Raw genomic sequence first — 55,953 nt, forward strand, 5'->3', positions numbered from 1 at the left:
GCGGCCCTGACCAGGCCACGCCCCGGAGCCGCCCAAAAATGGGCGGCTATGCCCCATATGATCGGTTTTTATGGGAGAGGTCCGTTTGACCAGCGCAGAGACCGACCGTGGCGCCGCACCGGCGAACGTTCCGTCATCCAGCAGGAAAGAGACCGGCGGCGGGCCCGCCGGAAAGTCGGCGGGGGCCGTCCGGGACACCGGCCGGGAGTCCGACAAGGGGAGCAAGGGGGACAACGAGAGGGGGGACACCCGCTCACGGCGCGGCGCGGCCTTCGCGATCTGGTACCTGCGCACGGTCGCCTTCGTCAACTTCCTGAGCGCGGTGTGGGTTTCGCTCGGCCAGGACCTGCGCAACCACAACGCCGAGGACTTCTTCACCCCGTACATGCTCACCGCGGGCTTCGCCTCCGGGCTCTTCACCCTGATGCTCGCCGTCACCCTCGGCCGCCGCAAGCGCGCCTCCTGGATCCTCAACCTCGCCCTCAGCGGCCTCCTGGCCCTGCTCCTCGCACACGCGCTGTACCGGTACGAGGAGATCCGCGAGCACACCCAGAACTGGATCTCGCTCGGCGTGACGGCGCTCTTCGTCGGCGCCCTGCTGCTGGGCCGGCGGGAGTTCTACGCCCGCGGCGACCGCTCCAACCCCGCGCTCGCCACCGCCGTCGCCGCTGTCGGCCTGCTCGCCACCTCGCTGGTCGCGGCCCTGCTCGTCGGCGCGACCAACACCGCCGGGCACAGCGCCGACGCCACCTTCCGGGACCGCTGGCAGTACGGCGTGATGCGGCTGATCACCCTGGAGCCGCAGGCCAAGATCGCCCACGAGATCAGCACGCCCGCCTGGGTCAACGTCACCATCAACGTGATGTCGATGCTGCTGCTGGTCGCCGTGCTGTTCGCCGCCTTCCGCTCGCGCCGCGCCGTCGACCCGATCACCGAGGAGGACGAGGAGCGGCTGCGGGCCCTGCTCGCCCGGCAGGGTGACCGGGACTCCCTCGGCTACTTCGCGCTGCGCCGCGAGAAGTCCGTCATCTGGTCCCCCACCGGCAAGGCCGCCGTCACCTACCGCGTCGTCGGCGGGGTCTCGCTGGCCTCCGGCGACCCCATCGGCGACCCCGAGGCCTGGCCCGGTGCCATCGAGCCGTGGCTGGCCGAGGCCCGTGAACACGGCTGGGTTCCGGCCGTGATGGGCGCGAGCGAGGAGGCCGGGCAGATCTACGCCCGCCACGGCCTCGACGCCCTGGAACTCGGCGACGAGGCCATCGTCGAAACCGGCGAGTTCACCCTGGAGGGCCGCGCCATGCGCACCGTCCGCCAGGCCTACAACCGCGTCAAGCGGGCCGGGTACACCGTCCGCATCCGCCGCCACGCCGACATCCCCGCCGAGGAGATGGACGAACTGCTGCGCCGCGCCGACGACTGGCGCGACGGCGCGACCGAGCGCGGCTTCTCCATGGCGCTGGGCCGGCTGGGCGACCCCGGCGACGGCCAGTGCGTGATGCTGGAGTGCACCGACGGCGACGGCGATCTGCGCGCGCTGCTGTCCTTCGTGCCATGGGGGCCCAAGGGCCTGTCGCTGGACCTGATGCGCCGCGACCGGGACTCCGAGAACGGGCTGATGGAGTTCATGGTCATCGAACTCCTCGAACGCTCCAAGGAGATCGGGGTCAGCCAGGTCTCGCTGAACTTCGCGATGTTCCGGTCCGTCTTCGAGCGCGGCTCCAAGCTCGGCGCCGGTCCGGTGCTGCGGATGTGGCGCTCGCTGCTCAGCTTCTTCTCACGCTGGTGGCAGATCGAGTCCCTCTACCGGGCCAACGCCAAATACCGGCCGATCTGGGAACCGCGGTTCATGCTCTTCGAGAAGAGTTCGGACCTGCTGCGGATCGGCATCGCCGCGGGCCGGGCCGAGGGCTTCCTGGAGGCCCCCGGCCTTCCGAAGTGGCTGCACCGCAGACACCTGGAGACCCGCCGTTGACAGCGCGGACCACATCCCCACTCCGGCAGTTCGCGAGCCGTGAGTGGGGGCCCCTGCTCGGGACCGTCCGGGACGCGCTCGTCCGCGACAAGTGGCGGGCGATCCCGATGACGATCGGAGCGGTCTGCCTGACCTCCGCCTTCCAGATCGTGCAGAACACCCCCTGGGGCTTCCAGCCCGTCCAGAACCTCGGCTCGGTCAAGGCCGCCGACCCGCTGTGGCTCGCGCTGCTGCGGACCCCGCTCTCGCTGTTCGTCCCCGCGCTGGACCTGCCGGTGTGGGGGGCGCTCGCGCAGATCCTGATCGTCTTCGGGATCTCGGAGATCTGCATCGGCTGGTGGCGCACCCTGCTGATCGGTTACGTGGCCACGCTCGCCGGCACCACGTACGCGCGGATCGGGCTCTCGCTCGGGCCCGACCACCCCTTCGGACTGCCCGTGTCCGACCGGATCGTCAACGACACCGGGCCCTCGGCGGCGGTGGTGGGGCTCGCCATCTACGTCTGCTGGCGCTACCGGGCGTACCTGACCGGGGCCCTGGTGATCCTCGTGATGACCGGCGAGATCCTGATCAAGGACAACCTGGCGGGCAAGGAGCACCTGGCGGCCATCGCCGCGGTCATGGCCGTGTGCGTGGTCCGCGCGAAATGGGGTCCGGCCCGCTCCCGCATGCCGCTGGGCGTGCGCCCGCCTCCCTGAGGCCGCGACCGCCTCCACGGGGCCGGCCCCGCCGGACGCGGGACGACGTACCGTGTCTTCCCGTGACGACAGACCTCGGGCCCTTCGCGTCCTCCCGGAAGTGGATGCGGGCCCATCCGCTCGCCACCGATGCCGTGCTGGCCTCCGGGGCGCTCGTCGCCATGGTCGTCGGGTCCTTCGCCGATCCGCACGGCCCGCACGGCCAGCCCACCTTCGGGACGCGCACCCCCGAGCCGTTCTCGCTGCTGCTGATGCTGCTCGGGGCGGTCGCCCTGGTGTTCCGGCGGCGCCATCCGCGCGAGGTGCTCGCCGTCACCTGCGGGCTCTCGCTGCTGGAACTGACCACCGGGGAGCCGCGGGCGCCCGTCGCGATGTCCGCGGTGATCGCCCTGTACACGGTGGCCGCGCTCACCGACCGGCCGACGACCTGGAGGGTCGGACTGATCACCATGGCGGGGCTGACGGGCGTGGCCATGCTCGCCGGGCCGCTGCCGTGGTACGCGCAGGAGAACATCGGCATCTTCGCCTGGACCGGGATGGCCGCGGCCGCGGGTGACGCGGTGCGCAGCCGGCGGGCCTTCGTCGACGCCATACGGGAACGGGCCGAGCGGGCCGAGCGGACCCGCGAGGAGGAGGCCCGGCGGCGGGTCGCGGAGGAGCGGCTGCGGATCGCGCGCGACCTGCACGACGTGGTGGCGCACCACATCGCGCTGGTCAACGTGCAGGCGGGGGTGGCCGCGCACGTCATGGACAAGCGGCCGGACCAGGCGAAGGAGGCCCTCGCGCACGTACGGGACGCCAGCCGCTCCGCGCTGAACGAGCTGCGGGCCACGGTGGGGCTGCTGCGGCAGTCCGGCGACCCGGAGGCGCCGACGGAACCGGCGCCGGGGCTGGCCGTCCTCGACGAACTCGCGGACACCTTCCGGCACGCGGGGCTCCCGGTACGGGTGATGGTCGATGCGGGCGCGGAGCCGCTCCCCGCGGCGGTGGACCTGGCGGCGTACCGGGTCATCCAGGAGGCCCTGACGAACGTCCGCAAGCACGCGGGGACGGGGGCGAAAGCGGAGGTCAGCGTGGTGCGGGTGGGGCCGTCGGTGGAGGTGACCGTCCTGGACGACGGCGGCGCCGCCTCCGTGCGGCCGGCCGCGCCCGGCGGCGGCCATGGTCTGCTCGGCATGCGGGAGCGCGCCACCGCCCTGGGCGGGTCCTGCTTCGCGGGACCGCGCTTCGGGGGCGGCTACCGCGTCCACGCGATCCTCCCGGCCTGACCCGGCCGCCGGGCCCGCCGGGGCCGGGCCGGTCGTCGGGGCGCCGCCGGGGCCGCGTGCGCGGCGGGGCGCCCCCGCCGAGCCCCGAACGCGGGTGCCCAGAGGGCCGATCCCCCCTTCCACCCCCGCGCCGCCGGGGCCGGGTGTGCCGTGGGGTGCCCCGCCGAGCCCCGAACGCGGGTGCCCAGAGGGCCGATCCCCCCTGCCACCCCCGCGCCACCGGTGCCGGGTGTGCGGCGGGGTGCCCCCGCAGGGCGTCGAACGCAACGACGCTTGCTTGCCGGTGCCTCTGCAGGTTCGACGCCCGAGGAGGTGCCCCGGCGCGCGGCCGGGCCCGGCGGCCGTTAGGCGCGGCCCGGACCGGGGTGCCGCTGCGCGGAGCCGTCCCCTACCCGCCCTTCCGCCGTTCCCTGGGGCTCCGCCCCAGACCCCGCGCCTCAAACGCCGGCGAGGCTGGATCAGGCCCCGCCCGGACCCGCGCCTCAAACGCCGGCGAGGCTGGATCGGCGCCGCCGGAGGCGAACCAGCCGGTCCCGTTCGAGCCCGGGGGCCGGGCGGCGGCAGGTGTCGTTGGGGGCGGGCGCCGCAGGCTACGGGCAGGGGCGGCGCCACGCGTCCAGGTCCAGATGTTTCTGCATGGAGCTCAGCCTCAGTTCACGCGACCGCTCGCAGAAGCGCGCCGGCGGGAGTTCGTACTCCGCGTGGAACACCGCCTTCCCCGCCTCCACGAAGGGCGTCAGCCGCTCGCACTCCGAGTACTCCGCGCACTGCTCGTTCACCGCGAAGTCGAACTCCCCCACCAGCTGCGGGATCTGGTCGAGGTCGTTCTTCAGGCCCACCGCCATCCCCCGGTCGTGCGCCAGCTTCGCGATCAGCCGGTTGTACCGGAGCTGGTCGTCCGCGGTGAGGGGGAAGCCCGTCGTGTTGCGGTAGCCGTCCATGTTGTCCGGCTCCACCGCGTCGAAGCCCTTCTCCCGGCACATGTCGAACCGCTTCGCGATCAGCGGTTCCAGCTCCGCCACCCGGCGGATGTCCAGCCAGCGTTCGCCCTCCCAGCCGTTCCCCCGGCCCAGTGCCGGCTTCGGGAACGCCTCCGCGTCCGGGCGGAAGTCCTCCCACGCCCCGGTGGAGATGTAGCAGATCGTCCTGCGGCCGGCCGCCTTCAGCGTGGCGACCTGCTCCTTCGTCGTGTCGAAGCCGTCCACGTCGTACACCGGCGCCTTCACCGAGGTGTCGAGCTTCCCCGAGAGCTGCCACTGCCAGGCGGTCCCCGGACGGGGCTGCCACCGCTCCCCCGGCGCCTGGTCGGGGGCCGGCTCCTCGTCCTCGGGGGGCGAGGTGCAGGCCGCTGCCAGCAGGAGCAGGGTGGCCGCCAGGACAGTGCGGAGGGTTCTCATGCGGTCGTCTCCAGGGCGTACGGGAGGGTCCCCCACGGGTGCGGCCCCGAGCCCGGGACCGCACAGTGCACCCCGGCCCGGCGCCGCGCCGCGAGTTCGGCGGCGGGCGCCCCGGGCGGGACGGCGTAGACGAGGTGGCAGAACCGTCCCGCCGGGTGGTCCGCGGTCCAGGCCGGGACGTCGGCGGAGTCCCGGTAGGCGTCCCAGGGGCCCTCGAAGGTGACGAGCAGGTCGGCGAGTTCGGCGTAGCCGGGGTGCGGGTGGACCCCGTGGTTCAGGACGAGCGTACGCGCCCCCGCCGCGCGGGCCGCGACGGCGAGCCGGCCGTAGTGGGCCAGCCGTTCCGGGCCGGCGCAGACCTGGTCGAGGAAGGCGCCGTCGGTGGCGTACCAGTCGCGGTGGCGCAGCAGGTCCCGCACCACGGCCGCGTGCGGGCGCCGCCCGTAGTCGGTGTCGGCGTACCCGAGCACGGGCACGCCGGCCTCGCGCAGCCGCCCGGCGACGAGCGCGAACCGCTCGTCGGGGGCGTCGCCCGGCCCGCTGTCGGGGTTGAGCACCACCGAGTGCAGCCGGCCCGCGCAGCGGATGAGCCGCTCCCAGTCCTCGGGCCGGTCGGCGGGGTGCTCGTAGAGCGGCACCAGCAGCATGGGGTCCTTCTCCTCCTCGGTCATCTCCTTCTCGGTCATCTCCTTCTCCCCGTCATCGGTGGGCCGTGGCACGGCCCAGCAGCAGGCAGACCAGGGCCGCGAGCACGCTCGCCGCCGCGCCCGCCACCACCAGCTGTACGAGCCGCGGCTGGCCCACCCCGGCCAGCAGGGCCAGACTCTGCGCGACGGCGGCCGAGGCGCAGACCACGGCGGCGGGCCGGACCGCCCCGAAGGACTGCAGCAGCAGCCCCGTCCACATCACGGCGCCGAGCAGCAGCAGAGTGGCCGCGCGGAGCCCGGTGAGCGCGGGCGCGCCGGGCCAGAGCAGGGTTCCGGCGAGCCCGAGGGCGAGCAGCACCGTCAGGTAGGCGGTGAGGCAGCCGGTCAGGGTGGTCAGCATCCGCCGCCGGAACGCGTCGGCCGAGCGCGCGGCCCGGAGCCCGGCGAGGCTGCCGCTGCGGAATCGGTACAGCAGCCATTCGGCGGGGCCCATGCTGAGGGTGAGGGCCACCGCGGAGGGCGCGGCCACCGCTTCGGCGGGCCCGCCGGCGAGGACCTCGCCGAGGGCGGCGTACAGCACGAGCAGTCCGGTGCCGAGGCCGAAGACCCCGTACGGAACGGAGTCGCCGAGCCGGGGTCCGCGGGGCCCGTACTCCTCCTCGGCACCCCGCAGCATCTGCCAGCGCACCGGTCCCCCGCCGGGCCGGCGCCGCGCCCGGTCCCGGACCCGGCGGGCGCCGGCCCGTACGCCGTCCGCGAGCGGCAGTTCCCGTACGGCCAGGGTGCAGGCGGCCAGCAGGGACACCGCGAGCAGCGCCACGCGGACCGGGACGGGCAGGTCGACGAAGAGGGCGAGGGCCGCCCCCGCGGCCATCGGGCCGAGCGCGGCGAGCAGCACCCGCTCCCGGCCGAGGACGAGCAGGACGGTGGCGGCGCCGACGTACAGGGCCTGTCCGGCGGCGAAGGCGTACGAGAACGGCGGCCCGCCGGGCACGGCGAGTGCGGCGGCGGTGCCGAGGAGGGAGCCGGCGGGGGCGCCGACGAGCAGGGTCCGCCCGGCCGCGGCCCGGTCGCCGAGTCCGAGCCAGGAGTAGGCGCGGTGGGAGAGGGTCTGGTCCCAGACCCAGCCGATGAGCGCCCCGGCGAGCAGGGTCAGGGTCCCCGCGGGCAGGCCGAGACGGTCCTGGGGGCCTTCGAGGAGGGGCGCGCCGACGACGTAGGCGAGTCCGGGCAGGGCGAAGATCACCCCGCGGAGCAGGCAGGCGGTGAGGGAGGCCTTCCAGGGGTCGGGGGTGCTCTCGGGCTCCGGGAAGGAGCGGGGCACCCGGGCGTAGAGCTCCTCGGCGAGGGCGAAGGAGTCGTGGCGGCCGTAGGTGAGCCGGATGTGCTCGTCGGTCATGCCGTCGGATTCGAGGACGGCGGCGATCTCGTCGGGGTGCACGGCGGCAGCGACGAGCCCGTCGAGGCGGGCGGCGAGTTCGTCCATCGGGTCGGCGGCCGCGGGGGCTTCGGCGCGCGGTCGCGGGATCGCGGGCAGGGTGTCCGCGGCGGCCGCGCCGGAGACGACCAGGCGGCGGCCGGAGGGCCCGGCGGGGCGGGCGGCCCCGCCGGGGCCGGGCGGCTTCAGCCAGAGGGATCCGCTCACCATGTGCTCCCGTCGGCGGCGAGTTCGCGGTACCAGGGGTCCGCGAGGCGCTGGGTCCAGGTGTCGCCCGGTTCGACGGGGAGGACGGGCTGGCCGGCGAGTTCGCGGTAGATGTGCCGGAAGCCGTCCACGGACTGGTGGAGGGTGAACTTGTCCACGACCCGTTTGCGGGACATCCGGCCCAGTTCCGCGCGGCGTTCGTCGTCGCGGAGCAGGGCGAGGGTGGCGCGGGCCATGGTCTCGGGCTCGCGGGGCGGGACGACGAGGCCGGTGTCCCCGACGGCCTCGCGGACTCCGCCGACGTCGGTGGAGACGGTGGTGCGTCCGCAGGACATGGCCTCGATGATGCTGAAGGGGAAGCCCTCGCTGATGGAGGAGAGCATGACGACGGATCCGGCGGCGTAGGCCTCGGCGACCTTGTCGATGCGGCCCTCGAAGGTGATCCCGTCGCCGACGCCCAGTTCGGCGGCGAGTTTCTCCAGGCGGAGCCGGTACTCCTCGCAGCCGGCCGGTACGGGCCCGAAGAGGCGCAGGCGCAGGGCGGGGAGTTCCCCGCGCATGAAGGCGTAGGCCCGGATGAGGGTTTCGAGGTCCTTGATGGGGTCGATGCGGCCGCACCAGCTGAGGGTGGGCACCTCGGGTTCGGGGCCGGCCTCGGGGAAGAGGTGCGGGTCGACGCCGTTGTAGACGGTGCGGATGCGGTCCGCGTCGGCGCCTCCGCGCTCCTCCCAGCGGCGGTTGTACTGGTTGCAGGGGGTGATCAGGTCGGCCTGCCGGTAGCCCTCGGTGTTGAGCTCGCGGTAGAAGCCGAGCATGAGGGACTTCACGGGCCAGCGCTGCTCGGCGCTGCGGTAGCCGAGGTAGCGCTCGCGCAGGTAGATGCCGTGCTCGGTGAGGAGGAAGGGCACCTTGTCGAGGTGTTTGGCGGCGAGGGCGGGGAGGGTGGCGAGGCCGCTGCTGACGGCGTGGGCGACGCTGTCGGGCGGGATCCGCACGGCGAGCGGGCGCAGTGCGTGCTCCAGCAGGTCGGTGGCGGTGAGCGCGTCGTGGAGGGTGGGCCGGGCGTCGGCGGTGGTCAGGGCCGGGCGGGTCCACACGTCGGTCAGGAGGCGCAGGACGGATTCGGAGCGCAGGGCGGGGGCGAGTCCGCCGGCCCGGGCGAGGACGGCCAGTTCGCGCAGTGCCTCGGAGAATCCGCCGCGGGAAGGGTCGAGCAGGGACAGCAGGAAGGTTTCGTAGACCTCGGTGAAGCGGCGGTGGGCCTTGCCCCGCAGGGCCGTACGGCGGCCGCGCCCGGGTGGGGGGCCCCAGAGCGGGACGGCGGTGTGCCGGTAGACGTTGCGCGGGAGTTCCCAGGTGACCGGCTCCCGTCCGGAGCCGGTGAGGGCTATGACGTTGAAGTCGACCTCGGGCATTCCTCGGACCAGCTGGTCGCACCAGGTGCTGACGCCCCCGTGGACGTGCGGGTAGGTGCCTTCGGTGAGCATGGTGACGTGACGCCCATGGCTCATGCGGTGTGTCCCCCCAGGACGGAAAGGGGCCGGCGCCCGTGGGTTCGCGGAGCGCCGGCGCTCTTGGTACTCGTTACGGCTCGCGGTCGTACGGGACGGCGGTCAGCTGGGCAGTCGGAGGGTGACGCTGCTCTGGAGCAGCTCCGGTCCGGTCCAGGTGGAGCGGCTGCCCGCGTAGGCGGTGCCGAAGTCGGCGGTGCCGAGCAGCAGTTGCTTCTTGGTGCCGTTGGGGGCGGTGACCGGGGCGAGGACCCCGGAGGGCGCCTTGACGGTGACGGTGGTGCCGATGCGGTAGGCCGTGACCTTGCCCCCGGCGAGCGCGGCGTCCCAGGCGGCGCGGCGGCTGAGCTCGACGCCGGTGTCCTTCATGCTCTGGTTGACGATCGGCGCACTGGGCGCGTAGAGCGCCCGGTAGGTGTCGAGGACCTGGTTGAGCACGGGGTAGAGGGTGCGGTCCTCGGCCAGGTTGGACTGGTGGACGTAGTGCGGGCGCGGGTCGTTGGCCAGGACGTGGCGCAGGGCGGTGCGGGCCTCCTGCGGGACGATGTGGTCCAGGTAGCCGGTGTTGACGTCGAGGGGTGCGGGCAGGCAGGTGGAGGTCGCCGGGTTGTCCTCGCAGATGCCGCTGCCGCCGGCGGCGCGGCTGCCGTAGATCCAGTTGTACTCGTCGGCCATCTCCGCGTTGGTGCCCGTGTTGTAGTACACGTTCATCGGGTGGCGGGGCACGGTCAGGGCCGCGCCGACCGCCCGCTGCACGGGTTCGCGGGAGTTGTCGCTGCCCGCCCACTTGATGCCGTTGTCGGCGAAGGCGCCCGCCAGGTTGGGGTTGTCCTGGGGCTGCTGCGGGGCGGTCTTCAGGCCCGAGTGCTCGCCGGTGACGATCTCGGTCCGGTCGGTGGCGATGCCCTTGGCGGCGGCCCAGTTGTTGTTGTCGCGGATCTGGGCGGAGATGTCGGCGCGGCTCATGTACTTGATCGCGCCGGTGGCGTCCTTGACGCAGGACCAGGGCACGGTGGTGGTGTCCTGGACGCAGCCGAGGAAGGGGTGCGTGTAGGTGTGGTTCATCCAGCGGTACTTGGCCCGGTCGGCGACGAGCTGGGCGGTGAGGGCGTCGGTGCCGCCGTTCTCCGCCTTCCACTCCTCGCCGGCGCCGGCGTTGAAGAGCATGTCGAGTTTGAAGTTCTTGGACGTCTGCCACTGCGCCGCGTAGACGGCGTCCGCGGCGGTCATCCGGATGGTGCTCTCCTTGCCCTCGCCGCCCGCGCAGGCGTAGTCGCCGGGCGTGCAGTTCAGGTCCTTGTTCCAGCGGGCGTCGGGGGCGAAGACGTCGTCGACGTGGACCGCGAAGTAGCTGCGGCTCTGGCCGAGGTGGACACCCTGGGTGAGCCAGTCGACGATGCCGCGGGCCAGCAGCCGGAACTGCTGCTGGTACTGGTTGTAGCCGAAGGTGACGACCAGTTCGCTGCGGCCGTCGTGGACGTACTCGCCGACGAGCGAGGCCCGGCCGGAGCCGACCGGGGCGTCGAGGAAGCTGGTGTACCCGGCGCGCGGCCGGCCCATGAAGCCGTAGCTCTCGGGGACGAGCGCCGAGTTGTCCTCGAAGGTGACCTGGCCGCCGAGGTAGCCGAACGGCCCCGCCTTGCCGGCGGCGGTGACCGCCGCGTCCGTGCCGTCGAGCTGGCCGCTGTAGCCGCCGTTGTCGGTGTACTCCAGGCCGACGCCGGGGTGGGCCCAGGTGTAGGCGTCGACCTGGCGGATCCCGTACGCCGTCTCGTAGGCGCCGAGCGCGGCCATCTCGGCCGAGCCCTCGCCGAAGGGGTTCTCGTTCGGCAGGACCACGCCCTGGTACTTCGCGCGCGGCCGGCCGTCGACGGTGTCGCTGAGGAACGCGGCGTCGATGACCGGGCGGCCGGGGGCGCCGAGCTGGACGCGGGTGTACGGGACTCCGGTGTCGCGGAGCTCCGCGGTGATGGCCTCGACCGAGCTGCCGCCGTCGTCGACGACGAGCACCTTCAGGTCGATGCGCGGGGCCGTGACCGCCTGGGCGGACGCGGCGGGCACTGCCACGGACACCAGCGCCGCGGCGGCCATGACGGCGGCGGCCCTGTTCATCCGGTTCTTGTTGACCATTTCGGCCTTTCCCCCCGCAGGCATCCCTCGACAGCGGCCCGAGGCGGAAGGCCGGGCCGGGGAGCACTGTGGAAATCATGCAAAGGGACCCCACGTCCCCTTGCGAGAGTGGACCGAGTCTTTCGGACCTCGTCAGGTCCACGGGGCAAACCTGGGCCAGAGTCCACAGATGGGTGAACCTCGCGGCCCGATGATCGAACAACTTGCCAAACCTTCGAAGGGCGTACGGATCAGTCACTGCGCGTAGGCTCATTTCTGGCGGCCGTCGGGCCGGAATACGATCGCTACGGATGGCCGTCCACCCCTTCGGCCCACACATACAAACGGAAGCGAGACTTCACCACCGTGACTGCTCTGACTCTCAGCACTGCCGGCGCTGCGACGCTGCGCGCCGACGCCCTTGTGGTCGGCGTGGCGAAGGGCCCGAAGGGCCCGGTCGTGGCCTCCGGAGCCGAGGCCGTGGACAAGGCGTACGACGGAAAGCTCTCCGACGTGCTCGACGCGCTCGGCGCCACCGGTGCCGAAGGCGAGACCACCAAGCTGCCGGCGCCTTCGGGCGTCAAGGCCCCGGTCGTGCTGGCGGTCGGGCTCGGCTCCGTCCCCGACAAGGACGAGTCGTTCGACGAGGAGGTGCTGCGCCGCGCCGCCGGCGCCGCCGCCCGCGCGCTGCACGGCAGCAAGAAGGCCGGCTTCGCCCTCCCCCTCGACGACGCCTCCGCCGTCACCGCGGTGGCCGAGGGCGCGCTGCTGGGCTCGTACGCCTTCACCGCCTACCGGGGTGGCGAGAAGAAGGCCGTGAAGGGCGACGGCCCGAAGCTGCCGCTGGCCGAGGTCGCCCTGCTGGGCGCCAAGCCGCGCGACAAGGAGCACAAGGCCGCCGTCGAGCGGGCCACGGTCGTCGCGACCGAGGTCAACATCGCCCGCGACCTGGTCAACACCCCGCCGAACGACCTGACCCCGGAGGCCTTCGCCGCCGTCGCGACCGCGACCGCGAAGGAGAACGGCATCAAGGTCCAGGTCCTCGACGAGAAGGCGCTGACCAAGGGCGGCTTCGGCGGCATCATGGGCGTCGGCAAGGGCTCCGAGAACCCGCCGCGCCTGGTGAGGCTCTCCTACACGCACCCCAAGGCGGAGAAGACCCTGGCCTTCGTCGGCAAGGGCATCACCTACGACTCGGGCGGCATCTCCCTGAAGCCGGCCGGCCACAACGAGACGATGAAGTGCGACATGGCCGGCGCCGCCGCCGTCTTCGCCTCCGTCGTCGCGGCCTCGAAGCTGGGCCTGCGGGTCAACGTCACCGGCTGGCTCGCGCTCGCCGAGAACATGCCGTCGGGCTCGGCCACCAAGCCCGGCGACGTGCTGCGCATGTACAGCGGCAAGACCGTCGAGGTCCTCAACACGGACGCGGAGGGCCGTCTGGTCCTGGGCGACGCGCTGACCAGGGCCTCCGAGGAGAACCCGGACGCGATCGTCGACGTCGCCACCCTGACCGGCGCCATGGTGCTGGCCCTCGGCGACCGCACCTTCGGGATCATGGCGAACGACGACGCCTTCCGCACCTCGATCCACGAGATCGCGGAGGAGGTCGGCGAGTCCTCGTGGCCGATGCCGCTCCCCGCCGAGCTGCGCAAGACCATGGACTCCCCCACCGCCGACATGGCCAACATGGGCGTCCGCATGGGCGGCGGCCTGATCGCCGGCCTGTTCCTGCAGGAGTTCGTCGGCGAGGGCATCACCTGGGCCCACCTGGACATCGCCGGTCCCGCCTTCCACGAGGGCGCGCCCCACGGCTACACCCCCAAGGGCGGCACCGGCTCGGCCGTGCGCACCCTGGTGCGGCTGGCGGAGCGCACCGCCACGGGCGACCTCGGCTGAGGCTCCCCGGCGCACCTGAAGTGACGGCGTCCGTGTGACGCACCCCACCCCGGGCCTTGATCGAACACCGGTCAGGGCCCGGGTGTGTTCTGCTCACAACGAAATCCGTAGGTTTCTACGCAGCGGTAACCCTCACTTCGGACGGAACGACCTGCCACATGCCGGGCCCGGCGTCCCGCGTTCCCCCGACAAATGCGAAGATGGGTTCTCGGCAGGACAGGGCCCCCACCACAGGGCCGAAGAAACAAGCGGCCGTATACCAGCCGCCGCCCGGTCACAGAGGACCGGTGCCCGGCGCACATGCATGGAGGACGTGACGTGGCGAACGACGCCAGCACCGTTTTCGACCTAGTGATCCTCGGCGGTGGCAGTGGCGGTTACGCCGCGGCGCTGCGCGCTTCCCAGCTGGGTCTGGACGTTGCCCTGATCGAGAAGAACAAGCTCGGCGGCACCTGCCTGCACAACGGCTGCATCCCCACGAAGGCTCTGCTGCACGCGGGCGAGATCGCGGACCAGGCCCGCGAAGGCGCCCAGTTCGGCGTGAAGACCACCTTCGAGGGCATCGACATCGCGGGTGTCCACAAGTACAAGGACGAGATCATCGCGGGCCTGTACAAGGGTCTGCAGGGTCTTGTGGCCTCCCGCAAGGTCACCTACATCGAGGGTGAGGGCCGCCTCTCCTCCCCGACTTCCGTCGACGTCAACGGCCAGCGCATCCAGGGCCGCCACGTCCTGCTGGCGACCGGCTCCGTGCCGAAGTCGCTGCCGGGCCTGGAGATCGACGGCAACCGCATCATCTCCTCCGACCACGCGCTGGTCCTGGACCGCGTCCCCGAGTCGGCGATCGTGCTGGGCGGCGGCGTCATCGGCGTCGAGTTCGCCTCCGCGTGGAAGTCCTTCGGTTCCGACGTCACCGTCATCGAGGGCCTCAAGCACCTCGTGCCGGTCGAGGACGAGAACAGCTCGAAGCTGCTGGAGCGCGCGTTCCGCAAGCGCGGCATCAAGTTCAACCTCGGCACCTTCTTCGACAAGGCCGAGTACACCGAGAACGGCGTGCGCGTCACGCTGGCCGACGGCAAGACCTTCGAGGCCGAGGTGCTGCTGGTCGCCGTCGGCCGCGGTCCGGTCTCCCAGGGCCTGGGCTACGAGGAGCAGGGCGTCGCGATGGACCGCGGCTACGTCCTGGTCGACGAGTACATGCAGACCAACGTGCCGACCATCTCGGCCGTCGGTGACCTCGTCCCGACCCTCCAGCTCGCGCACGTCGGCTTCGCCGAGGGCATCCTGGTCGCGGAGCGTCTGGCCGGCCTGAAGGCCGTCCCGATCGACTACGACGGTGTCCCGCGCGTCACCTACTGCCACCCCGAGGTCGCTTCCGTCGGCATCACCGAGGCCAAGGCCAAGGAGATCTACGGCGCGGACAAGGTCGTGGCGCTGAAGTACAACCTTGCGGGCAACGGCAAGAGCAAGATCCTCAAGACCTCGGGCGAGATCAAGCTGGTCCAGGTCAAGGACGGTGCCGTGGTCGGCGTCCACATGGTCGGTGACCGGATGGGCGAGCAGGTCGGCGAGGCCCAGCTGATCTACAACTGGGAAGCCCTGCCGGCCGAGGTCGCGCAGCTCATCCACGCGCACCCGACCCAGAACGAGGCCATGGGCGAGGCCCACCTCGCCCTGGCCGGCAAGCCGCTGCACGCACACGACTGATCGTCACGGGCGCGACGACCACTTCCGCACTTTCGTAAGGAGCAACAGAAACCATGTCGGTTTCCGTAACCCTTCCGGCGCTCGGCGAGAGCGTCACTGAGGGCACTGTCACCCGCTGGCTGAAGGCCGAGGGCGAGCGCGTCGAGGCCGACGAGCCGCTGCTCGAGGTCTCGACCGACAAGGTCGACACCGAGATCCCGTCCCCCGTGTCCGGCATCCTGGCGTCCATCAAGGTCGCCGAGGACGAGACCGTCGAGGTCGGCGCCGAGCTGGCCGTCATCGACGACGGCTCCGGCGCCCCGGCGGCCGCGGCGGCTCCGGCCGCCGAGCCGGCCGCCGCCGAGCCGGCCGCCGCTGCCCCGGCCCCGGTCGCGGAGGCCCCCGCGGCCCCCGCCCCGGTCGCGGAGGCCGCCCCGGCCGCCGCCCCGGCGGCGTCGGGCACCGATGTCGTGCTGCCCGCGCTGGGCGAGTCCGTCACCGAGGGCACCGTCACCCGCTGGCTGAAGCAGGTCGGCGAGTCCGTCGAGGCCGACGAGCCGCTGCTCGAGGTCTCCACGGACAAGGTCGACACCGAGATCCCCGCGCCGGTCGCCGGCACCCTGCTGGAGATCCTGGTCGGCGAGGACGAGACCGCCGAGGTCGGCGCCCGTCTGGCCGTCATCGGTGTCGCGGGCGCCGCTCCGGCCGCCGCCCCGGCTCCGGCCGCTGCCGCCCCGGCTCCGGCTGCTCCGGCCGCCCCGGCCCCCGTCGCCGCCCCGGCCCCGGTCGCCGCCCCGGCCCCGGTCGCCGCCCCGGCCCCGGTCGCCGCCCCGGCCCCGGTCGCCGCTCCGGCTCCGGTCGCCCCGGCCGCTCCCGCCGCCCCGGTCTCCGCCGGTGACGAGGGCGCGTACGTGACCCCGCTGGTGCGCAAGCTCGCCTCGGAGTCCGGCGTCAACCTGAACACGGTCACGGGCACCGGCGTCGGTGGCCGTATCCGCAAGCAGGACGTCCTGGCCGCCGCCGAGGCCGCCAAGGCCGCCGCAGCCCCGGCTCCGGCCGCCGCCCCGGCCGCGGCGAAGGCCCCGGCCGCCGCCGCGGTCTCCGAGCTGCGCGGTCAGACGGTCAAGATGACCCGCATGCGCAAGGTCATCGGCGACAACATGATGAAGGCCCTGCACTCGCAGGCGCAGCTCAGCTCCGTGGTCGAGGTGGACATCACCAAGATCATGAAGCTGCGCGAGCAGGCCAAGGCCGGCTTCCTCGCCCGCGAGGGCGTCAAGCTGTCCCCGATGCCGTTCTTCGTCAAGGCCGCCGCCCAGGCGCTGAAGGCCCACGCGGTCGTCAACGCCCGGATCAACGACGACGAGGGCACCATCACCTACTTCGACTCGGAGAACATCGGCATCGCCGTGGACTCCGAGAAGGGCCTGATGACCCCGGTCATCAAGGGTGCCGGTGACCTCAACCTGGCGGGTATCTCCAAGGCGACCGCCGACCTGGCCGCCAAGGTCCGCGGCAACAAGATCACGCCGGACGAGCTGTCGGGCGCGACCTTCACCATCAGCAACACCGGTTCGCGCGGTGCCCTGTTCGACACGGTCATCGTGCCGCCGAACCAGGTCGCCATCCTGGGCATCGGTGCCACGGTCAAGCGTCCGATGGTCATCGAGACCCCCGAGGGCACCGTCATCGGCGTCCGCGACATGACGTACCTGACCCTGTCCTACGACCACCGTCTGGTGGACGGCGCGGACGCGGCCCGGTACCTCTCGGCCGTCAAGGCCATCCTGGAGGCCGGCGAGTTCGAGGTCGAGCTCGGCCTGTAAGGCCCTGCGCGACGCAGGCTGTCGCATACGGCGCCCCCGCCCGGGCAACTCCCGGGCGGGGGCGCCGTCGTCTTGGCCGGGCGCTCCGGCGGGCCGCCTGTAACCAGCCTCACCCGCAGCCTGCCACCTGGAACGCTTCGTGTTCGCGCGCGCCGCCGTATTGTCTACGCATCAGGCCCCGCACGTTCCTGCACACCCCTCAGGAGTTGAAGCCCAGATGATCACCCCACCCGTCGTGCACTCGCTGCGCGAGCAGATCCGCGAGCACATCGTGGAGGGGATCGTCAGCGGGCGCTGGAAGCCCGGCGAGCGGATCGTCGAGCGCCGCATCGCCGTGGAGCTGGAGGTCAGTCAGACCCCCGTGCGCGAGGCGCTGCGCGAGCTGGAGACGCTGCGGCTGATCGAGTCGGCGCCGAACAAGGGCGTGCGCGTGAGGAACCTGTCGGCCGCGGACCTGGAGGAGATCTACCCGGTCCGGGCGGGCCTGGAGCAGATCGCCGCCGAGCTGGCGGCGCCCCGGCTGGCGGCCGACTGCTCGGCCCTGGAGCCGCACGTGGCGGCCCTGTGGGAGGCCGACCGTACCGAGGACGGCACGGCGCAGGTGCGGCACACGGTGGGCTTCCACCGGGAGCTGGTGCGGGCGGCCGGGAACAGCGTCCTGCTGCACACCTGGGAGAGCCTGGGCATCGAGGTGTTCACGGCCCTGTCCATCCGCTGGCTGGGAACCGTACAGAAGTCCTACGCGGAGGAGCACGAAGCGCTCGTGGAGGCGTTCCGCAATCAGGATCCGGACATCGGCCTGCTCGTGAAGCGGCATGTCCTGGGGTGCGCGCCGCGCGCCTGACGGGCCTTTTTGCCCCGCTTTACCCGGCACCGGGTGCCCGATTTTCTGGCACCGGGTGCCGACTTTTGCCCCACGGACGTTTCTTCGTCACATTTATTTGATCGATCATCGATCAGGGATTTACAGTCGTCGCGGACCTCAACCAGGTCCGACGACCCTGTCCTGCCCGTCAGGGATTTTTTCACCACCTCTCCATTACCCGGAAGGCGGCGCACAGCGATGTCCGACCCCGTAGGAAAGCTTCCGAGCGAGCTCGACCAGCTCCCGGACCGCGACACCGAAGAGACCGCCGAATGGGCGGCCTCTCTCGACGCCGTCGCCAAGGCCGCCGGTACGCGCCGGGCCGAATACCTGCTGCGTCGCACCCTCCAGCACGCCGAGGCCGCCGGCCTCGCGCTCCCCAAGCTGCTGGAGACGGACTACGTCAACACCATCCCCACCTCCGCCGAGCCCGAGTTCCCGGGCGACGAGGAGATGGAAGCCAGGATCACCGCCTGGAACCGCTGGAACGCGGCCGCCATGGTGACCCGCGGCTCCAAGTACGGCGTCGGCGGCCACATCGCCACCTTCGCCTCGGCGGCCTGGCTCTACGAGACCGGCTTCCAGCACTTCTTCCGCGGGAAGGAGGCCGACGGATCGGGCGACCAGCTCTACATCCAGGGCCACGCCTCCCCCGGCATCTACGCCCGCGCCTTCCTCGACGGGCGCGTCTCCGAGCAGCAGCTCGACAACTTCCGCCAGGAGTCCGGCGGCAACGGCCTGCCGTCCTACCCGCACCCGCGGCGCCTGCCGTGGCTGTGGGAGTTCCCCACGGTCTCCATGGGCCTCGGCCCGCTCTCCGCGATCTACCAGGCGCGCTTCAACCGCTACCTGCAGAACCGGAACATCAAGGACACCGCCAACTCGCACGTCTGGGCCTTCCTCGGCGACGGCGAGATGGACGAGCCCGAGTCGACCGCCGCCCTGGCCCTGGCCTCCCGCGAGCAGCTCGACAACCTGACCTTCGTCATCAACTGCAACCTGCAGCGCCTTGACGGTCCGGTCCGCGCCAACTTCCGCGTGGTGCAGGAGCTGGAGGCCCAGTTCCGCGGCGCCGGCTGGAACGTCATCAAGACCCTGTGGGGCTCCGCCTGGGACGAGCTGTTCCAGCTCGACACCACGGGCGCCCTGGTACGCCGCCTGCGCGAGGTACCGGACGCGCAGTTCCAGACGTACGCGACCCGCGACGTGGCCTACATCCGCCAGCACTTCTTCGGCGCGAACGCCGAGCTCACCGCCCTCGGCGGCCTGCTCTCCGACGCGAAGATCGCCGAGTGCTTCCACACCTCCCGCGGCGGCCACGAGCCCCGCAAGGTGTACGCCGCGTACAAGGCCGCCCTGGAGCACAAGGGCGCGCCGACGGTCATCCTCGCGCAGACCGTCAAGGGCTACACGCTGGGTGCCGGGTTCGAGTCGAAGAACGCGAACCACCAGATGAAGAAGCTGACGACCGACGAGTTCAAGGACATGCGTGACCTCCTTGGCCTCCCGATCCCGGACAGCGCCTTCGTCGACGGCAAGGTCCCCTACGGCCACCCGGGCGCGGACAGCCCCGAGGTGCGGTACCTGAACGAGCGCCGCGCGGCCCTCGGCGGCCCCGCCCCGGCCCGCAAGGTCCACCACGTGGCCCTGCCCGCCCCGGCCGACCGCTCCTTCGCCCCGCTCATCAAGGGCTCCGGCAAGCAGGAGATGGCCACCACCATGGCCTTCGTCCGCCTCGTCAAGGACCTGATGCGCGACAAGGAGACCGGCAAGCGCTGGGTCCCGATCGTCCCGGACGAGGCCCGTACCTTCGGCATGGAGTCCCTCTTCCCGTCGGCCGGCATCTACTCGCCGCTGGGCCAGACGTACGAGCCGGTCGACCGCGACCAGCTGATGTACTACAAGGAGGCCAAGGACGGCCAGATCCTCAACGAGGGGATCACCGAGGCCGGCGCCATGGCCGACTTCATCGCCGCCTGCACGTCGTACGCGACGCACGGCGAGCCGATGATCCCGTTCTACATCTTCTACTCGATGTTCGGCTGGCAGCGCACCGCCGACCAGATGTGGCAGCTCGCCGACCAGCTCGGCAAGGGCTTCATCGTCGGCGCCACCGCCGGCCGCACCACGCTGACCGGTGAGGGCCTGCAGCACGCCGACGGCCACTCGCACCTGATCGCGTCCACGAACCCGGCGTCGCTGAACTACGACCCGGCCTTCGCGTACGAGATCGCGGTGATCGTCAAGGACGGTCTGCGCCGGATGTACGGCGAGCAGCCGGAAGACGTCTTCTACTACCTGACGGTCTACAACGAGCCGAAGGTGCAGCCCGCGATGCCCGAGGGCGTCGAGGAGGGCATCGTCAAGGGTCTCTACCGCTTCAACACGGCGGCGGACCTCGCGGAGGCCGCGCCGGCCGCCGACGCCCCGAAGATCCAGCTGATGGCCTCGGGTACGGCGATCCACTGGGTGCTGGAGGCACAGCGTCTGCTCGCCGCCGAGTGGAACGTCTCCGCCGACGTCTGGTCCGCGACCTCGTGGGGCGAGCTGCGCCGCGACGCGCTGGAGTGCGACGAGGCGCTGCTGCGCGGCGAGGTGCGCACCCCGTACGTCACCCGCGCGCTGGAAGGCGCCCAGGGCCCGGTCCTCGCGGTGTCCGACTGGATGCGTCAGGTCCCGGACCAGATCAGCCAGTGGGTCGAGCAGGACTACACCTCGCTGGGCACGGACGGCTTCGGCCTCTCCGACACCCGTGAGGGCGCCCGCCGCCACTTCGGTGTCGACGCCCAGTCGATCGTCGTGGCCGCGCTGGCCCAGCTCGCCCGCCGCGGCGAGGTCCCCGCGTCCTCCGTCAAGGAGGCCCGGGAGCGCTACGGCCTCTGAGTCGTACGGATCCGACCGCGAGGCGGCCCACCCCTTTCCGGGGCGGGCCGCCTCGCGGCGTTCGCGGGCCCCGGGCCCGGGGGTTCGGCCGAGAAGGTGGGACAACCGGCCTTTGGCCGTTCGAGCGGTGGCGGCGCGGGGGCCGACCCGTGATGCTGGACCCGTGATGGACGAGACGGAGTTCTGGGAGATCGTCGACCGTACCCGCGAGGCCGCCGAGGGCGACCCGGAGGAACACGCGGAGCTGCTCGTGGAGCGGCTCGCGCAGCTCGATCCGGACTCCGTCCTGGATTTCGCCCGGCACTTCGAGGCCCGGTACAACCGGGCCTACACCTGGGACCTGTGGGGTGCGGCCTGGGTGCTGCTCGACGGGGCGAGCGACGACGCCTTCGACTACTTCCGCTGCTGGCTGATCGGCCAGGGACGGGAGGTCTTCGAGGGCGCCGTGCACGATCCGGACCAGCTGGCGGAGCTCCTGGGCGACTTCGACGAGGAGATCGACGGGGACGGCGAGGAGCTCGGGTACGCGGCCGACGAGGCGTACGAGCAGCTGACCGGGGCGGTCGCGCCGGACCTCGGCATCCCGGTGCAGCCGGCGGAGCCGGGGGGCGCCCCGCTGGACTTCGAGAACGAAGCCGTGCTCGCGGAGCGCTTCCCCCGGCTCTGGGACCGGTTCAGGCAGTAGCGGCCACCGTGGCCGGGGCGGCCCGGGCGAAGGTCAGTAGTGCGTGCCGCCGTCGATGCGGATCTCCGTGCCGGTGATGAAGGCACCGTCCTCCGAGCCCAGCATGGCGACGACGCCGGCCACGGTCTGCGGGCCGGCGAAGCCCTGTCCGAGGGCCGGGGCGAGCTTGGCGAACAGCGACCAGTCGGTGTCCTCGGGCAGGCCGGGGCCGGTGCCGGTGGTCATGCCGCTCTCGATGGAGCCCGGCGCGACGGACACGAAGCGCAGGCCCTGCTTGCTGTACTCGGCGGCCAGCGCGTGGGTCATGGACTGGATGCCGCCCTTGCTGGCCGCGTAGGCGGACATGTAGGGGTGCGCGAAAGACGCCGAGGTGGAGCTGAAGTTCACCACGACCGGCTGCTCGCCCGCGAGGAGCGCCGGGAGCGACTCGCGGATCATCAGGAAGGTGCCGGTCAGGTTGACCGCGATGACCTTGTTCCAGAAGTCGAGCGAGGTCTGGTGGGTGTGCGAGGAGCGCAGGATGCCCGCCGCGTTGACCAGTACGTCGATGCCGCCGAGCGCGTCGACCGCGGCGGCGACGCCCGCCCTGACCGAGCTTTCGTCGGATATGTCGAGGACGGCGGTGGTCAGCCGGTCGGCGTGACCTCCCCCAGCTACCGCTGGGAGGTGCCCCGCTGCGGCCGCCTGCTCGGCGGTGGTCTTGAGGCCGGCCTCGTTGACGTCCACGGCGTGGACACGTCCGCCCTCCGAGAGGATGCGGTGCACGGTGGCCCGGCCGATGCCGGAGCCACCGCCGGTGATGAGGACGCGACGTCCTTCGTAACGGTTCATCCGGCGAGCGTACCGAATGAATGACACGTTTTGCCAGGATGTCAAAGCATGCAATCGCCGGGACGCGCGAGAGGTAGTCTTCACCCGTGAGATCCCCACGCCCGTACTCCCCCCAGGCCGGTCCCGGAGCCCAGTCGCTGACGGAGCGCCGCAAGGCCGCCACCCAGCTGGACATCGCCCGCGCGGCCTGCGAACTCTTCGCCGAGCGCGGCCCCGACGCCACCACCGCGGAGGACATCGCCCATCACGCGGGTGTGGCGCTGCGCACCTTCTACCGCTACTTCCGCAACAAGCAGGAGGCCGTGGCCCCACTGCTCGCGGGCGGCGGCGACGCGTGGCGCGCACTGCTCGCGGAGGAGGACCCGGGCACCCCCCTCGCGGAGGCCCTGGAGCGGGCGGTCACCCGGGCACTGAGCGACCTGCAGGCCATAGAGGAGGGGCTGGAGGTGACGCGCGGCCTGCTGCGCGCGGCCGCCGGCGACCCGGCCCTGCGGGCGGTCTGGTACCGCGTGAACCAGGAGTCCGAGGAACGCCTGGCCCCGGTGATCGCCCGGCTGGCCGGCGACGGGGCCGACGAGATGGCCGTACGCCTGCTCGCCGCGGCGTCGACGGACGCGATCCGCATCGCCCTGGAACTGTGGTCGGCCACCGACGCCCCGGTCTCGGGGCCCGGCTCCCCCGCCGAACTCGCCGTCCGCTGCCTGCACGAACTGACGGGCGCGATGCCCCTGCTCCACGGAGGCTGAGCAGGGGCATCGCGCCCGTTCGTACGCGGGTCGGGGTCAGGGCCGCTCAGCGGCCACCGCCACCCCAGCCGCCGCCCCCGCCGCCGTCGCCGCCCCCGCCGCCGTTCCAGTTGCCGCCGCCGCCCCCGCCGCCGCCGTTCCAGTTGCCGCCGTCGCCGCCCCCGCCGCCGTTCCAGTTGCCGCCGTCGTTCCAGTGGCCCCCGTCACCGCCGCGGTTCCAGTTGCCGCCGTCGTTCCAGTTGCCGCCGTCGCCACCACGGTTCCAGTTGCCGCCGCTGTTCCAGTTCGCGTCGTACCAGTTGTTGTCGCGCCATCCGGAGTCGTAGTACCAGGTGTTGTCACGCCAGTAGCCGCGGTCGCCGCCGACTCCGGCGGTGTCCCAGCACCAGCTCGGCCGGTCACGCCAGTCGCGGTTGCAGCACCAGTCCCACCTGGCGTCCGAACGGTTGGAGGGGTAGCGCCAGCAGTCGTAACCCCCGTCGCCCCCGCCGCCGCCCGTGAGGGCCGACGCCGAGGCGCTGGCCATCGGAAGCACCCCTATGACGATTCCCGCAGCCCCCGCCATGGCTGCCGCAACGATCCTACGGCGCATTTCCATGCACCTCCGAACATGTCGCTTATCGGGCCTTTAAGGTCATTTCCACCCTCGCCCTGCCCGGCCGGGCTGTCAAAGCGGAAAGGCCCCCCGCCACTCTCCGAACAGAGCGGCGGGGGGCCTTTCACCAGGCACTTTAGATGTCGAAGTACAGCTCGAACTCGTGCGGGTGCGGACGCTGCGCGATCGGGGCGATCTCGTGCGTGCGCTTGTAGTCGATCCAGGTCTCGATCAGGTCCGGGGTGAAGACACCGCCGGCGAGGAGGTACTCGTGGTCCTCCTCCAGCGCCTTGAGGACGTCCTCCAGGCTGGTCGGGACCTGCGGGACGCTCGCGTGCTCGTCGGGCGAGAGCTCGTAGAGGTCCTTGTCGATCGGCTCCATCGGCTCGATCTTGTTCTTGACACCGTCGAGGCCCGCGAGCAGCAGCGCCGAGAAGGCGAGGTACGGGTTGGACGACGGGTCCGGGGCGCGGAACTCGACGCGCTTGGCCTTCGGGTTCGAGCCCGTGATCGGGATGCGCATGGCGGCGGAGCGGTTGCGCTGCGAGTACACCATGTTGACCGGGGCCTCGAAGCCCGGCACCAGGCGGTGGTACGAGTTCACCGTCGGGTTGGTGAAGGCCAGCAGCGACGGGGCGTGCTTCAGGATGCCGCCGATGTAGTAGCGCGCGGTGTCCGACAGGCCCGCGTAACCGGCCTCGTCGTAGAACAGCGGCTCGCCGTTCGCCCACAGCGACTGGTGCACGTGCATGCCCGAGCCGTTGTCACCGAAGATCGGCTTCGGCATGAAGGTCGCGGTCTTGCCGTTGCGCCAGGCGACGTTCTTCACGATGTACTTGAAGAGCATCAGGTCGTCGGCCGCGGCGAGCAGCGTGTTGAACTTGTAGTTGATCTCGGCCTGGCCACCGGTGCCGACCTCGTGGTGCTGACGCTCGACCTGGAGGCCCTGGGCGTCCAGCTCGAGGGAGATCTCGGCGCGCAGGTCGGCGAAGTGGTCGACCGGGGCTACGGGGAAGTAACCACCCTTGTAGCGGACCTTGTAACCACGGTTGTTCTCCTCGGCGCCCGTGTTCCAGGCACCCGCCTCGGAGTCGATGTGGTAGAAGCCCTCGTTCGCGGAGGTCGCGAAGCGCACGCTGTCGAACACGTAGAACTCGGCCTCGGGGCCGAAGAACGCGGTGTCGGCGATACCGGTGGAGGCGAGGTACGCCTCGGCCTTCTTCGCGATGTTGCGCGGGTCGCGGCTGTAGGCCTCACCCGTGATCGGGTCGTGGATGAAGAAGTTGATGTTGAGCGTCTTGTCCTTGCGGAACGGGTCGAGACGCGCGGTGGTGATGTCGGCACGCAGAGCCATGTCGGACTCGTGGATGGCCTGGAAGCCGCGGATCGACGAACCGTCGAAGGCGAGCTCCTCCGCCGGGTCGAATGCCCGAGCCGGGATGGTGAAGTGCTGCATCACACCAGGCAGGTCGCAGAAGCGGACGTCGACGAACTTGACGTCGTTCTCCTCGATGTACTGCTTCACTTCGTCGGCGTTCTGGAACATCCAACTCCTCCTACTCCCACCCCGGGGCAGGGACGGGTTTATAGCTCGTGGTGCGTCAGTGCGGTGCCGCACGCTGACCCGACCATAAGCAGACGGGATTTCTCAAGCATGACCCATTTGTTTCGCTCAAGTTAACCAGGGTCCGCTCGGAGTCCCGTGGAGCACCACCGGTACCGTGGTCGGGTGGACAACAGGCAAGCAATCGGATCCTGGCTCTCCGGCCCCCGCGCGGCCGCCGAGGAGATGGGCGTCGACTTCGGCCATCCGGGCCAGCGGCTCGGACTGCCGCAGGACGGCCCCGGCTCGGCGGCGCGGTTCGGGCGCAGGCTGGGCGCCGTGGCCATCGACTGGGCCGGCTGCCAGCTCATCGCATACGGGCTCATCACGGGCGGCGACCTGACGGCGGCGGGCAACTGGACCCTGGCCCTGTTCGTCGCCCTGAGCATCCTGACGATCGGCAGCGTGGGCTTCACCCCCGGCAAGCGCCTCCTGGGCCTGCGGGTCGTCTCGGAGAGCGGCGGCCGCCTCGGCCTCGGCCGGGTGGTCCTGCGCACGCTGCTGCTGGCCGTGGTCATCCCCGCGCTGATCTGGGACCGCGACGGCCGCGGCCTCCACGACCGCCTGGCCCGCGCGGTCCAGGTACGGATCTGACGTTCGGAGTACGGGACAGGGGCGCCCCCCGGACCTCGCGGTTCGGGGGGCGCCCCTGTCTCGTATACGAAAATCAGGTCAGCGGGTCAGCGGGCTCAGCGCGGTCGCTGGCCCTTCATGCCGCGCCCGGGGATCGGACCCTTCGGGAGGGGCATGTTCGACATGAGGTCGCCCATCGCCCGCAGCTTGTCGTTGACCTCGGTGATCTGGGGGCCGGACAGGACGCGCGGGAGCTTGAGCAGGGTGGTACGCACCTTCTTCAGGGGCACCTCGTTCTCGCCCGTGCCCACGATGAAGTCGTGCACCGGCACGTCGGGCATGATGCGGGCCATCTTCTTCTTCTCGTTCGCGAGAAGGAGCTTCACCCGGTTCGGGTTGCCCTCGCCGATCAGCACGACGCCGGCCTTGCCGACGGCCCGGTGGACGATGTCCTGGTTCTTGTTCATCGCGATGGCGGGGGTGGTCGTCCAGCCCCGGCCCACGTTGTCCAGCACGGCCGCGGCCGCTCCCGGCTGGCCTTCCATCTGCCCGAAGGCAGCCGCCTCGGCCCGTCGTCCGAAGACGATCGCCATCGCGAGGAACGCCACCAGGAAGCCCAGGATGCCCAGGTAGACCGGAGCGTCGATCAGGAAGCCGATCGCGAGAAAGACACCGAAGGTGACGATTCCCACGCCCGCGACAATGAGACCGACCTTCGGGTCGGCCTTGCGCGTCATCTTGTACGTCAGGGCGATCTGCTTCAGTCGCCCGGGGTTCGCAGCAGTCTCTGCGTTTGACTTCCTCGCCATACAGCGAAGTTTACGTGGCCTGCGGAGTCCGGGTCGCCGCGGCCTCAAGTACGTGTTCGGTTTCGACGCGGTCCTTGGCCCGGCGCCGGTCCTCCAGGACCGCCGTCCAGGCGTTGCGGCGGGCGCCGCTCATCAGCAGCGATTCGAGGCCCCGGAAGGCGTCGGACAGGGTCGGGATGGCGATGGCGCGTACGGGCGCGGCCTGCATGATGTCGATCCCTTTCACGGTGCCGGTGTGTGCGGTGCGTGGATCCAGCGTCACTGACTGGTGTTACCAGCGCATGACCGGCGGGTCAATCGTGACGAAAGATTGACGCGGCCCGCCGGGCTCTCCCTCGAGAAAGAGCCTAGGGGCCGCGTCGACGCGGTGTTACCCGTTAGTAGTTCTTTGTGCGCGAGTTCACACGCTCGCTGCGCGCTTCTCCATCGCCTGGGTGTAGAGGCGGCCGGCGCGGTACGAGGACCGGACCAGCGGACCCGACATCACACCGGAGAAGCCGATCTCCTCGGCCTCCTTCGCCAGCTCGACGAACTCCTCCGGCTTCACCCAGCGCTCGACGGGGTGGTGCCGCGGCGAGGGGCGCAGGTACTGCGTGATGGTGATGAGCTCACAGCCGGCCTCGTGCAGGTCCTTCAGGGCCTGCGAGACCTCTTCGCGCTCCTCGCCCATGCCGAGGATCAGGTTCGACTTGGTGACCAGGCCGTAGGCGCGCGCCTGGGTGATCACGTCGAGGGAGCGCTCGTAGCGGAAGGCCGGGCGGATCCGCTTGAAGATCCGGGGCACCGTCTCGACGTTGTGCGCGAAGACCTCGGGGCGGGAGGCGAAGACCTCCTCCAGCAGCTCCGGGACCGCGTTGAAGTCGGGGGCCAGCAGCTCGACCTTGGTGTGGCCGGCCGCGCGGTCCGCCGTCTGCTCGTGGATCTGGCGCACGGTCTCCGCGTACAGCCAGGCGCCGCCGTCGGCCAGGTCGTCGCGCGCGACGCCCGTGATGGTGGCGTAGTTCAGGTCCATCGTGACGACCGACTCGCCGACGCGGCGGGGCTCGTCACGGTCCAGGGCCTCGGGCTTGCCCGTGTCGATCTGGCAGAAGTCGCAGCGCCGGGTGCACTGGTCGCCGCCGATGAGGAAGGTGGCCTCGCGGTCCTCCCAGCATTCGTAGATGTTCGGACAGCCGGCCTCCTGGCACACCGTGTGCAGTCCTTCGCCCTTCACCAGGGCCTGCATCTTGGTGTACTCGGGACCCATCTTCGCCCGGGTCTTGATCCACTCGGGCTTGCGCTCGATGGGGGTCTGGCTGTTACGGACCTCCAGGCGCAGCATCTTGCGTCCGTCGGGTGCGACTGCGGACACGACCGGCTCCCTGTGACTTCGATTCTTCGGCGTCCACCAGGGTACGCCCGTAATTCGTACGCTCTTACGTCCGGCCAACCTGCGCGGGACCGGTCGCATTCCCCCGGCTAGCCGGCGGCGGCCGGCTCTGTCTCGCGGGGCTTCAGTTCCGCGTGCTCCAGTACGTCCTTCAGGTGACGCTCGACGACCGGCAGCACCTCGGCGATGGTGACCTCCCGGCCCAGTTCGTACGAGAGCGAGGTCACACCGGCGTCGCGGATCCCGCAGGGGATGATCCGGTCGAACCAGGTGGCGTCCGGGTTCACGTTGAACGAGAAGCCGTGCATCGTGACGCCCTTGGCGACGCGGATGCCGATGGCGGCCAGCTTGCGGTCCTCGCGGCGCTGGCCGGCGTTGGACGGGGCGTACTCGGGGCCGTGGAGCCGGGCGTCGAACTCGTCGTCGCCGGTGCGCGGGTCCACGGCCGGTGCGGCGAGATCGAGGGTGAGGCCGCCGATCGCGGGGCGCTCCTCGATCGGGTCGCCCAGCACCCAGACCCCGGAGCGGCCCTCGACGCGGGTGGTCTCCAGGCCGAATTCGGCGGCGGTGCGGATCAGGGCCTCTTCGAGGCGGCGGACGTGCGCGACCACGTCCACCGGGCGGGGCAGCTTCATGATCGGGTACCCGACGAGCTGGCCCGGGCCGTGCCAGGTGATCTTGCCGCCGCGGTCCACGTCGATGACGGGGGTGCCGTCGAGCGGGCGCTCGCTGGGGTCGGTGCGCCGGCCGGCCGTGTAGACCGGCTGGTGCTCCAGCAGCAGGCAGGTGTCGCCGATCTCGTCCGCGAAGCGCGCCGCGTGCACCCGGCGCTGCTCTTCCCAGGCCTCGGTGTACTCGACGGATTCCGGCCCGAAGCCCAGATGGACAAACCCAAGCTCAGCCACCGCAGCGCCTCCTCGTTGAACCTGCTGTGTGCACCTATCGCACTCAGCAAGGGTACGGCGGCCCCGCGGGAGGCTCGGCGGGGGTCGGCGCAGGGCCCTGCGACGGGCCCTGCGGCAGCGCCGGGGGCGGGGCCTCCAGCGGCGGCCACGGCAGTTGCCTCGGCCGGCGCCGGCCCTTCGGCGGACGGTCCGGGTCCTCGTCCGCGCGCGGCAGCCGCCGGTGCCCCTCGGAGTGGTCGTTGACCCAGCCGCACACTCCGCACGCGTAACGGCCGTCGAGCCCCGCGATGTAGGTGCCGCAGCGCCTGCACTCGGCCTCGGTCAGCTCGGGCGGAGGCAGCGGAGCGGTGGATTCGGGTCGCTCCTCGGGGAGCTGAGCCCGGTGGGGCCGGCGGGTCATGGGCCGCAGCCTATGCGGAGGTAGCGGGCCGGTCCGTAAAGAGCCCTACCCATTCTGCACACGATCGGATGAATGTGGGGCAGAGAGGGCGGCGTGAGCGGAGTTCGCCGCTACATTCACGCCGTTCACAGGGCCGGGACACCGGTCCGTCACCCCAGGAGACCGTGGAGCCGATGACGGAACGACCTGCCCAGCGTGTCCCCAACCGGCAGCTCGCGGCGCTGATCGCGGAAGCCGGGTTCTCCAACGCCGGGCTAGCCCGCCGCGTCGACCAGCTCGGTCTGGAGCACGGTCTGGATCTGCGGTACGACAAGACCTCCGTGACCCGGTGGCTGCGCGGGCAGCAGCCGCGCGGGACCACCCCGGCGCTGATCGCCGAGGTCTTCACCCGGCGCCTCGGGCGGCGGCTGTCCGCGCAGGACCTGGGGCTGGACGCCTGCGCGCCCGTGTACGCGGGGCTGGAGTTCGCGGCCACCCCCGAGGAGGCGGTGGACATCGCGAGCGGGCTGTGGAGAAAGGACTCCGGCTCGCACGCCGAGCTGCGGAAGATCGCCTTCACCCCGGCCGGGCTGGTGGTGCCCAGCCGTGACTGGCTGATCGGGCGGCCCGACGAGCGGGTGGGACGCGGCGCGGAGGCGGCCGCCGCGGCGGCGGCCCGGGTGCCGGTGCAGGGACGGGCCTCGGTGCCCCGGCAGCGGCAGATCGACCGGGGGCCCGGGCAGCGGGTGACGGCCGGGGACATCGCCGCGCTGAGATCGATCGGCGAGCTGTTCCGCACCCTGGACCACGCCTACGGCGGCGGGCACGCCCGGCAGGCGCTGGTGCGCTATCTGGAGCACGAGGCGGAGCCGATGCTCCGCGGGACCTACGGCGAGACCACCGGGCGCCGGCTGTTCGCGGCCGCCGCGGACCTGACCCGGCTGGCCGGCTGGACCTCGTACGACATCGCCGCGCACGGGCTCGCCCAGCGCTACTTCGTGCAGGCGCTGCGGCTCGCGCAGGCGGCCGGCGACCGGGCGTACGGGTCGTACGTGCTGGTCACCATGAGCCGCCAGGCGGTCTACCTGGGGCACGGCCGCGAGGCGGTGCAGCTGGCCCGCGTCGCCCAGCAGGGCGTCGGCTCGGGCCCACCGCCGGTGGTGCAGGCGCTGCTGCACTCGGCGGAGGCCCGGGGGCACGCGGTGCTCGGCGAGGTGCGGGCGGCGACGGCCTCGCTGGTGCGGGCGGAGCGGTCGCTGGGCGCGGCCCGGCCGGGGGACGACGTACCGCACTGGGCGCGGGACTACGACGAGGCGCAGCTCGCGGACGAGTTCGGGCACTGCCACCGGGACCTGCAGCAGTACCGGGCCTCGGCGCAGCACGCGGAGCGCTCGCTGCAGCTGCGGGCGGCGGGGTACGCGCGTTCGCGGCTGTTCTGCCGGGTGGTGCTCGCCACGGCCCGGCTGGGGCTGGGCGAGCTGGACCAGGCGTGCGCGCTGGGCGCGGAGGCGGCGCAGCAGGCGATGGAGATGCGGTCGGTGCGCGCGGTGGAGTACGTGCGGGACTTCGAGCGGCGGCTGGAGCCGTACCGGGACGCGTCCGCCGTGCGGACGTACCGGGACCGGGTGGCCGCGCTGTCCTGACACGGTGCGGGCCCGGCCCCGCGTGGGGGCCGGGCCCTGGCCGGGTGGTTCTCAGGCCGCCACCGGGAGCGCGGGCCGGTCGGGCGACGGCAGCGGGATGCCGAAGTCGCGCAGGACGGCGGTGCCGGCGCGGCGGGCCGAGCTCAGGGCGCCCTGGACGGTGTTGGTGTCGCGGTGGTCGCCGCACACGTAGAGCCCGGCCAGGACCCGTACCGGGCGCCGCGGGTCGCGCGGCGGCGGCATGGCCGGGACGGCCTCCGGGGTGTGGTGGACGGCCAGCAGCTCCCAGTCGCGGGTGGCGCAGTCGTAGAGGCGGGCCAGGCGCGAGGCGACCGTACGGGTGGCCGGCGGCGGGCCGAGCACGGTGGTGGTGACCAGGCTCCGGCCGGCCGGGGCCCGTGTCGGGTCGACCGCGCTCATCACGGTGGTGTGCGAGACGGGCCACTTGGGGTCGCCGTCCAGGAGCAGCGAGCCGTCCCAGGGCAGGGGTGCGGCCGTTGCGTGGTGCAGGACGGTGACCTCGTGGAAGGCGGGCACGCGCAGGCCGGGCAGCAGCTCGGCGGCGGCGCGGGCTCCGGTGGCGAGGAGCACGGAGCGGCAGGTGAAGTCGCCGTGTCCGGCGGTGGTGACCAGGTTCGTGGCGACCGAGCGGACCCGGACCCCGGTGCGGACGGTGCCGGGCGGCAGGGCGGCCGCGAGCAGGTCGGGCAGGGCTGCCGCGCCGCCTTCGGGTACGGCGAGGCGGCCGCGGGCGAAGGTGCGCAGGGCGAGGTCGGCGACCCGGCTGGAGGTGGTGAGTTCCGGGTCGCGGAGCAGGGTGGCGAGCAGGGGCCGGAGCACTCCGTTGACGGTGCGCGGCGGCAGGCCGCGGGAGCGCAGGGCGGCCAGGGCGGTGCGTTCGGGCCGGGCGAGGAGCTTCTCCTCGGGCAGGGCGGCGAGCCGGCCGAGGGCCGCGCTGAGCCGGGCCTGGTCGAGCGAGCCGCTGGCCAGGGCGCGGGCGGGGGTGAGGGCGGCGGCCCGGAGCTGCTTCCCGTCGGTGTGGACCAGTACCCCGGGCGCGAAGGGGCGCAGGGTCAGGTCCTCCAGACCGGGGGTGCGTTCGAGTTCCGTGTACGAGGTGTTGAGCAGCTGGCCGATCCGGTCCAGCCGGAAGCCGTCGGCCGACACGGTGGCCATCCGGCCGCCGGGGTCGCCGGCGGCTTCCAGGACGGTGACGGTGACCCCCGCTGCGATCAGGTGGTGCGCGGCCGCGAGTCCTGAGACTCCGGCTCCTACGATGACTACGTCTGCGTGGTTCGAGCTGCTGAGCACGTGCCCCTCCCCGAGGTCGGCGCGGCTGTGTGGGGATCCTCCTTCCCTCAACCGGCTCCAGGGGAACCCGAGTTCGGCGTGCTATTACGGTCGGTTCCGGTCGCACGACGGTCGCACACGGGTCACGGACGGTCGCACACGGTCGCACGCACCGCGGAGCGGGGCCGTCAGAGGGCGGCGCGGATGGCGTCCTCGATGCCGGGGTCCCGGAACTCGAACCCGGACTCCAACAGGCGTGTGGGGCGGGCCCGCTGACTGCCGAGCACGTCGGAGGAGAGCTCCCCCAGCGCGACGCGCAGCGCGACGGCCGGCACCGGCAGCAGGGCGGGCCGGCGCAGGACCCGGCCCATGGCGGCGGTGATCTCGCGGTTGGTCAGCGGCTCGGGGGCGGTGAGGTTGACGGGGCCTTCGAGGGAGGGGGTGTCGATGATGTGGCGCAGGGCCGCGACCTCGTCCCGGAGGGAGATGTACGACCAGTACTGGCGGCCGTCGCCGAGCCGGCCGCCGAGGCCGGCGCGGAAGAGGGGGAACATCCGCCCCCAGGCCCCGCCCTCCCCGGCGACGACCAGGCCGGTGCGGGCGAACGCGGTCCGGATCCCGGCCTTCCGGGCGGGCGCGGCGGCGGCCTCCCACTCCACGCAGACCGAGGGCAGGAACCCCGTTCCGGCGGGCGCGCTCTCGTCGACGGCCCGGTCGCCCGTGTCGCCGTAGTACCCGACGGCCGACCCCACGACGAAGACCTGCGGGGGTTCGTCGAGGGCGGCCATCGCCCGCGCGAGGGCGGCGGTGCCGAGGACGCGGCTGTCGCGGATCTCCTTCTTGTACGCGGCCGTCCAGCGGTGGTCGCCGATCCCGGCCCCGGCGAGGCCCACGACGGCGCCGCAGCCGGCGAGGGCCCCGGGGTCCACGTGGCCGCGCGCAGGGTCCCACCGCGCCTCGTCGCCCGCGGCGGGCTCGCGGCGTACGAGGCGGACCACCTCGTGGCCGTCCTCCCGGAGGGACCGCACGAGGGCACTGCCGATGAGTCCGGTCGAACCGGTGACTGCGATGCGCATGCCGTTATCTTGCCGGGCCGTCGCGCCGACCGGGCGGTACCGGGCTGGCGCGCCCGGCCCCGGGGTCGGCCCCGGGCCCCCGCTCCTCAAACGCCGGAGGGGCTGATTTCCTCCGGCGGAACCTGCCCTGTGGGCGAACGAGCAGCGGGACCGGATCCGGCCCCGCCGGCGTTTGAGGCGCGGGGCCGGGGCGGAGCCCCGGGTCAGGTGGTGGTGCCCAGCCAGGTGCCGACCGCGTAGGTGACGGCCATCGCCAGAGCGCCGCCGCCGACGTTGCGGGCAACCGCGCGGAGCGCAGGGGCCGCGCCCAGCCGCGCGCTCAGCACCCCGCAGAGCGTGAGCGCCACCACCACCGAGACCACCGTCACCGGAACACGCGCCGACGGCCCCGGCAGCAGGATCGCCAGCAGCGGCAGCAGCGCCCCCACCGTGAACGCGATCAGGCTCGCGAAGGCCGCGTGCCACGGGTTGGCCAGCTCGTCGGGGTTGATCCCGAGCTCCACCCGGGCGTGCGCCCGCAGCGCGTCCCGCGCCGTCAGCTGCTCGGCCGCCTCCCGCGCCACCCCCCGGCTCAGCCCCCTCGCGGCCAGCAGGTCCGCGAGCTCCTGCAGCTCCGCCTCCGGTTCCTCCGCGAGCTCCCGGCGTTCCATGTCGAGCGCGGCCCGCTCGGAGTCCCGCTGCGAGCTGACCGAGACGTACTCCCCCGCCGCCATCGACAGCGAGCCCGCCAGCAGGCCGGCGACCCCCGCCGCGAGGATCGCTGAGCGCGAGGTGGTGGCCCCCGCGACGCCGACCACCAGGCCGGCGGTGGAGATGATCCCGTCGTTGGCGCCGAGCACACCCGCGCGCAGCCAGTTCAGCCGGGTGCTCATCTCCCCGCTCGTGGAGCCGCCGCCCGTGCCGTGCGCCTCGATGTGCGCCCGCGTCGGGGTCTTCCCCGCGCTCGCGGCCTTCCCGGAGCCTTCGTCTGCCGTCACGCCACCACTGTCGCGGCAGCCGCCCCGGCGGGCCACCCGGCGGCCGGTCCGGGGTGCGCGGGCCGGGCCCGCGTACCAGGGTGGAGGAGTGAGACGCGGACGCGAGGATCCGGGCTGGCTGCGGGGCGAAGCTCCGCCGCGCTGGGCCAGGCTCGCGCCCGTGGTGGCGCTGGTGGTGCTGGTGCTCGCCCAGCGGCTGACACCGGGTGACGTGGAGCTCGGCTTCTTCCTGGCAGGCCTGCCGCCGGTGGCCGCCTTCGCGTACGGCCCGGCCGGGACCGCCGCCTTCTCGGCCATCGTGCTCGGGCTGCTCGGCGCGCCCAGCCTGGTCGCCGCGCACCCCCAGGGCACGGATCTGGCCACGGTGGCCGCGGTGGGGCTGCTCAGCGTGGTGATCTCCTGGGTGCGACGGCGCCGGGACGCGCAGCTCGTCAGCGTCAGGACGGTCGCCGAGGCCGCCCAGCTGGCCGTCCTCCCGCCCGTCCCGGAGCGGGTCGGCGGGGTGCGCTGCTCCGGCCTCTACCGGGCGGCGCAGCGCGGCACCCTGGTCGGCGGCGACCTGTACGACGTACGGGCCGGTCCGTTCGGGGTGCGCGCGGTGATCGGGGACGTGCAGGGCCACGGCCTGGCGGCGGTCGGCACGGTGGCCGCGCTGCTGGGGGCCTTCCGCGAGGCGGTGCTGGACGACAAGGAGCTGGCGGCCGTCGCGGCGCGGCTGGACCGGCGGCTGCTGGCGGACGCGGCGGCGGACAGCTCCCTGGAGGCGCCCGAGCTGTTCGCGACGGCCGTGCTGATGGAGTTCCCGCCCGGGCTGGACCTCGTACGGGTCGTGTCGTGCGGGCATCCGCCCGTGCTGTGCCTGCGCGGGGCGGAGGTGTCGGAGGTCGAGGTGGAGCCGGGGCCGCCGCTGGGGCTGGGCCTCGCCGGGCCGGCCCCACCGACGGTGTCGGAGCTGCCGGTACGGCCCGGGGACCGGCTGCTGCTCCACACCGACGGCGTGACGGAGGCCCGCGACAGGGCGGGCCACTTCTACCCGCTGGCCGCGCGGGTCCCGGTACTGGCGAGGGATCCGGGCGGCCTGGTCGAGGCCGTCTGGCGGGACCTGTCCGCCTTCACCGACGGCGGTCCCTCCGACGACGTGGCCCTGCTGCTCCTGTCACTCGACGGCTCGCCCGAACCCGGCTCGCCCGACGGCCCCGCGTGACAGGAGCGGCGGTCAGCGGCTCACGCGGCCTGGATGAACGCGCGCACCATCCGGCAGGTGACGTTGGACGGCCGGTGGATCCCCGTCCGGACGGCCATCGTCCGGATCTTCCGGTTGGTGGCGCGACGAGCGTCGTACGTCCCCGAGTCGAGCAGGGATATCGCCAGCCGCATCGCCTTCAGACGGCGGTTGTGGTTCTCGTACCACTCGCGGGGCAGGCCTGCGGGCAGTGGCTTCTTCTTGACGTTCTGAAGGGTCGTGGCAGTGGCCATCTACAGCCTCCCAAACGGTAGTTGGCTTCCTGTCGTTCTCCCTGAATTTTACCGGGGACCACTGACAAAAGCCCTGGCCGGGCAGGGCCTGGATAGGCTGGACGCCATGGAGATCTGGATCAATCCCGCCTGTTCCAAGTGCCGCGGCGCGCTGACCCTGCTGGACGCGGAGGGCGCCGACTACACCGTGCGCCGCTACTTGGAGGACGTGCCCTCCGAGGACGAGATCCGCGAGGTCCTCGGCCGCCTGGGGCTGGAGCCGTGGGACATCACGCGCACCTCGGACCCCCTGGCCGGGGAGACCGGCGTACGGGAACTGCCGCGCGAGGAGACCGATGAGGCGCGGGGCCGCTGGATCGCGCACCTGGCGGCGCACCCCAGGCTGATCCAGCGCCCGATCATCACCGCCGAGGACGGCACGGCCGTGGTGGCCCGCTCCGAGGAGGCGGTCCGCGACGCGCTCTCACGCAAGGGCTAGGGCGATCTGCTCGGCCGCGGTCAGCGGCAGCGCGTGGTGCGAGACCCCCGGCAGCACGTCGACCCGCGCGGCCGGCAGCGCCGCCCGTGCGGCGCGGGCCGCGCGGAGGGCGTCATGGCAGCGGGCGCGCCCGGCGAACAGGACGCGGACCGGCAGCTCCCCGAGCCCGCCCAGCCGCGGCCGCGGCCCGGTGACGGGGCGTACGGCGGGGAACCCGGCGGTCTCGTCCTGGAGCCGCAGCCAGGCGGCGTCCAGTTCGGCCCCGCCGGTCTCCCAGGCCAGGAAGGAGCGGATCCGCCGAGGGGTGGGCCGCACCAGCATGGGCAGCGCGCGCAGTACGTAAGCGGGACGCAGTCCGCCGAACACCTGGGTCGGGTCGAGCAGCACGAGCCGGGCCGGCCGCCCGGACCGCTCCGCCGCGTAATGGGCCGCGATCCAGGCCCCGTACGAGTGCCCGACGAGGGTGGGGGGCCCGCACGCGCCGAGGCCGTCGATGACGGCATCGAGCCAGCCGACCAGATCCCCGACCGTGCGGATCGCCCGCCCCGGCGCCGGAACGCTGAGGCCCGGTTCCCCCATCAGGTCCACGGCGTGCACCCGATGACCGCGGACGAGCGCGGCGGCGCAGGCGCCCCACACCGTGGACGTGGCCCCGCCGCCCGGGAGCAGCAGCACCGGCGGGGCGCCGACGGGACCGCAGCTGTTGACGCGGGTGACCCCGTACGGAGTGGCCAGCTCCGTACCCTCGACCGGCCCGGGCCACCGCCCGAGCACCTCTTCGTAGGCAGCACGAAACGACACGGCGACCGCTCCCTTACCTCGCCAGGCGATAATCTCGCTCAACGAGATATCTTACGGAGGCACCATGACCGACGACAACCTGCAACTGGTGCACCTCCTGCGGGCGGTCACCGTCGAGTTCGGCCTGCGCCAGGCCGAGTTCGCCGCCCGCAACGGCATGCACCCCACCGACGTACGGGCCCTGATCTGCCTGCTGGACGCGGCCCGGGCCGGCGAACCGGCCACGGCCGGGCTCCTCGGCGCCCGCCTCGGCCTCAACTCGGCCGGCACCACCGCCCTGATCGACCGGCTGGAACGCCTCGGCCACGTCGCCCGGTTCCGCGACGACCGCGACCGCCGCCGGGTGCTGCTGCGCGTGGAGCCGCAGGCGATCAGCCTGGGCCAGGACTTCTTCGGCCCCCTCATCGACGGACTCCTCGACGTCCTGGACTCCCTCGACCCCGCCGAACGGGACACCGTACGCCGCTTCCTGACGGCCACCCACACCGTCTTCACCACGCGGGAGCCGGGCGCGTGACCGGCACCGACCTGCACCTGGAGCTGCCTGCCGGGGGCGCCCGGCGGACCGCCCTCGCACAGGCCCTGCGGGAGGCCGTGCGCACCGGCCGGCTGGCCGCCGGGACACGGCTGCCGCCGTACCGGACACTGGCCGCCGACCTCGGGCTGGCCCGCAACGCCGTGGCCGACGCCTACGCCGAACTCGTCGCGGAGGGCTGGTTCACCGCCCGCCAGGGCTCCGGCACCCTCGTCGCCGAGGGCGCGGCGACCACCACCCGGACCGCTGCCCCCGCGCCCGCGCCCGCCACCCCCCGCCACGACCTGCTCCAGGGCAAGCCCGATCCGGCCTCCTTCCCCCGCAGCGCCTGGGCCGCGAGCGCCCGCCGGGCCCTGACCGGCGCTCCCACCGAGGCCTTCGGCCCGGGCGACCCCCGGGGCCGTCCCGAGCTGCGGCGGGCCCTGGCCGACTACCTCGCCCGCACCCGTGGGGTCCGCACCACGCCCGCCCACATCGTCGTCTGCTCCGGTTTCGCGAACGGGCTTCGCCTGCTGGCTTCCGTCCGCCCCCGGGACTGGGCCGTGGAGGCGTACGGACTGCCCTTCCACCACGGCATCCTGGAAGCCGCCGGGGTCCGCGCCCACCCGGTCCCCCTCGACGGGGACGGCGCCCGCACCGACGCACTCCCCTCCCGGGCCCGTACGCTGCTGCTCACCCCGGCGCACCAGTTCCCCACGGGCACCCGCCTGCTGCCGGCCCGCCGCGCCGCCGCCGTGGAGTGGGCGCGCCGCACCGGCGGCCTGATCGTCGAGGACGACTACGACGGCGAGTTCCGCTACGACCGCAAGCCGGTCGGCGCCGTCCAGGGCCTGGCCCCCGGGCACGTGGTGTACGCGGGCTCGCTCAGCAAGAGCCTCTCCCCCGCGATCCGCCTGGGGTGGCTGGCCCTTCCGGACCACCTGGTCGAGCAGGTGGTGGCGGCGAAGGGCCTGCGGGAGTCCTGGGCGAGCGCCCTGGACCAGCTGGCCCTGGCCGACTTCATCGACTGCGGCGCGTACGACCGCCACGTCCGCCGCATGCGCAAGCGCTACCGCGGGCGCCGCGACCAACTGGCCGCCGCCCTCGCGGCCCACACCCCGCACCTGCGTGTGACGGGCATCGCGGCGGGCCTCCACGCGGTGGTGGAACTCCCCCCGGGCCAGGAGGCCCCCGCCCTGGCCGCGGCCCGCGCGGCGGGCCTGGCCCTGGACGGCCTCTCCTCCTACCACCACCCGTCGGCCCCGCCACCAGCCCGGGAGGGCCTGGTGATCGGCTACGCGTCCGCCCCGGACGCCGCTTTCACCGGGGCCCTGGACATCTTGACGGGGGTACTGGGGGCTGTCCGGCAGGAGGGTGGAGGTGCCGCCGCCGCTACTCCGCCCCGCCCGGCGCCATGTCGTACGTGACCCACATGGTCCGTGTGGCCACCTGGTCGTACTTGGCGCGCGCACGGTGGTTGTCGTCGGCCGTGATCCACCGCACCACGCTCCAGCCACGCTCCTCCGCAAGCTCGCGCAGGGCCCCGAGCAGCAGGTCCGCGGCGCCCGAACCCCGGTGCTCCGGGCCCACGAAGAGGTCGTCGAGGAAGCAGCCGACCGTCGCGGACAGCGGACGGGCGAAGGGGCGGTAGTGGGCCAGGCCGAGGAGCCGGCCGTCGGCGTCCTCGGCGACCAGGGCCCCGACCTCGTGGCCGGGGTCGTGCACCCACGACCACACCGTCTCGGCGGCGGTCTCCGTCTGCTCCACCCGGTAGAAGTCGGCGTAGCCCTGGTAGAGGGCCCGCCACTGGGCGAAGTCCTCGGGGCGGGCGGGGCGGACGTGGATGTCGGACATGCGGGACCCCCATGGTCGGTGACTGGGTGCGGATACCACCGATCATGCTCCAGCAGCGCGTGGCCGGGTAGCACGGGCATTGCGCCGCACCGTCGAATCCGCGCAGGCCGGCATGCCACCACGGACCTTGCCGCTCACGCGGCTCCCGCGGCCGACACCGCCGACGCCGCTCACACCGCTCACGCCGCCGACGCCGCTCACACCGCTCACGCCGCCAGGAACTCCGAGAGCAGCCCGCCCAGCACGTCGGGGCGTTCCAGGTGGAGGTCGTGCCCCGCGCCCGGGACGCTCACGGCCAGGGTCTCCGGCCGTCGCCGCAGCATCTCCCCGGCTTCCGGCCCGTCGATGATGCCGTTCTGGCCGATGACGGCGAGGGTCGGGCAGGCGACCCGCTCCCACTCCTCCCACCAGGAACGCCGGGCGTTCTCCTCCAGCGAGCGGACCATCGTGCCGGGGTCGAAGCGCGGCCACCATCCGCCGTCCCGCTGTTCCAGTCCGGCCGCCCACCCCTCGCCGACCGGTCCGCCGCCGAGGAAGGCGACGGCGTCCTTGCGCGTGGGGAAGGGGCGGGGCCAGGAGTCGAACCATCCGCCGATCTCCGCCTGCAGCTCCGGCTTCCCTCCTCCCGGTCCGGCCTCGACGAGCACGAGGGCGTGGACGCGGGCGGGGTGCGCGGCGGCGGTGAGCATGGCCGTGTGGCCGCCCAGCGACTGGCCGGCCAGGGCGAACCGGCCCAGCTCCAGCTGGTCGGCCACCGCGAGGACGTCCGCCACGTACGCGGCGCGGGATACGTCGGCCGGGTGGCGGTCGCTGCCCCCGTGACCCCGCTGGTCGACGGCGACGACCCGGTGGCGGGGGCTCAGGTGCCGCGCCGCCGCGTCCCATTCGCCCGCGTGCCCGGCCAGCCCGTGCAGGAGGACGACGGGCGGCCCGTCCGCGCCCGGGCTGCCGCCCCAGTCCCGGCAGGAGAGCCGTACCCCGTCCCGCACCACGGTCCGCTCGGTCCATCGCACGAGGCGTCCGTTCGTATCGGATTCCATGATCTTCCTCCCCGCCGCAGGGTACCGACCGCCCCCTTCGCGTCCGGGGCCCCGGAGGCTCGTAGGGTGGCGGGATACCGAATACGGACGAACCGCATCAAAGGACCCGCCGTGACCGAGCCGACGCCCCCGACTCCGCAGCCCGATCCCCAACAGCCGCCCCGGCAGCAGCCGCAGCCCGAAGCCCGGCCCCGCTCCCCCTTCCCCCCTCCGCGGCGGGGGGCCGACTGGATGTTCGGCGGGGTGTACGGGACCGTGCTGGCCAGTGCGCTGCTCGCCGCGCTCGACCGGCAGGGAGGGGAGTACGCCCCCTTCTACGACGCCAGCTGGGTCCTCGTGACGGCGGCCGCGGCCGGGCTCGCGCACGGCTACTCGCACCACATGACCACCCATCACCGCGGCTCCGCCGCCCACCGGTGGCACGTGCTCGTCCGGGCGCTGTGGAACGAGTGGCCGATGATCGTGGCCACCCTGCCCACCGTGCTGCTGCTGGTGGCGGCCGGCATCGCCGACTGGGACTCCTCCGGCGTGACCGCCGTCGGACTCGGCCTGAACACGGCGCTGCTCTTCGCCTGGGGATCCTTCGTGGCGCTCCGGGTCGGCTACCGGCTCGGCCCGGCGCTCCTCATCGGCCTGGCCGACGCCACGATCGGCCTGGTCATCATCGTGGCCAACGCGGTCATCAAATAGGGGACGCCCAGGGCGGACTCAGCCGGGAAGCTGTTCCTCCGCCTCCGCCAGGATCTCGGTCAGCCGCGCGCCGAACTCCGCGCCCCGCGGATCCGGCACCCCGGTGCGGGCCGCCGTGAGCAGCGCGTCCAGGGCCCGGCCGTAGGCGCCCGGTACGTCGCTCCAGCCAGGCAGCGTGTGCACGCCCTCGGCGCCGCGCAGTTCCAGGCCCACCCCGGCGGCCCCGTGCGGGGCGCACAGGCTGAGGACGGCGGTGCTGGCCGCGCCGGAGCCGTGCCGCAGAGCCAGTTGGACCACGTCCGAGGGGCCCCGGGTGGCACTGACGGCGGTGACCTCGCCGAGGACCGGGATCAGTACGGACAGCGCGTGCGGGCCCACGTCCCAGAGCCCGCCCTTCTCCTTGCGCCACAGCGAGTCGGCGTACGCGCTGGGCGTGCCGTCGGGCGGGAAGACGGCGCCGAGCCAGTGGGCGGACGCGGTGAACCAGCCCTCCCGGCCGGCCTGCTCGGCGACCCAGCCGGCGGTGGGCTCGGCGAAGCGCAGGGTGAGGAAGACGACGGAGGCGACCTGATGCCGAGCCACCGCGTCGGCGACGGCCCGGGCGTCCTCGACGGTGGTCGCGACGGGTTTGTCGAGCAGCAGGTGGCAGCCGGCCGCGGCGGCGCGGACAGCGAGCGGGGCCTGGACGTCGGGCGGCAGGGCGAAGGCCACGGCGTCACAGTCGGCGAACAGCGCGTCGGGGTCTTCGTACACCTTCACGCCGTACTCGCCCGCCAGCTCGGCGGCGGCCTCGGGGCGGCGGCCCCACACTCCGGCGAACTCGGAGCCGGCGTGCGCGGCGAGGGCGGGGGCGTGGGTGCGGCGGGCCCAGGGGCCGGTGCCGAGCAGCCCGACCCTGGGGCGGGGGTGCGTGACCGAGCTCAAATCAGACGAAATGCTCACGGCCCCAGTCTGCCTGACGCGGCGCCCCACTCGGGCCCGGCCCGGGCCCCACCCGGACGGACGCCCGGCCCCCGGCCTTCTTCCGGCCCGCACAGCCCACCCGACCTGCGGCGTAAACCTCGGTAACACGGGGTTCACACATGGGCAACGGAAGGGAAATCGCGGACGGGCACGCTGCGGTCATCACCGCAGCGCGGCAATGAAGCAGAGCGGCGGCCGGCACAGCACCCGCAGAGTCTGAGGATGGGGCCCGTGAGCTACAAGGCTGAGTACATCTGGATCGACGGCACCGAGCCGACGGCGAAGCTTCGCTCCAAGACGAAGATCCTGGCCGACGGCGACGCGCTGCCGATCTGGGGCTTCGACGGATCCAGCACCAACCAGGCCGAGGGCCACGCCTCCGACCGCGTGCTGAACCCGGTCTTCTCCTGCCCGGACCCGATCCGCGGCGGCGACAACATCCTCGTCCTGTGCGAGGTCCTGAACATCGACATGACCCCGCACGAGTCGAACACCCGCGCGCTGCTGCGTCCGGTCGCCGAGAAGTTCGCCGCGCAGGAGCCGGTCTTCGGCATCGAGCAGGAGTACACCTTCTTCGACGGTGACCGCCCGCTCGGCTTCCCGGTCGGCGGCTTCCCCGCCGCGCAGGGCGGCTACTACTGCGGTGTCGGCTCGGACGAGATCTTCGGCCGCGAGATCGTCGAGAAGCACCTGGACCACTGCCTCGCGGCGGGCCTGAGCATCTCCGGCATCAACGCCGAGGTCATGCCGGGCCAGTGGGAGTTCCAGGTCGGCCCGGTCGGCCCGCTGGAGGTCTCCGACCAGCTGTGGATCGCGCGCTGGCTGCTGTACCGCACCGCCGAGGACTTCAACGTCTCCGCGACGCTGAACCCGAAGCCGGTGAAGGGCGACTGGAACGGTGCGGGCGCGCACACGAACTTCTCGACGAAGTCGATGCGCGAGGACTACCGCGCGATCATCTCCGCGTGCGAGGCGCTGGGCGAGGGCAGCAAGCCGCTCGACCACGTGAAGAACTACGGCGCGGGCATCGACGAGCGCCTGACGGGTCTGCACGAGACCGCCCCGTGGAACGAGTTCAGCTACGGCGTCTCCGACCGCGGCGCCTCGGTGCGCATCCCGTGGCAGGTGGAGAAGGACGGCAAGGGCTACATCGAGGACCGCCGCCCGAACGCGAACGTGGACCCGTACGTGGTGACCCGCCTGATCGTGGACACCTGCTGCACGGGCCTGGAGAAGGACGGCCTGGTCTGACCCCGGCCCCCTGAGCCGCCCCCCCGGCCCCTCCTGCCGACGACGCCCGCCGAGCCCCTGTGGCCCGGCGGGCGTCGTCGTCCCGGCGGTCCGCGAGCGGCCGGAACCGGGCCGAGGAGAGGACCGCGGGGTATTTACGGGGAATTCATGGGATGTTGTCAGCCGAATGTGAGATTCCGATCCACAAGGTGAGACGGGGTCTGCCCCCGGGCGGGGTCGTCTGCTTGAATGGGGCCATGGCCAGCCATTCGTACACCTCGTACACCTCGTCGGGTCGCAGCGACCTCGAGCCGTTCTGGCCGTCCCGTCAGGATCACGATTTCGACCGGGTGTGTCGCCGCGCCGAGAACGCGCCGGCCCTCTAAAGCCTCCGGGACCTCCTACCTGAGCTGCCCCAGGCCTTCGGTCTGCGCGGAACGACACCGATGACGTACGCCACTGCGCGCGTCTCCTGCCGATTCCTCCGCGTGAAAGAGCTGACCACTCATGGCTAACACCCGTTCCCTCGTCTCCGCCCCGGCCTCCGCCTCCGCTGCGACCTCGCCCCTTTCCTATCCCCCCAGTCCGCGCCACCGGCTGCGCGCCGTGGACCGCAACGAGGGGGCACGCGTGGCGGATCTGCTTCCGCCCGGTGCCACCTGGCTTCCCGCGCCCCAGCACACCCTGCCGACCCTGCCCGGGCAGCCGCCGATGATCGGCTACCTGGTGCTCGTGCCGGCCGACCAGCAGCCGCCGGTCGCCTTCGCCCCGCACGCCGTGGCGGGCCCGGCGCCCTCCTTCTCCCCCGCCGCCTCCCCCGACGCCGACGCCGACGGCGGCCGCGGCGCCGACGACGCCCTGGTCCGGATCGACTCGGCGCAGCGCACGGCCGCCGTCGACGGGCAGGTGCTCGACCTGACGTACCTGGAGTTCGAGCTGCTGGCGCACCTGGTGAAGCACCCGCACCGGGTGCACAGCCGCGACCAGCTGGTGACCACGGTCTGGGGATACGGGCACGTCGGCGACGGCCGCACCGTGGACGTCCACATCGCCCGCCTGCGCCGCAAGCTGGGCTCCGCGCACCGCAACGCCATCCAGACGGTCCGCCGGGTGGGCTACAAGTACGCTCCCTGACCGGCCTGTTGAGGCAGGGCGACGCGACAACGCGGGCGGGCCCGCACCCCTTCCGGATCCGAGGGGGGTGCGGGCCCGCTTTCGTCAGCTCACTCCGCGGCGGCGGCCCCGGCCGCCCGGCGCCGCGCCGCGACGCAGCCCAGGGCCGCGTCGATCAGCAGGAACGCCACCAGGCTGATCCCGAGCAGCGGGACGAACCAGCCGGTCACCGCGGTCACCGCGACCAGCGGCAGCAGCACCGCGGCCGGGAGCTTCCGCCAGGCGCCGCGCGGCTGGGCGCGGCCGGCGGACAGCCGGCGGGCCTTCGTCGGGCGGCGCAGCCACCACATCCGGTAGCCCCAGAAGACCAGGAACATCACGGCGACGGCGAGCGCGGCCAGCGCGATCTGGTTGACGAGGCCGAAGGTCCTGCCCATGTGCAGGTCGATGCCGAAGCGGGTCATCTTCGCGAGCACCGGGTAGTCGGCGAAGCGGAGTTCGTCGATGACTTTGCCGTCGGCCGGGTCGACGGCGACCGCGTCCAGGTGCACCGGCACCTGCTTGTCCTGCTCCTTGATCACGTACCCCTTGCCCTTGGCGGGCAGGGTGATGCGGAGCTCCTCGGTGACCCCTACGGCCCGGGCGGCTGCCACGGCCCGGTCGAGGCCGATGTCCGCGGTGGGCGCGGCGGGCGGCATCTCCTCGCCGGGGGCCATGGTGTGACCGGCGTGCTCGTCGCCCCCGCCGGCCGCGCCGGCGCCCGGCTTCAGCTTGGCGGAGACGCTGGGGGTGGCGCCGCCGAGGCGGTCCTGGAGCTGCCCGATGTTCTCACCGGCGTACTTCGACCAGGTCAGACCGGTGGCGGAGAGGACGACGAGCCCGGCGACGGACCAGAGTCCGACGACCCCGTGCCAGGACAGGGTGCGGCGGCGGCCGGTGGCCGCCCGGTCCGGGAGGACGAGATCGGCGCGGCGCCTGCGGCGCCGGCCGACCCACAGGGCGAGTCCGCCGAGGGCGACGACCCACATCCAGCTGGCGGCCATCTCGCTGTAGTTCCGGCCGAACTCGCCGAGGTGGAGGTTCGCGTGGAACTCGCTCAGCCAGGCCCGCAGGGGGAGCGCGTCACCGGAGGTGGCGAGCTGCCCGCGCACCTCGGCCGTATACGGGTCGACGAAGACGGTGAGGGTCTCGCCCTCGGGGAGACCGGGCTTCTCCATGATCACCCGGGTGGTGGCCGCGGCGTCGGGTCCGGGCCACACGGAGACGACCTCGCCCTGGGGCGCGGCGCTCCGGGCCGCCTCGACCTGGGCGCTGAGCGGCAGGGCGCTGTCGCCGACCCGGGGGACGGTCAGCTCGTCGGCGTAGAGGATCTTCTCGGCCTGCCAGGAACCGGCGTAGAGCAGGCCGGTGACGGCGGCGAGGAACAGCAGCGGGGCGATGAGCAGGCCCGCGTAGAAGTGCATGCGCAGCAGCAGGGGCCGCAGGGCGGCCCAGCCACGGGGGCTCTTCCCGGGTATGGCGGTGGTGTCGGGGTCGGCGGCGTCCGGGGTGCGGGCGTTCTGGGCCTCGTCGAGGGACATGTCGGTCCTAGGGGTTGGCGAAGACATGGGGAAGTCGGCCCCAGGTCTCGCGTCCTCCTCGCCGAGGAGTGCGCCGGTCAGGCGCGGGCAGGGTGGCCGGGGGCCGTGGTGCTGAACGCTCGGTACGCGGGCGGCCCGCGGCGCACCACGGCGTGGGCGTGGAGGGCGCCCCTCAGCCGGCGCGGCCGCTCGGACCGGGGCCGGAAGGCGGGCGGCGCCGGCGGGGCGGCCACCCGGGCGGCCGCGAGGGCGAACGCGCGGGCGAGCGGCCGGGCCGCGTGCAGCGCGGCGGCGCCGAGGGCCCGGGCCAGCCGGAAGACCGCGGCCTCGCCCCAGGCCAGCCAGGCGGCGCAGAGCAGCCCGGCCAGCACGTGCGCGGCGATCATCCCGGCGCCCCCGAGCCAGGCCATGTCGGCCATGCCGGGCATGTCCGCGCCGGGCATGCCGGCCAGGGCGCTCATGTCGGCGGCGCCGGGAGCCGCGGAGCCCATCGCTCCCATGTCCATGTCCGTGCCCATGTCCATGCCCATGCCCATGTCCGGTAGGTGCCGGTGGACGGGCCCGGGAGCGGGCTCGGCCGCCCGGCTCCCCGAGAAGACGAGGTGGAGCACCCCCTGTACGGCGAGCAGCCCCGCGCCGATCCCGGCGGGGCCCCTGCGCCGTCCGGCGGCCGTCCAGGCGAGCCCGCCGGTCACCGCGAAAGCACCCAGAAGCCCCGTGAGAGGAATATCCGTACCGGACATGTACGAATGCCCCGCAGCACCCAGAGCGGTGCACATCGCCGCGAAGGTCGCGGCTCGCGTGGCGCGCAACGGCGCGGGGGTCAGGGACATGGCCGGGACATGTTCGCACGGGGCCCGGTGGTGGCCGCCAGAGGGCCGTATCCGATCATGGGGCGGTGAATCCGATTCCACTGGGCGTGGTGTACTCCGGCGGTGTCCAGCTCGGGGCGCACGCCCTGGACCGGCTGGAGCCGGCCGAGCGGGAGCGGCTGCTGCGGGACTGCTCGACGAACGTCGACAATCTCGCCGCCGGACGCTGGGAGACGCTGCTGACCAGCGCGCTCGTCGTCGAGGAGCCCATGCCCCTGCCGTACGCGCTGCTGCTCGTCGCGGTGCTCGGATACGCCGAGTACGCGTACGGCGCCTGGTGGACGGCGGCGGTGTTCCTGTTCGGGCACGCCGCGGCGACCCTCCTCGTGTACGGCACGCTGCGCAGGACGGCCGGTTCGCAGACCCGGCGCGCGCTGGACGTCGGTACGAGCTACGGATTCAACGCCGTACTCGGGGCGCTGACCTCGGTCCTGCCGCGCGGAGCGGTGCGCACCACCGCCCGGGCCGGGCTGCTGGCCCTCGCGGCGGCCCCGGTGGTCAAGCGCGGCCGGACCTTCACGGACGCCGGGCACCTGGCGGCGCTCGGGATCGGCATCGGGATCTCCCTGGTCCTCGATTGTCTTTCCGACACGAAACATCGGAAAATTACACGAATCGCTCGAATCAACCGCATACCGCTACCGCCGGAGCTGCCACGATGACCGCCACGCCCTCCACGACCGTCGCCAACCTCCGCGACCTCGGAGGCACCCCGCTGACCGGCGGCCGCACCGTACGCTCCGGCCTGGTCCTGCGCTCCGGCCAGCTCGACCGGCTCGACCTCGGCGCCGACCCGGCGGTGGCCGCGCTGGGTCTGGCCACGATCATCGACTTCCGCAGCGCCGCCGAGCGCACCGACCATCCCGACCGGGTTCCGGCCGGGGTGAGGGCACTGGTCGGGGACGTACTGGCGGACAAGATGAACTCCGGCAGGATGCCCGCGGCCGCACAGCTCAAGGACCTGCTGTCGGACCCGGTGGTCGCCGAGGAGCGGCTCGGCGGCGGCAAGGCGCAGGCCCTGTTCGCCGACGTGTACCGGTCCTTCGTCAGCACCGGCTCCGCGCAGGCCTCGTACCGGATGCTGCTGGAGGAGCTCGCCGACCCCCAGGCGGGCCCGCTGCTCTTCCACTGCACGGCCGGCAAGGACCGCACGGGCTGGGGCGCCACGATCATCCTGTCGCTGCTCGGCGCGGACGACGAGACGCTGATGGCCGAGTACCTGTCCGTCAACCCGGCGGTCAAGCAGGCCTTCGCCCCGTTGATCGAGGGCTTCACGGCGTCCGGCGGCGACCCGGAGATAGCGCTCGCCCTGATAGGCGTCTTCCCCTCGTACCTGGAGGCCGCGCTGGACGAGGTCGCGACGCGCTACGGCTCCATGGAGAAGTACGTGCGCGAGGGACTCGGCGTCTCCGACGAGAAGGTCGGGGCACTGCGGGCCCGGCTGACCGCCTGACGGCGGCGGCAGCGGCAGCGGCAGCGGCAGCGGCAGCGGCAGCGGCAGCGGCAGCGGCAGCGGTTCACCCGAACAGGCGCCCCGTCGGCGGGTGACCATCCGACCATTCGCTCGTTCTGCTGAACGTGACTGCGCCGGATACCGCCACCCGCCCCCCGTCTCCCGTGCCGCCCGACGTCGAGCAGGCCGAGGCCGCCATCGTCGAGCACTATCCGCGGCTGGTGCGGCTCGCCTACCTGGTGCTGCCCCCCGCCCTCGGCCGCAACCGGCGGGTGCTCACCGCCCACTCGCTGGCCCAGCGGGCGCTGCCGCGCGGCCGGCGGGACGCGGTGGCGGCCGCCGCGGCCGTGCAGGGCGGGGTTCCCGGCGGGGTCCCCGGGCAGCGGAACGGCGCGACGGGCGACCCGGGGTACGCGTACGTGCGGCTGCGCGTGCTGCGCGCCGCGCTGGAGGCCGGGATCCCGCTTACCTTCCGCGCCCTGCCGCGGCGCGCGCAGCTCCCGCCGCTGCTCCCGCAGGTGTGGGGGCTGCGGCTGTTCCCGCGCTCGGGCGGGGCCGAGGAGCTCGCCCTCGACCAGTGGCTGACCACCCTGAACGGTCCCGGCCGGGCCGCGTGCGCGCTGCGGGCGCTGGAGCGGCTGCCGGAGGCGGAGGTGCTGCGGGTGCTCACCGAGGCGGGGGTCGCGGACCCGGCCGCCGCGGTCGCCGAGTCGGGCGATCCGGCGAACGACGCCCTCTTCGCCTCCCCCGAGTTCGACCCGTGCGTGCTCCAGGCCCGGCCCACCGACCTGCTGCGCCGCCGCCGGCTCGTGCGGGCGGCGCTCGCCGCCGGGGCCGCGCTCGCCGTGTGCGGGACACTGCTCGCGCTGCCCGGCGGGGGCTGGGGCGCGGACGGCGCGGCCGCGCCGCCGTACGCCCGCAACGCCGCGGCCGAGCAGGCCCTGGACCCGGCGAAGCTGGTCCGCGCCGAGCCCGCGCTCTGGCGGGCGTCGTCCCGTACGGACTTCTCCACCTGGCCCGCCCGCGGTGACCGCGCCTCCGACTCCGCGCTGCTGCGGCGGGCGCTGGCCGTCTGGGCCCGGCCCGGCTCCTCCGTGGTCGTGTCCGCCACTCCGGGCACGCCGTCCGGGCCGCCGATGGGTCCGGCGCAGCTGCTGTTCGCGGGCGCCGTCGACCAGGCCGTGGTGGTCCTGCTGTACGACGGGCTGCGCGTGGTCCGTTACGCCGAACCGCGTACGGGGTCCGCGGGCGCCGCCCTCGACTTCGCCCGGACCGACGGCGCCTCTGCGGACACCGCGACCGCGCTGGTGCTGAGCCGGGTCGACGGCAACGTCCGCTACCTGACGGCGCCATGGGTGACGGGCGCGGCCCTGCGGGACCTGCTCAAGCCCGGCGAGGCCCCGGTGACGCTGAAGCCGGCCGCGGACGGGGTGACCCCGCCGGTGCCGGGCCCCGCCCCGGCGGGGAGTTGTACGAGCTGGAACGCGCTGGCGCTGACCGGCGATGGCGCCACCCGGCTGATCACCGACCTCGGCGAGCTGACCCCGGCCCGGCTGACGTCGGGCGCGCCGGGTGCGGAGCGCGATGTGACGGAGGGGGCGGAGCTCGCGGACTGGTCGCGGATCGCCTGCCTGCTGCCCTCGGTCCGCTCGCACGGGGTCCGTACGGTCAACGCCTGGACGTACGCGAAGCAGCCGCTGCCGGAGGGGGACGGGACGGCGACCTGGCTGTGCACGCGGGCCGAGACCTGGCGCGGCTCGGCGGACCGGGTGCAGGCGCAGTTCCTGACCCCCGGAGCCACGCTCGCCGCGCAGGCGGCGAAGGCGGAGGGGTCGCCGGCGTGCGGGCCGCGGGAGCCGCGGGTGCTGGCGGGCGTGCTGTGGAAGTCCCGCGCCGGGCAGTGGTACGTACTGGCCGCGGGCAGCGCGCAGTTCGCGTCGCTGTCGGTGTCGGGCGGTGGGGTCAACGGCTCCGCGAACGGCAACCGGCTGGCGGTGAAGGCCAAGGAGGGTGCGCAGGTCGACCTGTCGGGCAGGCTGACGGACGGGTCGAAGGCCGGGGTGCTGCGCTAGAAGGTTCCCCCGGAGCACCGCTGGTCCCTCCCCCCGGCCGCCACCGGGGGGAGGGACCGACGACGTACAGCGGCTGCGGGCGGTCAGGAGCCGGTGGGCAGGACCAGCTCCCCGGTCCCGCCCAGGCCGTCCACCGGGCCCGCGAGGGCGGAGACGGTCTCGGGGGATTCCGCGATGCCGTCGGCGACGCCGACGGTGAGCGGGGAGGCCTTCAGGGCCTCGACGTTGCCGTGGTCCCCGATGCGGTCGAGGCCGAGTTCGTGGTGCGCCTGCCCGAAGAGGTCGGCCGTGGCGGTCGCCGTTCCGGCCTTCTGGGAGGCCGGACCCGTGCCCGTGTCGGCGGAGGCCACGGGGGCCACGGCGGCGAGGGCGGCGGCGGTCGCGAAGCCGGTCATCAGCATGTTCTTGATCTTCATGCCGGGACAACGAGGGGTCCGTTCCTACGTCACGCCCGCGTCAACCCGGCGGCCGCGGCCGCGCGCGAAGGAAGTGGGTGCAGAGGGCTTTTCCTCTCCACTACCCATCAGTACATTGACGCCATGTCTAATACGCCGCTCGCGCCCGCCCCCGTGGCGTCGGAACACATAGACCTGAACCCCCGGAACGTGTCCTTCCGATGGGAGGACACCCCGCTCCACTGGCTGCCCGACGACCCGTTCGCCGGTCACATGATCAACGTGCTGCACCTGCTGCTGCCGGCCGGTGAGCGGTGGTTCGTCCACGTCTACAAGCAGGTGCTCCCGCACATCACGGACGAGCGGCTGCGGGCGGACGTCATCGGCTTCATCGGCCAGGAGGCCATGCACGCCGCCGCGCACGACGACGTACTCCCCCACCTCAAGCGACTGGACCTGGACCCGACCCCGTACACGGCGCAGGTGGACTGGCTGTTCGAGAAGCTGCTGGGCGACCGGACCCTGCCCCCGGGCAGGGCGCGCCACTGGTGGCTGATGGAGCGGGTCGCGATGATCGCCGCGATCGAGCACTACACCGCGTTCCTCGGCGACTGGGTGCTGAACGCGGACGAGCTGGACCGGCGGGGCGCCGATCCGATGATGCTCGACCTGCTGCGCTGGCACGGGGCGGAGGAGGTCGAGCACCGCTCGGTGGCCTTCGACCTCTTCATGCACGTCGACGGCAACTACCGCCGCCGCGCCAGGACATGGGCCACGGCCTTCTCGGCGCTGGTCTTCCTGTGGCAGCGCGGGGTGCGCTTCTTCATGGAGAACGACCCCCACCTGGTCGACGGCAAGGCCTCCTTCGGCCAGTTCTTCCGGGCGGGGCGGCAAGGCGTACTGCCCTCGACGGGCGCCATGCTGAAGTCCATCCCCAAGTACCTCTCCCGTACGTACCACCCCTCGCAGGAGGGCTCGACGGCGCAGGCGGTGGCCTACCTCGCCTCCTCCCCCGGAGCCAACGGCGGGCACGGCGCCAGAGGGGCCGGGGCATGAGGCGCGCCCTCACTGTCACCGCCGCCGCCGGCGCCGCCTGGGCCGCCAGGCGAGCGCTCAGCCGCCGGATCGGCAAGTCCCCGCTGTGGCCGCTGCCCGCCCTGGAGACCCCCGTCTCCGGCTACTCCCCGCGCCGGTCGCTGCGCGCGTTGATCGTCTCGCGCGGCGAGCCGGCGGCGGGCGTGCTCCGGCTCACCGTGGAGTCGCCCGAGCTGCCGGCCTGGACGCCCGGCGCGCACGTGGACATCACCCTGCCGTCGGGGCTGGTCCGCCAGTACTCCCTGTGCGGGGACCCGGCGGACTCCGGCCGGTACACGATCGCGATCCGGCTGATCGAGGACGGCCGGGGCGGCTCCCGCGAGGCCCACGCCCAGCTGGTGGAGGGCGCCGAGCTGGAACTGCGCCCGCCGCGCAACCGGTTCGAGCTGGTCCCGGCGGCCTCGTACGCCTTCGTCGCGGGCGGCATCGGGATCACCCCGATCCTGCCGATGCTCCGGGCGGCGACCGCGGCGGGCGCCGACTGGACCCTGCTCTACGGGGGCCGCTCCCGCGCCTCGATGCCGTTCCTGCCCGAACTGGCCGCGTACGGGGACCGGGTCACGCTCGCCCCGGAGGACGAGACGGGGCTGCCCGACCTGTCGGTGCTCGCCTCCGTCCAGCCGGGCACACTGGTCTACTGCTGCGGCCCCGAGCCCCTGATGGCGGCCGTCACGGCGGCGGTCCCGGACCCGGCGGCGGTGCACCTGGAGCGCTTCGCCCCGGCGGCGGCGCCCGGACCCGCGCGGCCCTTCACCGTCGAACTGCGCCGCTCGGGGCGCGAGATCGAGGTCGGCGCGGACGAGTCGGCCCTGGCCGCGGTCCGACGGGAACTGCCCGCCACCCCCTACTCCTGCGAGCAGGGGTTCTGCGGGACCTGCCAACACCGGGTGCTCGCGGGCGAGGTGGACCACCGCGACGAGCTGCTCACCGACGGCGAACGCGAGGACTCGATGCTGCTCTGCGTCTCGCGCGCGAAGGGGGACCGCCTCGTCCTGGACCTGTGACCGGTCGGAAGTAGGGTGTCCGCATGACAACCGGCGTGCGGCGCAGGATGGGTGTCGAGGTGCGGCGGCAGCAGCTGATCGGGGTTGCCCTGGAGCTGTTCAGCAACCGCTCGCCCGACGACGTGTCCATAGACGAGATCGCGGCGGCCGCGGGGATATCGCGGCCGCTCGTCTACCACTATTTCCCCGGCAAGCTGAGCCTGTACGAGGCCGCGCTGCGCCGGGCCGCCGACGACCTGGCGGCGCGCTTCGACGAGCCCCGGGAGGGGCCGCTCGGGGCGCGGCTGCTGCGGGTGATGGGCCGGTTCTTCGCCTTCGTCGACGAGCACGGGCCGGGTTTCTCGGCGCTGATGCGGGGCGGTCCGGCGGCCGGGAGCAGCCGCACCAACGCCATGATCGACGAGGTCCGGCAGGCGGCGTACGAGCAGATCCTGACCCATCTGGGCATCGGGACCGAGGATCCGCCGGCCCGCCTCGAACTCGTGGTGCGGTCCTGGGTGTCGCTCGCCGAGTCCACCGCGCTGATCTGGCTGGACGGGCGCCGGATCCCGCGCGGGGAACTGGAGTTGCAGCTGGTGCACGACTTCGCGGCGCTGGCCGCGGTGAGCGCCGCGTACGACGCGGAGATGGCGGGGATCCTCGTACGGATCCTGGCGGACGAGCCGGCCGACGGGCCCTTCGGGGAGCTGGTCGGGCGCCTCGCGCTGCTGGTACCGGGAGCACCCGCCGCGCAGTGATCTTGTGGCGACCCCTACCCCTGCACCGATAATGCCCTCGTGATCATTGACGACGGGATCTTGTTCCGGCGGGCCGTGGAGAAGGACGCCGGCACCCTGGTGACGCTGTACGACGGGGCGGCCCGGTGGATGCGGGCCGGCGGCATCGACCAGTGGAAGCCCGGTGACAAGGACGCCGATCACTTCCGCGCGCGGATGCGCGACGGGGAGGTGTGGCTCGCCGGGGACGCCGACGGGCGGGTGATCGGCGCCTACGAGCTGTGGTGGTCCGACGAGGAGGCTTGGGGCGTGCAGCCGCCCGTGGCGGGCTACGTGCACCGGCTGATGGTGGAACGCGAGGCCGCGCCCGCCGGTTCCGGGCGCCGCATGCTCGAACACGCCGAGCGGCGGATCGCGGGGACCGGGCGGGAGCGGGCGCGGCTGGACTGCGTCTCCACCAACCCCCGGCTGCTCGCGTACTACCAGGACGCGGGCTACCGGGTGGTCGGGGAGTTCCCCCACAAGGAGGGGAAGGACGGCAGGGTCTACGGGGTGATCCTGCTGGAGAAGCGGCTGGACCGGCTCACCGCCGTGTGAAGACCGAGACGGTGCGGGCGGGGACGGTGAACTCTCCTGTCTTCGTGTCGTACGCGGACTTCTTGACCGTGGCGTCGGAGCCGGCGGCCTGGACGGGGTGCAGCGCGTAGGCGGTTCCCGCGAGGGCGGGGACGCGCTGGGACCGGTCGGTGGGGGTGGCGTTGAACACCACCACCAGGTCGCCGAGCGTCATGGTGATCACGCCCGGGGTCTCGTCCTTGCCGGAGAGCGGGAAGGCGAGCCTGCTCTGGACGGCCTCGGCCGTGGTGAGGGCGAAGTCGGGTTCCGTCGTACGGATCCTCAGCAGGTCCCGGTAGGCGGCCGAGGCGGCGGTGATGTCCGGGCAGCCCGGAGCCGGCGCCGTGAGCAGGGGCTTGGCGTGGACCCACTTGGAGGCGTTGTCGGCCGCCGGGGGCAGGCCCCGGCCGAAGCCGTTGCCGTCCCGGCAGTCCCAGTGGACGGCGTTGAACCAGTCGCCGCTGTCGTAGGAGTTGCGGTCCAGGGACTTGGAGCGGAGCAGGTCCGTGCCCGCCTGGGAGAGGGCCGGGCCCTGGGAGAGGGCGGCCGTCGCCATGGCGAGGACCTGCATGCGGGCCCGGTCGGCGGTGCTCGTGCCCGTGGGCAGCTTGTAGGCGAGGGCGTCGTACAGGGACTCGTTGTCGTGGGCGTCCGCGTAGGCGAGGGCGTCGCCGGGGGCGGCCGCGTAACCGGCCGGGGCCCCGTTGTAGTCCAGCTCCGAGCCCTTGATCCGGCGGCCGGTGCTGTCGGTGAAGGCGTACGGGGCGAGGTTCCCGGACAGTCCGACCTTGATCAGGTCCTGGTCGTGCAGGAGGCGGGCCTTCTGCTCGTCCGGGGTGCCGTTGGCGGGTGACGCGTTCGGGGCGGTGAACAGGCCCGAGGCGAAGCCCTGCACGCGCGGGTCCTCGTCGAAGGGGCCGCCGCCGCGGACCGCGTCGCGCGCCCGGTCGGAGAAGGTGGCGATGCCCGTGCCGGCCATGTTCTTCTGCGTGGCCTGCACGAAGCGGGCGTCGTCGGCGACCTCGCCGAAGTTCCAGCCCTCCCCGTAGAGGACGATCTTCTTCCCGTCGACCCCGTCCTTGGCGGGGGTGAGCCCGTCGAGGGCCGCCCGGACGGCGAGGATGTTGGCCTTCGGGTGGTGGCCCATCAGGTCGAAGCGGAAGCCGTCGACCTTGTACTGCTTCGCCCAGGTGACGACGGAGTCGACGACGAGGCGGCCCATCATGGCGTTCTCGGGGGCGGTGTTGGCGCAGCAGGTGGAGTTGGCGACGCTGCCGTCGGCCAGCAGGCGCTGGTAGTAGCCGGGGACGATGCGGTCCAGGACGGACTTGTCGCTCTGGCCGGCGGCGACGGTGTGGTTGTAGACGACGTCCATGACGGTGCGCAGCCCGGCTCCGTTCAGGGACTGGACCATGCGGCGGAACTCGACGGTGCGGGCCGTGCCGTTCGGGTCGCTCGCGTAGGAGCCCTCGGGGACGGTGTAGTGCAGCGGGTCGTAGCCCCAGTTGTAGGCGTCCTTGGCGGCCGCCGCGGCGACGCAGGCCTGCTGCCGGTCGGAGTCGGGCGCGTACACCTTGAGGTCGCAGGCCGGTTCGGTGCGGTCGGCGGCCTTCTCGGGGATGGTGCCGATGTCGAAGGCCGGGAGGAGGTGGACGTACGAGGTCCCGGCGGCGGCCAGGTCGCGCAGGTGCCGCATGCCGGCCGAGCCGGTGTCGGTGAAGGCCAGGTACTGGCCGGGGTGGCCGCTGGTGGGGTCCGCGACGGAGAAGTCGCGGATGTGGAGCTCCTGGATCTGCGCGGAGGCGAAGGGGACGGGTGCGGGCTTGCGCAGGTCCTTCCAGCCGGGCGGGGCGAGCTTCGGGTCGGCGAGGTCGACGACGAGGCTGTGGGTGGAGTCGGCGGTCAGGGCGGTGGAGTAGGGGTCGGTGACCAGGTTGCGGACGACCTGCCCGGTGCTGGGGGCCCATACGGTGACGGCGTAGCGGTAGCGCTTGCCGGTCCAGTCGCGGTCGCCGCGCACGGACCAGACGCCGGTGGCGTCGTCGCGGCGCATGGGGACGGTACGGGCGCCGCCGTCGAGTTCGAGGGAGACCCCCTGGGCGGTGGGG

Annotated in this window: 51 protein-coding genes (1 of these 51 running past the window's edge); 26 read left to right on the plus strand and 25 right to left on the minus strand. The window is 73.1% G+C overall.

All coding sequences use genetic code 11. The annotated features are described in order from the left end of the window. Positions 1–277: 277 nt before the first annotated feature. The 3 genes from ACZ6Y1_RS15975 (at position 278) to ACZ6Y1_RS15985 (ending at position 3,938) form a co-directional block, all read left to right on the plus strand. Positions 278–1,972, plus strand: a complete 1,695-nt coding sequence (locus tag ACZ6Y1_RS15975) for a phosphatidylglycerol lysyltransferase domain-containing protein (protein WP_469629112.1) — start codon at positions 278–280, stop codon at positions 1,970–1,972. 107 nt (positions 1,973–2,079) lie between these two features. Next, positions 2,080–2,670, plus strand: a complete 591-nt coding sequence (locus ACZ6Y1_RS15980; RefSeq protein ID WP_469628692.1) for a hypothetical protein — start codon at positions 2,080–2,082, stop codon at positions 2,668–2,670. Between the two features lie 62 nt (positions 2,671–2,732). Further along, a complete protein-coding gene (locus tag ACZ6Y1_RS15985; protein WP_469628695.1) occupies positions 2,733–3,938 on the plus strand; it encodes a sensor histidine kinase in 1,206 nt (401 codons plus the stop codon). A 590-nt stretch (positions 3,939–4,528) separates the two neighbouring features. Here ACZ6Y1_RS15985 and ACZ6Y1_RS15990 read toward each other — a convergent pair. The 5 genes from ACZ6Y1_RS15990 to ACZ6Y1_RS16010 form a co-directional block, all read right to left on the minus strand. Beyond that, complete coding sequence (locus tag ACZ6Y1_RS15990; RefSeq protein ID WP_469628698.1) at positions 4,529–5,335, minus strand: endo alpha-1,4 polygalactosaminidase; 807 nt, start codon at positions 5,333–5,335, stop codon at positions 4,529–4,531. Continuing rightward, entirely contained in the window at positions 5,332–6,021 is a 690-nt protein-coding gene (locus tag ACZ6Y1_RS15995) for a spherulation-specific family 4 protein (RefSeq protein WP_469628701.1), read from the minus strand. Before ACZ6Y1_RS15995 ends, ACZ6Y1_RS15990 begins: the two co-directional genes overlap by 4 nt. Before the next feature lie 13 nt (positions 6,022–6,034). Beyond that, entirely contained in the window at positions 6,035–7,627 is a 1,593-nt protein-coding gene (locus ACZ6Y1_RS16000) for a hypothetical protein (protein ID WP_469629115.1), read from the minus strand. Further along, complete coding sequence (gene pelF / locus ACZ6Y1_RS16005; RefSeq protein WP_469628704.1) at positions 7,624–9,138, minus strand: GT4 family glycosyltransferase PelF; 1,515 nt, start codon at positions 9,136–9,138, stop codon at positions 7,624–7,626. The genes ACZ6Y1_RS16000 and pelF overlap by 4 nt, the downstream gene beginning before the upstream one ends. Positions 9,139–9,240: 102 nt before the next feature. After that, on the minus strand, positions 9,241–11,268 hold the full coding sequence (locus ACZ6Y1_RS16010) for a hypothetical protein (RefSeq protein ID WP_469628707.1): 2,028 nt from the start codon (positions 11,266–11,268) through the stop codon (positions 9,241–9,243). A 345-nt stretch (positions 11,269–11,613) separates the two neighbouring features. Here ACZ6Y1_RS16010 and ACZ6Y1_RS16015 point away from each other — a divergent pair, with 345 nt between their 5' ends. The 6 genes from ACZ6Y1_RS16015 (at position 11,614) to ACZ6Y1_RS16040 (ending at position 21,088) form a co-directional block, all read left to right on the plus strand. Then, a complete protein-coding gene (locus ACZ6Y1_RS16015; protein ID WP_469628710.1) occupies positions 11,614–13,143 on the plus strand; it encodes a leucyl aminopeptidase in 1,530 nt (509 codons plus the stop codon). Positions 13,144–13,461: 318 nt separating this feature from the next. Beyond that, positions 13,462–14,850, plus strand: a complete 1,389-nt coding sequence (lpdA, locus tag ACZ6Y1_RS16020) for a dihydrolipoyl dehydrogenase (RefSeq protein ID WP_365168130.1) — start codon at positions 13,462–13,464, stop codon at positions 14,848–14,850. A gap of 53 nt (positions 14,851–14,903) precedes the next feature. Next, positions 14,904–16,655, plus strand: a complete 1,752-nt coding sequence (gene sucB / locus ACZ6Y1_RS16025; RefSeq protein ID WP_469628714.1) for a 2-oxoglutarate dehydrogenase, E2 component, dihydrolipoamide succinyltransferase — start codon at positions 14,904–14,906, stop codon at positions 16,653–16,655. Between the two features lie 220 nt (positions 16,656–16,875). Then, complete coding sequence (locus ACZ6Y1_RS16030) at positions 16,876–17,499, plus strand: GntR family transcriptional regulator (RefSeq protein WP_469629117.1); 624 nt, start codon at positions 16,876–16,878, stop codon at positions 17,497–17,499. A 219-nt stretch (positions 17,500–17,718) separates the two neighbouring features. Continuing rightward, positions 17,719–20,403 carry a pyruvate dehydrogenase (acetyl-transferring), homodimeric type gene (gene aceE, locus ACZ6Y1_RS16035; RefSeq protein WP_469628717.1) on the plus strand — a complete coding sequence of 895 codons (2,685 nt, stop codon included), beginning with the start codon at positions 17,719–17,721 and terminating at the stop codon, positions 20,401–20,403. A 166-nt stretch (positions 20,404–20,569) separates the two neighbouring features. Continuing rightward, entirely contained in the window at positions 20,570–21,088 is a 519-nt protein-coding gene (locus ACZ6Y1_RS16040; RefSeq protein ID WP_469629120.1) for a DUF4240 domain-containing protein, read from the plus strand. Between the two features lie 33 nt (positions 21,089–21,121). Here ACZ6Y1_RS16040 and ACZ6Y1_RS16045 read toward each other — a convergent pair whose 3' ends face one another. Then, entirely contained in the window at positions 21,122–21,919 is a 798-nt protein-coding gene (locus ACZ6Y1_RS16045) for an SDR family NAD(P)-dependent oxidoreductase (protein WP_469628720.1), read from the minus strand. 86 nt (positions 21,920–22,005) lie between these two features. On the opposite strand from ACZ6Y1_RS16045, the gene ACZ6Y1_RS16050 reads away from it, so the two are divergent. Beyond that, positions 22,006–22,665 (plus strand): TetR family transcriptional regulator, encoded by a 660-nt coding sequence (locus ACZ6Y1_RS16050; protein ID WP_469628724.1) that lies wholly within the window; start codon positions 22,006–22,008, stop codon positions 22,663–22,665. Positions 22,666–22,711: 46 nt separating this feature from the next. Here ACZ6Y1_RS16050 and ACZ6Y1_RS16055 read toward each other — a convergent pair whose 3' ends face one another. Then, positions 22,712–23,191: a hypothetical protein gene (locus ACZ6Y1_RS16055; protein ID WP_469628727.1), complete on the minus strand. Its 480-nt coding sequence runs from the start codon at positions 23,189–23,191 to the stop codon at positions 22,712–22,714. Between the two features lie 205 nt (positions 23,192–23,396). Then, entirely contained in the window at positions 23,397–24,806 is a 1,410-nt protein-coding gene (gene glnA / locus ACZ6Y1_RS16060; protein ID WP_469628730.1) for a type I glutamate--ammonia ligase, read from the minus strand. 183 nt (positions 24,807–24,989) lie between these two features. Here glnA and ACZ6Y1_RS16065 point away from each other — a divergent pair, with 183 nt between their 5' ends. Beyond that, complete coding sequence (locus ACZ6Y1_RS16065; RefSeq protein WP_469628733.1) at positions 24,990–25,457, plus strand: RDD family protein; 468 nt, start codon at positions 24,990–24,992, stop codon at positions 25,455–25,457. Positions 25,458–25,552: 95 nt separating this feature from the next. Here the strand turns inward: ACZ6Y1_RS16065 and ACZ6Y1_RS16070 are convergent, their stop codons facing one another. From ACZ6Y1_RS16070 to ACZ6Y1_RS16090, 5 genes are all read right to left on the minus strand, one after another. Then, positions 25,553–26,245 carry a DUF4191 domain-containing protein gene (locus ACZ6Y1_RS16070; protein WP_469628735.1) on the minus strand — a complete coding sequence of 231 codons (693 nt, stop codon included), beginning with the start codon at positions 26,243–26,245 and terminating at the stop codon, positions 25,553–25,555. Between the two features lie 10 nt (positions 26,246–26,255). Further along, positions 26,256–26,453 carry an SCO2195 family GlnR-regulated protein gene (locus tag ACZ6Y1_RS16075; RefSeq protein ID WP_376661931.1) on the minus strand — a complete coding sequence of 66 codons (198 nt, stop codon included), beginning with the start codon at positions 26,451–26,453 and terminating at the stop codon, positions 26,256–26,258. Between the two features lie 192 nt (positions 26,454–26,645). Next, a complete protein-coding gene (gene lipA, locus ACZ6Y1_RS16080) occupies positions 26,646–27,596 on the minus strand; it encodes a lipoyl synthase (protein WP_469628738.1) in 951 nt (316 codons plus the stop codon). Between the two features lie 107 nt (positions 27,597–27,703). After that, positions 27,704–28,519, minus strand: a complete 816-nt coding sequence (lipB, locus tag ACZ6Y1_RS16085) for a lipoyl(octanoyl) transferase LipB (protein ID WP_469628740.1) — start codon at positions 28,517–28,519, stop codon at positions 27,704–27,706. A 43-nt stretch (positions 28,520–28,562) separates the two neighbouring features. Then, positions 28,563–28,919 carry a hypothetical protein gene (locus ACZ6Y1_RS16090; protein WP_469628743.1) on the minus strand — a complete coding sequence of 119 codons (357 nt, stop codon included), beginning with the start codon at positions 28,917–28,919 and terminating at the stop codon, positions 28,563–28,565. Positions 28,920–29,092: 173 nt separating this feature from the next. Between ACZ6Y1_RS16090 and ACZ6Y1_RS16095 the strand changes: the two genes are divergently transcribed. Further along, positions 29,093–30,541, plus strand: coding sequence for a regulator (locus tag ACZ6Y1_RS16095; protein WP_469628746.1), 1,449 nt, complete (start codon positions 29,093–29,095; stop codon positions 30,539–30,541). Between the two features lie 51 nt (positions 30,542–30,592). On the opposite strand, the gene ACZ6Y1_RS16100 is transcribed toward ACZ6Y1_RS16095, so the two are convergent. From ACZ6Y1_RS16100 to ACZ6Y1_RS16110, 3 genes are all read right to left on the minus strand, one after another. Next, complete coding sequence (locus ACZ6Y1_RS16100; protein WP_469628748.1) at positions 30,593–31,852, minus strand: FAD-dependent oxidoreductase; 1,260 nt, start codon at positions 31,850–31,852, stop codon at positions 30,593–30,595. A 167-nt stretch (positions 31,853–32,019) separates the two neighbouring features. Beyond that, entirely contained in the window at positions 32,020–32,907 is an 888-nt protein-coding gene (locus ACZ6Y1_RS16105; protein WP_469628751.1) for a TIGR01777 family oxidoreductase, read from the minus strand. Between the two features lie 203 nt (positions 32,908–33,110). Further along, positions 33,111–33,779, minus strand: a complete 669-nt coding sequence (locus tag ACZ6Y1_RS16110; RefSeq protein ID WP_469629123.1) for a VIT1/CCC1 transporter family protein — start codon at positions 33,777–33,779, stop codon at positions 33,111–33,113. Positions 33,780–33,972: 193 nt separating this feature from the next. Between ACZ6Y1_RS16110 and ACZ6Y1_RS16115 the strand changes: the two genes are divergently transcribed. Continuing rightward, a complete protein-coding gene (locus ACZ6Y1_RS16115; RefSeq protein ID WP_469628755.1) occupies positions 33,973–35,088 on the plus strand; it encodes a PP2C family protein-serine/threonine phosphatase in 1,116 nt (371 codons plus the stop codon). Between the two features lie 20 nt (positions 35,089–35,108). On the opposite strand, the gene ACZ6Y1_RS16120 is transcribed toward ACZ6Y1_RS16115, so the two are convergent. Next, on the minus strand, positions 35,109–35,360 hold the full coding sequence (locus ACZ6Y1_RS16120) for a hypothetical protein (protein WP_469628758.1): 252 nt from the start codon (positions 35,358–35,360) through the stop codon (positions 35,109–35,111). Positions 35,361–35,466: 106 nt separating this feature from the next. On the opposite strand from ACZ6Y1_RS16120, the gene ACZ6Y1_RS16125 reads away from it, so the two are divergent. Beyond that, complete coding sequence (locus ACZ6Y1_RS16125) at positions 35,467–35,838, plus strand: ArsC/Spx/MgsR family protein (protein ID WP_469628762.1); 372 nt, start codon at positions 35,467–35,469, stop codon at positions 35,836–35,838. On the opposite strand, the gene ACZ6Y1_RS16130 is transcribed toward ACZ6Y1_RS16125, so the two are convergent. After that, positions 35,824–36,639: an alpha/beta hydrolase gene (locus tag ACZ6Y1_RS16130; RefSeq protein WP_469628765.1), complete on the minus strand. Its 816-nt coding sequence runs from the start codon at positions 36,637–36,639 to the stop codon at positions 35,824–35,826. The two genes, ACZ6Y1_RS16125 and ACZ6Y1_RS16130, sit on opposite strands and share 15 nt — an antisense overlap. A 64-nt stretch (positions 36,640–36,703) precedes the next feature. On the opposite strand from ACZ6Y1_RS16130, the gene ACZ6Y1_RS16135 reads away from it, so the two are divergent. Together ACZ6Y1_RS16135 and pdxR are read left to right on the plus strand one after the other, a co-directional pair. Further along, positions 36,704–37,156 (plus strand): MarR family transcriptional regulator, encoded by a 453-nt coding sequence (locus ACZ6Y1_RS16135; protein WP_469628768.1) that lies wholly within the window; start codon positions 36,704–36,706, stop codon positions 37,154–37,156. Next, positions 37,153–38,580, plus strand: coding sequence for a MocR-like pyridoxine biosynthesis transcription factor PdxR (pdxR, locus tag ACZ6Y1_RS16140; RefSeq protein WP_469628771.1), 1,428 nt, complete (start codon positions 37,153–37,155; stop codon positions 38,578–38,580). Before ACZ6Y1_RS16135 ends, pdxR begins: the two co-directional genes overlap by 4 nt. On the opposite strand, the gene ACZ6Y1_RS16145 is transcribed toward pdxR, so the two are convergent. After that, a complete protein-coding gene (locus ACZ6Y1_RS16145; RefSeq protein ID WP_469628774.1) occupies positions 38,546–39,007 on the minus strand; it encodes a GNAT family N-acetyltransferase in 462 nt (153 codons plus the stop codon). The two genes, pdxR and ACZ6Y1_RS16145, sit on opposite strands and share 35 nt — an antisense overlap. Before the next feature lie 206 nt (positions 39,008–39,213). Then, on the minus strand, positions 39,214–40,047 hold the full coding sequence (locus tag ACZ6Y1_RS16150) for an alpha/beta fold hydrolase (RefSeq protein WP_469628777.1): 834 nt from the start codon (positions 40,045–40,047) through the stop codon (positions 39,214–39,216). Between the two features lie 111 nt (positions 40,048–40,158). Here ACZ6Y1_RS16150 and ACZ6Y1_RS16155 point away from each other — a divergent pair, with 111 nt between their 5' ends. Then, positions 40,159–40,737: a hypothetical protein gene (locus ACZ6Y1_RS16155; RefSeq protein ID WP_469628779.1), complete on the plus strand. Its 579-nt coding sequence runs from the start codon at positions 40,159–40,161 to the stop codon at positions 40,735–40,737. 18 nt (positions 40,738–40,755) lie between these two features. Here ACZ6Y1_RS16155 and ACZ6Y1_RS16160 read toward each other — a convergent pair whose 3' ends face one another. Further along, positions 40,756–41,673, minus strand: a complete 918-nt coding sequence (locus ACZ6Y1_RS16160) for a Gfo/Idh/MocA family protein (protein ID WP_469629126.1) — start codon at positions 41,671–41,673, stop codon at positions 40,756–40,758. Between the two features lie 258 nt (positions 41,674–41,931). On the opposite strand from ACZ6Y1_RS16160, the gene glnII reads away from it, so the two are divergent. Together glnII and ACZ6Y1_RS16170 are read left to right on the plus strand one after the other, a co-directional pair. Further along, positions 41,932–42,951 carry a glutamine synthetase gene (gene glnII / locus ACZ6Y1_RS16165; RefSeq protein WP_469628782.1) on the plus strand — a complete coding sequence of 340 codons (1,020 nt, stop codon included), beginning with the start codon at positions 41,932–41,934 and terminating at the stop codon, positions 42,949–42,951. Between the two features lie 486 nt (positions 42,952–43,437). Further along, complete coding sequence (locus tag ACZ6Y1_RS16170) at positions 43,438–44,064, plus strand: winged helix-turn-helix domain-containing protein (protein ID WP_469628785.1); 627 nt, start codon at positions 43,438–43,440, stop codon at positions 44,062–44,064. A gap of 89 nt (positions 44,065–44,153) precedes the next feature. Here the strand turns inward: ACZ6Y1_RS16170 and ACZ6Y1_RS16175 are convergent, their stop codons facing one another. Both ACZ6Y1_RS16175 and ACZ6Y1_RS16180 read right to left on the minus strand, forming a co-directional pair. Next, positions 44,154–45,623: a PepSY-associated TM helix domain-containing protein gene (locus tag ACZ6Y1_RS16175; protein WP_469628789.1), complete on the minus strand. Its 1,470-nt coding sequence runs from the start codon at positions 45,621–45,623 to the stop codon at positions 44,154–44,156. A gap of 77 nt (positions 45,624–45,700) precedes the next feature. Further along, positions 45,701–46,456: a hypothetical protein gene (locus ACZ6Y1_RS16180; protein WP_469628792.1), complete on the minus strand. Its 756-nt coding sequence runs from the start codon at positions 46,454–46,456 to the stop codon at positions 45,701–45,703. Between the two features lie 65 nt (positions 46,457–46,521). Between ACZ6Y1_RS16180 and ACZ6Y1_RS16185 the strand changes: the two genes are divergently transcribed. The 3 genes from ACZ6Y1_RS16185 to ACZ6Y1_RS16195 all read left to right on the plus strand — a co-directional run bounded on the left by ACZ6Y1_RS16185 (position 46,522) and on the right by ACZ6Y1_RS16195 (position 50,020). Then, entirely contained in the window at positions 46,522–47,157 is a 636-nt protein-coding gene (locus tag ACZ6Y1_RS16185) for a rhomboid-like protein (RefSeq protein ID WP_469628795.1), read from the plus strand. Then, positions 47,154–47,948 carry a tyrosine-protein phosphatase gene (locus ACZ6Y1_RS16190; protein WP_469628798.1) on the plus strand — a complete coding sequence of 265 codons (795 nt, stop codon included), beginning with the start codon at positions 47,154–47,156 and terminating at the stop codon, positions 47,946–47,948. Before ACZ6Y1_RS16185 ends, ACZ6Y1_RS16190 begins: the two co-directional genes overlap by 4 nt. A 125-nt stretch (positions 47,949–48,073) precedes the next feature. Beyond that, positions 48,074–50,020 carry a hypothetical protein gene (locus tag ACZ6Y1_RS16195; RefSeq protein WP_469628801.1) on the plus strand — a complete coding sequence of 649 codons (1,947 nt, stop codon included), beginning with the start codon at positions 48,074–48,076 and terminating at the stop codon, positions 50,018–50,020. A gap of 83 nt (positions 50,021–50,103) precedes the next feature. Here ACZ6Y1_RS16195 and ACZ6Y1_RS16200 read toward each other — a convergent pair whose 3' ends face one another. Then, entirely contained in the window at positions 50,104–50,436 is a 333-nt protein-coding gene (locus ACZ6Y1_RS16200; RefSeq protein ID WP_469628803.1) for a hypothetical protein, read from the minus strand. A gap of 123 nt (positions 50,437–50,559) precedes the next feature. Here ACZ6Y1_RS16200 and ACZ6Y1_RS16205 point away from each other — a divergent pair, with 123 nt between their 5' ends. From ACZ6Y1_RS16205 to ACZ6Y1_RS16220, 4 genes are read left to right on the plus strand one after another with little or no spacing between them, the layout of a single operon-like run. Next, on the plus strand, positions 50,560–51,471 hold the full coding sequence (locus ACZ6Y1_RS16205) for a metal-dependent hydrolase (RefSeq protein ID WP_469628806.1): 912 nt from the start codon (positions 50,560–50,562) through the stop codon (positions 51,469–51,471). Further along, positions 51,468–52,514 carry a PDR/VanB family oxidoreductase gene (locus ACZ6Y1_RS16210; protein ID WP_469628809.1) on the plus strand — a complete coding sequence of 349 codons (1,047 nt, stop codon included), beginning with the start codon at positions 51,468–51,470 and terminating at the stop codon, positions 52,512–52,514. Before ACZ6Y1_RS16205 ends, ACZ6Y1_RS16210 begins: the two co-directional genes overlap by 4 nt. Before the next feature lie 23 nt (positions 52,515–52,537). Then, on the plus strand, positions 52,538–53,251 hold the full coding sequence (locus ACZ6Y1_RS16215; RefSeq protein WP_469628813.1) for a TetR/AcrR family transcriptional regulator: 714 nt from the start codon (positions 52,538–52,540) through the stop codon (positions 53,249–53,251). Positions 53,252–53,290: 39 nt separating this feature from the next. After that, positions 53,291–53,827, plus strand: a complete 537-nt coding sequence (locus ACZ6Y1_RS16220; RefSeq protein ID WP_469628816.1) for a GNAT family N-acetyltransferase — start codon at positions 53,291–53,293, stop codon at positions 53,825–53,827. Here the strand turns inward: ACZ6Y1_RS16220 and pulA are convergent. Continuing rightward, positions 53,814–55,953: the 3' end of a pullulanase-type alpha-1,6-glucosidase gene (gene pulA / locus ACZ6Y1_RS16225; protein WP_469628818.1), read on the minus strand. Its footprint extends 3,260 nt past the window's final position; the window shows 2,140 of its 5,400 coding nt (coding positions 3,261–5,400); its start codon lies off the right edge, out of view; it ends in the stop codon at positions 53,814–53,816. The two genes, ACZ6Y1_RS16220 and pulA, sit on opposite strands and share 14 nt — an antisense overlap.

Source organism: Streptomyces sp. NPDC053432 (assembly GCF_055585365.1).

Bases quoted from the DNA above. Each gene is read 5' to 3' on its own strand.
- ACZ6Y1_RS16010 (WP_469628707.1), bottom strand. From the start codon at position 11,268: ATGGTCAACAAGAACCGGATGAACAGGGCCGCCGCCGTCATGGCCGCC.
- ACZ6Y1_RS16095 (WP_469628746.1), top strand. From the start codon at position 29,093: ATGACGGAACGACCTGCCCAGCGTGTCCCCAACCGGCAGCTCGCGGCG.
- ACZ6Y1_RS15980 (WP_469628692.1), top strand. From the start codon at position 2,080: ATGACGATCGGAGCGGTCTGCCTGACCTCCGCCTTCCAGATCGTGCAG.
- glnA (WP_469628730.1), bottom strand. From the start codon at position 24,806: ATGTTCCAGAACGCCGACGAAGTGAAGCAGTACATCGAGGAGAACGAC.
- ACZ6Y1_RS16190 (WP_469628798.1), top strand. From the start codon at position 47,154: ATGACCGCCACGCCCTCCACGACCGTCGCCAACCTCCGCGACCTCGGA.
- ACZ6Y1_RS16170 (WP_469628785.1), top strand. From the start codon at position 43,438: ATGGCTAACACCCGTTCCCTCGTCTCCGCCCCGGCCTCCGCCTCCGCT.
- ACZ6Y1_RS16120 (WP_469628758.1), bottom strand. From the start codon at position 35,360: ATGGCCACTGCCACGACCCTTCAGAACGTCAAGAAGAAGCCACTGCCC.
- ACZ6Y1_RS16105 (WP_469628751.1), bottom strand. From the start codon at position 32,907: ATGCGCATCGCAGTCACCGGTTCGACCGGACTCATCGGCAGTGCCCTC.
- ACZ6Y1_RS16110 (WP_469629123.1), bottom strand. From the start codon at position 33,779: ATGAGCACCCGGCTGAACTGGCTGCGCGCGGGTGTGCTCGGCGCCAAC.
- ACZ6Y1_RS16125 (WP_469628762.1), top strand. From the start codon at position 35,467: ATGGAGATCTGGATCAATCCCGCCTGTTCCAAGTGCCGCGGCGCGCTG.
- ACZ6Y1_RS16200 (WP_469628803.1), bottom strand. From the start codon at position 50,436: ATGAAGATCAAGAACATGCTGATGACCGGCTTCGCGACCGCCGCCGCC.
- ACZ6Y1_RS16040 (WP_469629120.1), top strand. From the start codon at position 20,570: ATGGACGAGACGGAGTTCTGGGAGATCGTCGACCGTACCCGCGAGGCC.
- ACZ6Y1_RS16150 (WP_469628777.1), bottom strand. From the start codon at position 40,047: ATGGAATCCGATACGAACGGACGCCTCGTGCGATGGACCGAGCGGACC.
- ACZ6Y1_RS16055 (WP_469628727.1), bottom strand. From the start codon at position 23,191: ATGGCCAGCGCCTCGGCGTCGGCCCTCACGGGCGGCGGCGGGGGCGAC.
- ACZ6Y1_RS16210 (WP_469628809.1), top strand. From the start codon at position 51,468: ATGAGGCGCGCCCTCACTGTCACCGCCGCCGCCGGCGCCGCCTGGGCC.
- pelF (WP_469628704.1), bottom strand. From the start codon at position 9,138: ATGAGCCATGGGCGTCACGTCACCATGCTCACCGAAGGCACCTACCCG.
- ACZ6Y1_RS16180 (WP_469628792.1), bottom strand. From the start codon at position 46,456: ATGTCCCTGACCCCCGCGCCGTTGCGCGCCACGCGAGCCGCGACCTTC.
- ACZ6Y1_RS16205 (WP_469628806.1), top strand. From the start codon at position 50,560: ATGTCTAATACGCCGCTCGCGCCCGCCCCCGTGGCGTCGGAACACATA.
- ACZ6Y1_RS16045 (WP_469628720.1), bottom strand. From the start codon at position 21,919: ATGAACCGTTACGAAGGACGTCGCGTCCTCATCACCGGCGGTGGCTCC.
- ACZ6Y1_RS15990 (WP_469628698.1), bottom strand. From the start codon at position 5,335: ATGAGAACCCTCCGCACTGTCCTGGCGGCCACCCTGCTCCTGCTGGCA.
- ACZ6Y1_RS16075 (WP_376661931.1), bottom strand. From the start codon at position 26,453: ATGCAGGCCGCGCCCGTACGCGCCATCGCCATCCCGACCCTGTCCGAC.
- ACZ6Y1_RS16175 (WP_469628789.1), bottom strand. From the start codon at position 45,623: ATGTCCCTCGACGAGGCCCAGAACGCCCGCACCCCGGACGCCGCCGAC.
- ACZ6Y1_RS16135 (WP_469628768.1), top strand. From the start codon at position 36,704: ATGACCGACGACAACCTGCAACTGGTGCACCTCCTGCGGGCGGTCACC.
- ACZ6Y1_RS16090 (WP_469628743.1), bottom strand. From the start codon at position 28,919: ATGACCCGCCGGCCCCACCGGGCTCAGCTCCCCGAGGAGCGACCCGAA.
- ACZ6Y1_RS16070 (WP_469628735.1), bottom strand. From the start codon at position 26,245: ATGGCGAGGAAGTCAAACGCAGAGACTGCTGCGAACCCCGGGCGACTG.
- ACZ6Y1_RS16145 (WP_469628774.1), bottom strand. From the start codon at position 39,007: ATGTCCGACATCCACGTCCGCCCCGCCCGCCCCGAGGACTTCGCCCAG.
- aceE (WP_469628717.1), top strand. From the start codon at position 17,719: ATGTCCGACCCCGTAGGAAAGCTTCCGAGCGAGCTCGACCAGCTCCCG.
- ACZ6Y1_RS16215 (WP_469628813.1), top strand. From the start codon at position 52,538: ATGACAACCGGCGTGCGGCGCAGGATGGGTGTCGAGGTGCGGCGGCAG.
- sucB (WP_469628714.1), top strand. From the start codon at position 14,904: ATGTCGGTTTCCGTAACCCTTCCGGCGCTCGGCGAGAGCGTCACTGAG.
- ACZ6Y1_RS15995 (WP_469628701.1), bottom strand. From the start codon at position 6,021: ATGACCGAGAAGGAGATGACCGAGGAGGAGAAGGACCCCATGCTGCTG.